Origin of the sequence: Salipiger mangrovisoli (assembly GCF_015223355.1) — a bacterium.
Classification (GTDB): domain Bacteria; phylum Pseudomonadota; class Alphaproteobacteria; order Rhodobacterales; family Rhodobacteraceae; genus Salipiger; species Salipiger mangrovisoli.
In genome coordinates this window covers 1-57169 of sequence record NZ_JADFFK010000021.1, presented here as the reverse complement: position 1 = coordinate 57169, position 57169 = coordinate 1, and the positions used below count along the sequence as shown (strand labels likewise).

The window sequence follows — 57169 nt, the reverse complement described above, 5'->3', positions numbered from 1 at the left end:
CGGGCGCGGGTGGTGGCGGTGACCGGTTCGGTCGGCAAGACCTCGACCAAGGAGATGCTGCGCACCGTGCTGGACGCGCAGGGCACCGTCCATGCCGCCGAGAAGAGCTACAACAACCACTGGGGCGTGCCGCTGACGCTGGCCCGCATGCCTGCCGACGTGGATTTCGCCGTCATCGAGATCGGCATGAACCACCCCGGCGAGATCGCACCGCTGTCGCGCATGGCGCGGCCGCACGTGGCGATGATCACCATCGTGGCGCCCGCGCACCTCGCGGCTTTCGAGAGCCTCGAGGGCATCGCCCGCGAGAAGGCGGCGATCTTCGAGGGGCTGGAGCCCGGCGGTATCGCCGTGGTCAACGGCGATCTCGAGGTCTCGCCGCTGCTGCTCGATCTGGCCGGGGCCAGGGCCGCGCAGGTCATCTCGTTCGGCGAGGCGGCGGGCAACCACCACCGCGTCGAGCAGGTCACCGTCTGCGACGCCGCGACGGTGGCGCAGGGCCGGGCGTGGCGCACGCATGTGCTCTACAAGGTCGCGGTGCCGGGCCGGCATTTCGCGGTCAATGCCATGGGCGTTCTGGCCGTGGTGCACGCGCTCGATCTCGACCGGGCCATGGCGATCACCGCGCTCGGGCAATGGGAGGCCGGGGCGGGCCGCGGTCTGCGTGAGGTGATCATCCTCGATCCCGTCGAGACTCAGCTGACGCTCGAGCTTATCGACGATGCCTATAACGCCAACCCGGCCTCGCTGGGCGCCTCGCTGGAGGTGCTGGCCGGGGCGAGGCCCAAGGACGGTATCGGGCGCGTCGATCACGGCCGCCGTATCGCCTATCTCGGCGACATGAAGGAGCTGGGCGCGCAGGAACATGCGCTGCACGCGGCGCTCGCGACCCATCCGGCCATGGCGAAGATCGACATCGTGCATTGCGTCGGGCCGCTGATGCGCGACCTCTGGGAGGCGCTGCCAGAGCGCAAGCGCGGTCATTGGGCCGAGAGCAGCACCGCGATGGCCGCGCGCGTGCGCCATGACCTCGATGCCGGCGATGTCGTGCTGGTCAAGGGCTCGCTGTCGATGGCCCTGGCCCGCGTGGTTGACGCGATCCGCAAAATGGGTCATGCGCCCGCCACAATCTGACGAGAAGGACCGGGGCTCATGCTCTACTGGCTGACTGGACTGAGTGATGGCGGCGATGTCTTCAACCTCTTCCGCTACATCACTTTCCGGGCGGGTGGAGCGTTCCTGACCGCGCTGATCTTCGGCTTCCTGTTCGGGCGCCCGCTGATCGACGTGCTGCGCAAGCGGCAGGGTAAGGGCCAGCCGATCCGCACCGACGGCCCCGAGGGGCATTTCGTCAAGGCCGGCACGCCGACCATGGGCGGGCTCTTGATCGTTGGCGCGCTGCTGACCTCGACGCTGCTCTGGGCGCGGCTCGACAACGGCTTTGTCTGGATGGTGCTCTTCGTCACCATGGGCTACGCCGCCATCGGCTTTGCCGACGACTACGCCAAGGTGAAGAAGCAGAACACCGACGGGGTCTCGGGCAAGGTGCGGCTGCTGATCGGCTTTCTGATCGCCGGACTCGCCGCCGCCTGGGCGGCCTGGCTGCACCCGGCAGATCTGACCGGGCAACTGGCCTTCCCTGTGTTCAAGAACGCGCTGCTGGACCTCGGCTGGCTGTTCGTCCCCTTCGCCATGATCGTCATCGTCGGCGCCGCCAATGCGGTCAACCTGACCGACGGGCTCGACGGGCTCGCCATCATGCCGGTGATGATCGCAGGCGGCACGCTGGGGATCATCGCCTACGCCGTGGGCCGCACCGACTTCACCGAGTATCTCGATGTGCACTACGTGCCGGGCACCGGCGAGATCCTGATCTTCACCGCCGCGCTGATCGGCGGCGGGCTCGGCTTCCTGTGGTACAACGCGCCGCCCGCAGCGGTGTTCATGGGGGACACCGGCTCGCTTGCCCTCGGCGGCGCGCTCGGTGCCATCGCCGTGGCCACCAAGCACGAGATCGTGCTGGCCATCGTCGGCGGGCTGTTCGTGGTCGAGGCGCTCTCGGTGATCATCCAGGTGCTCTATTTCAAGCGCACCGGCAAGCGGGTCTTCCTGATGGCCCCGATCCACCATCACTACGAGAAGAAGGGCTGGGCCGAGCCGCAGATCGTCATCCGCTTCTGGATCATCTCGCTGATCCTGGCGCTGATCGGCCTCGCGACGCTGAAACTGCGCTGAGGCGCGCGGCGACGTTCTTCACAGAGATCTGCCGCCGCGCCAAGGTTGCCAAGGCGGGGGCGCCGCCCCCGCACCCCCGGGATATTTCTGCCTAGAAGAAGGGGCGGGGCCGCGCCCGACGGCCTGGCTGCGGAGCTGCGCGCTCTGGTGCGCGCAGCCGCGATGGGGTAGCCGTGGGGCGATAAGATTTGCAGCCATGGGAGCTTTGCCATGATTCCGGTTTCCGGCTTTGAGGGGCGCACCGTCGCGGTGCTTGGGCTTGGCCGTTCGGGCCTCTCGGCGGCGCGGGCGCTGCGCGAGGGCGGGGCCACGGTGCTGGTCTGGGACGACAATGCCGGCGCGCGCGAGACCGCCGAGGCCGAGGGCTTCGAGAGCCGCGAGCTGGTCCGGGCAGGCGGCTTTGACGGTGTCGACTGGCTGGTGGTCTCGCCGGGAATCCCGCATCTCTTTCCGGAGCCGAACCCGGTGATCGCCGCCGCCTGGGAGGCGGGGGTGCCGGTGGACAATGACATCGGCCTGTTCTTCCGGTCGCTGGCCGGCGCGGGCTCGGGCTGGGACATGTTCGACGTCGCGCCGCGGGTGGTTGCGGTGACCGGCTCGAACGGCAAATCGACCACCTCGGCGCTGATCGACCACATCCTGCGGGCCTCGGGCCGCGAGAGCCAGCTCGCCGGGAACATCGGCCGCGGCGTGCTCGACATCGATCCGCCGGGCGACGGCGGCATCGTGGTGCTGGAACTGTCGAGCTACCAGACCGACCTTGCCCGCGCGCTGACGCCGGACGTGGCGGTGTTCACCAACCTCTCGCCCGACCATCTTGACCGGCACGGCGGCATGGGCGGCTATTTCGCCGCCAAGCGCCGGCTCTTCGCCGAGGGCGGGCCGGACCGCTGCGTGATCGGCGTGGACGAGCAGGAAGGGCGCTATCTGGCCAACCAGCTTTCCGAGGGGGCGGCGGACGACCGGGTGATCCGGGTATCCTCGGGCAGCAAGCTCGGCGGGCCGGGCTGGCTGGTGTTTGCCCGCAAGGGCTTCCTGACCGAATGGCGCAAGGGGCGGCAGGTGGCATCGATCGACCTGCGCACCGTCAAGGGGCTGCCGGGGGCACACAACCATCAGAACGCCTGCGCGGCCTATGCCGCCTGCCGGGCGCTCGGCGTGGCGCCGCGCCAGATCGAGGCCGCCTTCCACAGCTTCGAGGGGCTGCCCCACCGCAGCCAGATCATCGCCGAGGCAGGCGGGGTGACCTATGTGAACGACAGCAAGGCAACCAACGTGGACGCGGCGGTCAAGGCGCTTCTGGCCTTCAAGAACATCCGCTGGATCTGCGGCGGGTTGATGAAGGAGGGCGGGCTTTCGGGCCTGGCGCCGGGGCTGGCCAATGTCACCAAGGCCTATGTGATCGGCCGCGAGGCGGCGAGTTTCGCGCTGGGATTGCCGGGGGTAGAGGCCGAGATCTGCACCGACATGGCAACCGCCGTGGCGCAGGCGAGGGCCGAGGCGCAGCCCGGCGACGTGGTGCTGCTGGCGCCGGCGGCGGCAAGTTTCGACCAGTACGACAGTTTCGAGAGGCGCGGCGAGGACTTCGCCGCAAGGGTCCGCGCGGCGCTCTGAGTGAAGCGCCGGCGCGGGGCCTCAGGCCTCGCGCAGCCGGTCGAGCAGCCCGCCGTAGAAAGCCTGCGGGTGCACCACGCCAAGCTGGGCCGGGACCTTCGGCAGGTTCAGGATGCGGGCGATGGCGAAACGATGCGCGCCGCCGCCGGCGCGCAGCAGCGTCCCGTCGCGGCCCACGTGCAAGAGGATACCGCCATGCTCGCGCCGGAAATAGCCGGGCAGTTCCGCGCGCGACAGCAAGCGGCCGCGGCGCCGGGTCTCCTCGAAGACCGCGTCAAGGCGCTGGTAGCGGGCCACCAGCTCTTCCTCGGTGGCGCAGTCGTCGGGGGTCTTGCCCGCGGCGATCTCGGTCAGCAGTTTCTGGAACAGCGGGGTGTCGCGCCAGGGCGTGCCGCCTTCGAAATGCAGGCGGCAACTCAGCAGCTTGCGGCTGTCCTCGACCGATTGGCGGGGCAGGTCCCAGTCCCCGCCGAGGATCATGCCGCTCTGCTGGCGGCGCAGCTTCGGCTTGCCGGCGTAGGTGTAGTTCACGTCGCGCGCATCGACCCGGATGAGCTCGTCCGACAGCGGTGCTCCCGCGCCGTAGCGCAGGCGGTTCCAGAAATCGCGCACCACCTTGCGCGGCACCTGCGCGTGCAGGTCCCGAAGCCAGTTGCTGGGATAGAGAGTCGGGTGGTCGGTGAACGCCATGAGGCTGCCTGATGTGACAATCGCATGACAAAATGTAACGGACGGGTGACAAATTCAAGAGGCCGGAATCAGCCCGCGGCGATGCTCCGCCCGGCTGCCGCGCCCGAGGCCCAGGCCCATTGGAAATTGTAACCGCCAAGCCAGCCGGTCACATCCACCGCCTCGCCGATGAAATGCAGCCCGGGCACGGTCTTGGAGGCCATGGTCTTGCTGTCCAGCCCGTCTGTGTCGACCCCGCCGAGCGTGACCTCGGCGGTCCGCCAGCCCTCGGAGCCCGAGGGCCGCAGGGTCCAGTTGCGCAGCGCTTGAGAGAGCGCCTCGGCGCGCGTGTCCGACAGGTCCGCGAGATTGCCCGAGAGGTCGAGGTGATCGGCGAGATGGCCGACCAGCCGCTCGGGCAGTATCTGCCGCAGCTCGGTGGTCAGCGACCGCTTGCCGGCACCCTTGCGCGCGGCGCGCAGGTGGGCGGCCGGATCGATGGCGGGGGAGAGGTTGACACAAATCTCCTCGCCCTCGTGCCAGTAGCTCGACGCCTGCAGGATCGACGGGCCGGAAAGCCCGCGGTGGGTGAAGAGCAGCGCCTCGTCGAAGCTGGTGCCGCCCGCGGTGACGCGGGCGGGCAGGGCGACCCCGGCGAGATCGGCGAAGCGCCCCTCGGGGAAGGTCAGTGGCACGAGGCCGGGGCGGGGGGGCACCAGAGCGTGCCCGAACTGCTTCGCGATGTCGTAGGCAAGGCCCGTGGCGCCCATCTTGGGGATCGAGCGCCCACCGGTGGCAACCACGAGGGTCTGCGCGCGGATCACCGTCTCGCGCCCGTCACGCTCGAGGCGGGCGGTATAGATTCCGTTCGCGTGGGTCAGCTCGCGCAGCGAGGTCTGCAGCCAGAGCTCGGCCCCCGCCGCTTCCATCTCGCGCAGCAGCATGGCGACGATCTGCGTCGCCTTGCCGTCGCAGAAGAGCTGGCCGAGCGTCTTCTCGTGCCAGGCGATGTTGTGGCGCGAGACCAGCTCGATGAAATCCCACTGCGTGTAGCGCGCCAGTGCCGATTTGCAGAAATGCGGGTTCTGCGACAGGAAGCGCGCGGGCTCGGTGCCGAGGTTGGTGAAGTTGCAGCGCCCGCCGCCGGAGATGCGGATCTTCTCGCCCGGCGCGCGGGCATGGTCGATGACCAGCGTGCCCGCGCCCGCATGGGCCGCGCACATGAGGCCGGCCGCGCCGGCGCCGAGGATGAGCGTCTTGATCTGCATGGCGCCCTGAAACACCGGATCGTGTCGCGCCGCAAGGGTGGGCGGATGCGGCATGTCGCCCGGTCCGCGGCGCCCCGCGCTCTTCCCAAAGGGCAGCGCAGGTGCTAGCCTCGCCGCAAGATCCGGGACAACCCGGGCGATCAGGCAAATTGAGCGGTATTCCCATGACGGAAATGGTCTACGGCGCGGTCTCCGTGCGCGATGGCGAACCTGTCCTGCCCAAGTGGTGGCGGACGGTGGACAGGTGGTCTCTGTCCTGCGTGCTGATGCTCTTCGGAGTCGGCATCCTGCTGGGGCTCGCGGCCTCGCCGCCGCTGGCCGAGCGCAACGGCTTCGCGCCCTTCCACTACGTGCAGCGGCAGGCCTTCTTCGGCGGGCTGGCACTGACCGCCATGTTCTTCACCTCGATGATGACCCCGGTGATGGTGCGCCGCGTTGCGGTGATCGGCTTCGGGGTGGCCTTCGTGTCGCTGCTGGCGCTGCCCTTTCTCGGCACCGACTTCGGCAAGGGCGCGGTGCGCTGGTACTCGCTGGGCTTCGCCTCGGTGCAGCCCTCGGAATTCCTCAAGCCGGTGTTCGCCGTGGTCGCCGCCTGGCTGATGGCCGCGAGCCAGGAGATCGGCGGCCCGCCGGGCAAGAGCTGGTCCTTCGGTCTGACCTGCGCGATCGTCATCACGCTGGCGCTGCAGCCCGACTTCGGCCAGGCCTGCCTGGTGCTCTTCGGCTGGGGCGTGATGTGGTTCGTCGGCGGCGCGCCGATGTTCCTGCTGCTCGGTCTTGCCGGGCTCGTGGTGCTGGGCGGCACCTTCGCCTACAACAACTCCGAGCACTTCGCCCGCCGTATAGATGGCTTCCTGACGCCGGATGTCGATCCCACCACCCAGCTCGGCTATGCCACCAATGCCATCCGCGAGGGCGGTTTCTTCGGCGTCGGCGTGGGGGAGGGGCAGGTGAAATGGTCGCTGCCGGATGCCCATACCGACTTCATCATCGCGGTGGCCGCCGAGGAATACGGGCTGGTGCTGGTGCTGGTCATCCTCGCGCTCTACGCCACGGTGGTGGTGCGCTCGATGCTGCGCCTGATGCGCGAGCGCGACCCGTTCATCCGGCTTGCCGGCACCGGCCTGGCGGCCATGTTCGGCGTGCAGGCGATGATCAACATGGGCGTTGCGGTGCGCCTGCTGCCGGCCAAGGGCATGACCTTGCCCTTCGTCAGCTACGGCGGCTCGTCGCTGATCGCGGGGGGTATTGCCGTGGGCATGCTGCTGGCCTTCACCCGCAGCCGTCCTCAGGGCGAAATCGGCGAGATCCTGCGCGCAAGGATGCGCTGATCGGCGCGGGGGACAGCGGCGCTTTCGCGCCACCCCCCGCTGCGATAGACGGGCGCGAAAAGTGTCACGGCGCCCGAGTCACGAGGTGAGTGCCGGCGTGGTGATGAGCTGAACCAGCGGGGCACAAGACCCCGCGCAGGAACGAGGTCGAGCACATGGCGCAACACGGCGGATCAGGCCAAGGCAAACAGCCGCTTTTGGTCATCGCGGCCGGCGGCACGGGCGGGCACATGTTCCCGGCGCAGGCGCTGGCCGAAATCATGCTGCGCCGCGGCTGGCGGGTGAAGCTCTCGACCGACGCGCGCGGCGCGCGCTACACCGGCGGCTTCCCGCATTCCACCGAGATCGAGGAGGTGTCCTCGGCCACCTTCGCGCGGGGCGGCATTTTGTCAAAGGCGATGGTGCCCCTGCGCGTGGCGAAGGGTGTGCTGTCGATGGCGCGGCGCTTCCGCCGGGACCGGCCGAACGTGGTGGTCGGCTTCGGCGGCTACCCGTCGATCCCGGCGCTCGGCGCGGCGCGGCTGCTGAAGCTGCCCTCGATGATCCACGAACAGAATGGCGTGCTCGGCAAGGTGAACGAGAAGTTCGCCCGCAAGGTCGATGCCGTCGCCTGCGGCACCTGGCCCACGAAGCTGCCCGAGGGGGTCGAGGGCATTCCGGTCGGCAACCCCGTGCGGGGCGCCGTGCGCGAGCGGGCAGGGGCGGGATATATTGCTCCGGGCGACTACCCGATGTCGCTGCTGGTGATCGGCGGCTCGCAGGGCGCACGCATCCTGTCCGACGTGGTGCCTCCCGCCATCGAGCGGCTGCCGATGGAGCTGCTGCGCCATCTGCGCATCAGCCACCAGGCGCGCGACGAGGACGGCGAGCGCGTGGCCAAGTTCTACTTCGAGCACGGCATCGACGCCGAGGTGCAGCCTTTCTTCAACGACGTGCCCGCGCGGATGTCCGAGGCGCAGCTGGTGATCTCGCGTTCTGGGGCCTCGTCGGTGGCCGACATCTCGGTGATCGGACGGCCGTCGATCCTGATCCCCTATGCGGCGGCGGCGGGGGATCACCAGACGGTCAACGCGCAGGGGCTGGTCGACGCCGGTGCCGCGATCCGCATTCCCGAGAGCAGGCTCTCGGTCGAGGCAATGACCGAAGCCATCTCGGCGGTGCTGTGCAACCCGCAGGGGGCATTGCAGATGTCGCGCGCCGCGCTCTCCGTCTCGCATCCTGACGCTGCGCTCGGGCTGGCGCAGATGGTCGAGGAACTGGCAGGGTTCGCATCCGAGGATACATACGACGAAGAGCCGGACGAGTATTACGCCGGCGAAGAAGAACAGGCGTATGAGCAGGAGACGGGGCAGAGATGAAAGATGAGAAGTTCACGCAGGAAGGCGCACGCATGAGCCCGGCAACCAAGCTTCCGGGCGATGTCGGCCCGATCCACTTCGTCGGCATCGGCGGCATCGGCATGTCGGGCATCGCCGAGGTGCTGCTGAACCACGGCTACGCGGTGCAGGGCTCGGACCTCAAGTGCTCGAAGATCACCGAGCGGCTGGTCTCGCTGGGCGCGGTGGTCTTCGAGGGCCAGCGCGCCGAGAACCTCGAGAACGCGCAGGTGGTGGTGATCTCCTCGGCGATCAAGCCGGGCAACCCCGAGCTCGACGAGGCGCGGCGCCGCGGCCTGCCGGTGGTGCGCCGGGCCGAGATGCTGGCCGAGCTGATGCGCCTGAAGTCCAACGTTGCCATCGCGGGCACCCATGGCAAGACCACGACCACCACGATGGTCGCGACGCTGCTGGATGCCGGCGGGCTCGATCCGACGGTGATCAACGGCGGCATCATCCACGCCTACGGCTCGAACGCCCGCGTCGGTCTTGGCGAGTGGATGGTGGTCGAGGCCGACGAGAGCGACGGCACCTTCAACCGCCTGCCGGCAACCATCGCCATCGTCACCAACATCGACCCCGAGCACATGGAGCACTGGGGCTCGATCGAGAAGCTGCGCGACGGCTTCTACCAGTTCGTCTCGAACATTCCCTTCTACGGCCTTGCCGTGTGCTGCACCGACCACCCCGAGGTGCAGGCGCTGGTCGGCCGCGTCACCGACCGCCGCGTCACCACCTACGGCTTCAACGCGCAGGCGGACGTGCGCGCGGTGAACCTGCGCTACGAAAAGGGTGTGGCCCATTTCGACGTGGCGCTTCAGGCCGAGGGCGAGGTGATCGAGGGCTGCACGCTGCCGATGCCGGGGGACCACAACGTCTCTAACGCGCTCTCGGCGGTCGCCGTTGCGCGGCACCTCGGCATGACCGGCGACGAGATTCGCTCGGCGCTGGCGAGCTTCGGCGGCGTCAACCGCCGGTTCACCCGCGTCGGCGAGGTGAACGGGGTGACGATCATCGACGACTACGGCCACCACCCGGTGGAGATCGCAGCGGTGCTGAAGGCGGCGCGCCAGGCCTCGGAAGGCCGGGTCATCGCCGTGCACCAGCCGCACCGTTACTCGCGGCTGCACACGCTCTTCGACGACTTCTGCACCTGTTTCAACGAGGCCGATGTGGTCGCCATCGCCGAGGTCTATGCCGCTGGCGAGGACCCGATCGAGGGTGCGAGCCGCGACGATCTGGTCGCCGGGCTGATCCGCCACGGTCACCGTCACGCCCGAGCGATCCTCTCGGAGGAGGACCTCGAGCGGCTGGTGCGCGAGCAGGCGCGTCCGGGCGACATGGTGGTCTGCCTTGGTGCGGGCACGATCTCCGCCTGGGCCAACAACCTGCCCGCGCGGCTCGAAAAGTGATCCGGGGGCGTCCGTGAGTATCCTCTGGGCCATCGCGGGCGTCATTGTCCTTCTGTCGGCGGTGGCGGTGCTGGGAATCCTGCGCCGCCTCGTCTTCTTCTTCGCACTGGCCTTCTTCGGGCTGCTGGCGCTGCAGATCCACCACGACCCCACAGGCAGCGCGGCGATCCTCGCCAGCACCGGCGGCGGCCTGCTGGTGGCCTGGCCGGTGCGGCGCTTCCTGACCGGGATGCTGGTCTGACGGGCGTTCAATCGCTGGCGGCATCGCACCTGTGTTCATTGTCGCCTGGATTGGTCTGGCGCGCAGCGCCGATCTCAACCGTTGCAGCGGCACCCCACGGGCGGGCGCTCGCCCGGCTCGCGACCCGCGGAAATCTTGCGGCCTGTGCCGGCCTGCGCCACTCTGGCCTCATTCCCCGGAGGCGCCGCATGACCCTTTCGCTCTTCCTCGCCTGCGCCTGGCTCGTGCTGGCCAATGTGCTCGGCATGCTGCCCTCGCGCGATAACCACTGGACGCGGGCCTACGTGCTCATCGCACTCGGACTTCCGCTGCTTGGCTGGGTCTTCTGGCAGAACGGACCATGGGTCGCGCTGCTGGTCGTGCTGGCTGGGGCGAGCGTGCTGCGCTGGCCGCTGCTCTATCTCTGGCGCTGGTTGCGCGCCCAGGTTTCCTGAGCCGCGCGCGGGGCCTTTACCCGCGTCGCGGAACGCGGCAGAACGCATGTCATGATTGACCAGCTCCCCCCCGTCCGCGGCCGCCTGACGACAGGCCGCCCGCTCTCCGAACTCACCTGGCTGCGGGTCGGCGGACCCGCCGAGGTGCTGTTTCAGCCCGCCGATTTGCAGGATCTGCAAGATTTCCTTGCGGCGCTGCCCGCCGAGGTGCCGGTCTTCCCGATGGGCGTCGGTTCGAACCTCATCGTGCGTGATGGCGGCATGCGCGGCGTGGTGATCCGTCTCGGGCGTGGCTTCAACGGCATCGAGGCCGAGGGCACGCGCGTCACCGCGGGGGCTGCGGCGCTCGATGCGCATGTGGCGAAACGGGCGGCGCAGGCCGGGGTGGACCTGACTTTCCTGCGCACCATTCCCGGCTCCATCGGCGGCGCGGTGCGGATGAACGCGGGCTGCTATGGCACCTATGTCGCCGACCACCTGCTGGAGATTCGCGCGGTGACCCGTCAGGGCGCGCTGGTGAAGATTCCAGCCGCAGAGTTGAAGCTGCAATATCGCCAGTCCGAGCTGCCCGAGGGGGCGGTGGTGGTCGAGGCGGTCTTCGAGGGGCCGCAGGGCGATCCCGAGGCGCTCGAGGCGCGCATGGATGCGCAGCTGAAGAAGCGCGACGAGACCCAGCCGACCAAGGATCGCACCGCGGGTTCGACCTTCCGCAACCCGGCGGGCTTCAGCTCGACCGGACGCGCGGATGACACGCATGAGCTGAAGGCCTGGAAAGTCATCGACGAGGCCGGGATGCGCGGCGCGACGCGGGGTGGGGCGCAGATGAGCCCGATGCATTCCAACTTCCTGGTGAACACCGGCGAGGCATCCGCAGCGGATCTTGAGGGTCTGGGCGAGGAAGTCCGAAAAAGGGTTTTCCAACACAGTGGTTTGCAGCTACAGTGGGAAATCATGCGGGTCGGCGATCCGCTTGAAAACTGAGGGCGTTACGCGCTCCAATGATAATCGCGCACCCCAAGCAGGGTGCGATGAACGAGGCGGCAGTGTTCCCCAAGACGACTCAGGGTCGCACGCCGAGATGAATCAGGTCCGCGCGCCGAATTGAGCGGCACGCGGGTGGCTGACCGGGGTCAACCCCGGCGGCAGGCATGATGGGGCAAAGCCCCGCGCAACGAGGCGGTTTTGGGGATGTCGAGCAGGGCAGATCCCAAAGTGGCGGTATTGATGGGCGGACCCTCGGCAGAGCGCGAGGTCTCGCTGAGTTCCGGTCGGGAATGTGCCGCCGCTTTGCGGAATGAGGGATTTGAGGTGATCGAACTGGACGCGGGGCCCGATCTGGCTGCGCGGCTTGCGGACCTGTCTCCCGACGTCGTTTTCAACGCACTTCACGGTCGCTGGGGCGAGGATGGCTGCGTGCAGGGCCTGCTTGAGTGGTCGCGCATCCCCTACACACATTCGGGCGTGCTGGCCTCGGCTCTGGCGATGGACAAGGAACGCACCAAGCAGGTCTACCGCGACGCGGGGCTGCCGGTGGTCGCCAGCGTGCTGGCCTCGAAGGCCGAGGTCGCTGCCCGCCACGTGCTGCCCCCGCCCTACGTGGTGAAACCCTACAACGAGGGCAGTTCGGTCGGCGTCTATCTGGTGAAGGATGGCGCCAACCAGCCGCCGCAGCTTTCCGACGAGATGCCCGAGACGGTGATGGTCGAGACCTATGCGCCGGGTCGCGAGATGACGACGACGGTGCTGGGCGATCGTGCGCTGACGGTGACCGACATCCTGACCGACGGCTGGTACGATTACGACGCCAAATACAAGGCCGGCGGCTCGCGCCACGTGGTGCCCGCCGAGATCCCGCAGGAGATCTTCGACGCCTGCCTCGACTACGCATTGCGCGCCCACAAGGCGCTCGGCTGCCGTGGCCTCAGCCGGACCGACTTCCGCTGGGACGAGAGCCGCGGCCTCGAGGGGCTGGTGCTGCTGGAAACCAACACCCAGCCGGGCATGACACCCACCTCGCTGGCGCCCGAGCAGGCGCAGGCCTGCGGCATGTCCTTCGGCGCGCTCTGCCGCTGGATGGTGGAGGATGCCTCATGCGACAGGTAGGAGCCGCCCCCGCGCGTGGTCAGGCCGGCGCGCCGCAGCGCCAGAGCCCGCGCGCGCAGGTCTATCGTTCCGATCCCGCGCCCTCGCGCCTGAAGTACAGGCTCGAGCGGCTGATGCTGACGCCGCTGTTCCGCTTCTCGCTGCGCTTCGGCCTGCCCTTCCTGATCGGAGTCGGCGGTGCCAGCTGGTATTTCTCCTACGAGAGCAATCGCGAGACCTTCCTCGGGGCCATCGAGTCGGTGCGCGACCAGATCGAGAGCCGGCCCGAGTTTCGGGTGGATCTGATGGCCATCGACGGGGCCAGCGAGGGTGTTGCCGCGGATGTGCGCGAGATCCTTTCGCTCGACTTCCCGCTGAGTTCCTTCGATCTCGACCTCGACGAAATGCGCGGCATCGTCGCCGGGCTCGACGCCGTGAAATCGGCAAGCCTGCGGATCAAGCAGGGCGGGGTGCTCGAAGTGTCGATCGTCGAGCGCGTGCCTGTGGTGCTCTGGCGCGGTTTGCGCGGGCTCGAGCTGCTGGACGAGACCGGCGTTCTGGTCGGCCCGGCAGGCACGCGCGCCGCGCATTCCGATCTGCCGGTGATCGCCGGTGCCGGGGCCGAGACGCGGGTGCCCGAGGCGACCGAGCTCTTCGCCGCTGCCGCGCCGCTGGCGGGACGGCTGCGCGGGCTCGAGCGCGTCGGCAACCGACGCTGGGACGTGGTTCTGGATCATGGGCAGCGCATCCTGCTGCCCGAGGAGGGCGCTGTTCAGGCGCTCGAGCGGGCGATGGCGATGGATGGCGCCGTCGACATGCTTTCGCGCGACATCGCGGCTGTGGACCTGCGGCTGGCGCAGCGTCCGACGCTGCGGCTGCACGATGCCGCGGCACAGGAATACTGGCGGATCAAGGCCATCGAGACCGGGGAAAAACGATAATGTTCGAGCTTTACGAGTCCCAGCGTGCGATGCGCAACATGCGCAAGGCGGCGATGCAGCGCGGGGTGGTCGCGGTCCTTGACGTCGGCAGCTCGAAGATCGCCTGCCTGGTGCTGCGGTTCGACGGCACCGAGCGCGGCACCGACAGCGGCGTCGGCTCGCTGGCCGGTCAGGCCGGCTTTCGGGTGATCGGCGCGGCGACCACGCGATCGCGCGGGGTGCGCTTCGGCGAGATCGCCGCGATGACCGAGACCGAGCGCGCGATCCGCACCGCGGTGCAGGCGGCGCAGAAGATGGCGGGCATCCGGGTCGACCATGTCATCGCCTGCTTCTCCGGCGCAGAGCCGCGCAGCTACGGCCTTGATGGCAAGGTGAGCATCGAGGGATCGATGGTGACCGAACAGGACGTGGCGCGGGTGCTCTCGGCCTGCGATGTTCCCGACGTCGGCAACGGCCGCGAGGTGCTGCACGCGCAGCCGGTGAACTTCGCGCTCGACCACCGCTCGGGCCTCAGCGATCCGCGGGGCCAGATCGGCCGCGAGCTGACCTGCGACATGCACATGCTGACGGTGAACGCGCAGGCGATCCAGAACCTTGCCCATTGCGTCAAGCGTTGCGATCTCGAGCTCGCGGGCATCGCCAGCTCGGCCTATGTGTCGGGCGTTGCGGCTCTGGTCGAGGATGAGCAGGAGCTGGGCGCGGCCTGCATCGACATGGGGGGCGGCGCCACCGGCGTGTCGATCTTCATGAAGAAGCACATGATCTACGGCGACGCGGTGCCCATGGGCGGCGATCACGTCACCGGCGACATCTCGATGGGTCTGCAGATCCCCATGGCGATGGCCGAGCGGATCAAGACCTTCTACGGCGGGGTGCATGCGACCGGCATGGACGACCGCGAGATGATCGAGATCTCGGGCGACACCGGCGACTGGCACCACGACCGGCGCCAGGTCAGCCGCGCCGAGCTGATCGGCATCATGCGGCCGCGGGTCGAGGAGATCCTCGAGGAGGTGCGCGCCTGCCTCGACGCGGCGGGCTTCGAGCACCTGCCGAGCCAGCAGATCGTGCTGACCGGCGCGGCCAGCCAGATCCCGGGCCTCGACGGGCTCGCGAGCCGCATCCTCGGCAGCCAGGTGCGCCTGGGCCGCCCGATGCGCGTGCACGGGCTGCCGCAGGCGGTGACCGGGCCGGGCTTTGCCTCGGCGGTGGGCATGTGCCTCTTCGCGGCGCATCCGCAGGATGAGTGGTGGGACTTCGAGATCCCGATCGAGCGCTACTCGTCGAAGTCGATCATGAAAGCAGTGAAGTGGTTCCGCGACAACTGGTGAGCTTGCCTGCCGGATGGGGCAGGGGCGGCGCGCCGCTGACCTGATCCCCCCGGCGCTGACGGGCAGGCTGCGCGTGCCGCGTGCCGTCGTGGCGCGTGGCAAGTCGCTGGCCCTTGGGGGCTTTTCACGCTGTTCACGAAGAGTTCGGGGTGACGTGCTGCACCGGATTTGATAAGTGGGATGGAAACCCGCGCGCCAGACGCGGGCAAGGAGAGGCGAGCAGGCATCTCCGCACATAGTTAAAGAGATTCGGATTCGGCCGCTGCGAACGGAGGCCGTTCTCGGGTCTTGTTGTGCTGTCACTGGCTGCGCACGCAAGACTTGGTAGAAACGGGCGAAATCTCGCGCGGATAGTCAATCCAAAAGCCATATTTCGTGGTGGATCTGTGTTTTTTACGTGACCAAGCCCTAGGATCTCGGTAATAATTGACCCAAGGCGCAGGACAGGCGCGAAACAAGTCATAAACGACAGGCGGAACATCACATGGCACTCAATCTCTCGATGCCCGGCCAGGAAGAGCTGAAGCCCCGGATCACCGTATTCGGCGTCGGCGGCGCTGGTGGCAACGCAGTCAACAACATGATCACCAAGCAACTCGAAGGCGTGGACTTCGTGGTTGCCAACACCGACGCGCAGGCGCTGCAGCAGAGCCTGTCGACCGCCAAGGTCCAGCTTGGCGTGAAGGTGACCGAGGGCCTCGGCGCGGGCGCCCGCCCGTCGGTGGGCTCGGCCGCTGCCGAGGAGAGCATCGAGCAGATCGTCGATCACCTCGCGGGTGCGCACATGTGCTTCATCACCGCCGGCATGGGTGGCGGCACCGGCACCGGCGCGGCCCCGATCATCGCGCAGGCCGCGCGTGAGCTGGGTGTGCTGACCGTCGGCGTGGTGACCAAGCCCTTCCAGTTCGAAGGCGCCAAGCGCATGCGCCAGGCGGAAGATGGCGTCGAGCACCTGCAGAAGGTCGTGGACACGCTGATCATCATTCCGAACCAGAACCTGTTCCGCCTGGCCAACGAGAAGACCACCTTCACCGAGGCCTTCAGCCTCGCGGACGACGTGCTCTACCAAGGCGTCAAGGGCGTGACCGACCTGATGGTCCGTCCGGGCCTGATCAACCTCGACTTCGCGGACGTGCGCGCCGTGATGGACGAGATGGGCAAGGCCATGATGGGCACCGGCGAGGCGGACGGCGAAGACCGCGCCATCCAGGCGGCCGAAAAGGCCATCGCGAACCCGCTGCTTGACGAGATCAGCCTCAAGGGCGCCAAGGGCGTCCTGATCAACATCACTGGTGGCCACGATCTGACCCTGTTCGAACTCGACGAGGCCGCCAACCGCATCCGCGAGGAAGTGGACGCGGACGCCAACATCATCGTCGGCTCGACGCTCGACGACACGATGGAAGGCCGGATGCGCGTCTCGGTTGTGGCGACCGGCATCGACGCTTCGTCCTCGCATTTGGAAATCCCCGTGCCGCGCCGTCCGCTGGCACAGCCTCTGGCGCAGCAGCCGGCAGAGCAGGCCGCCCCGGTCGCACCCGCGCCACAGCAGCCTGTCGCGGCACAGCCGGCAGCGCAGCCTGCTCCGGTGGCTGCCCAGGCGACCTACGAAGAGGAAGAGCCCTCGCTCTTCGGCGAGATGCCCGGCCATGCGCAGGGCTTCGAGCAGGAAGTGGTCGAGACCGAAGACGGTCTGCCGCCGCCCGCTTACCGCCCGCAGCCGGTGCAGCGTCACCCCGAACCTGCGTCTCTGGATGCCGCGCCCGACACCTTCGTGGCCCCGCGCGCTCCTGGCCAGCCCTCGGCCGACACGATGAAGCGCCTGCAGGCCGCGGCCGCGCGCAACAACCGTCCGGGTCAGGCCGCCGCGGCGCGCCCGCAGTCCGAACCGCAGCGTGCGCCGGAAGCCGAGAAGCCGCGCTTCGGGATCAACTCGCTGATCAATCGGATGACCGGCAATGGTCACCACGGCCACGAGCAGCAACAGCCGCAACCGGCCGCACCGGCCGCGCCGCAGGCCCGCCGCCAGCCGCCGATGCAGGCCCAGCGTCCGGCCCCGGCTCCGGCTCCGGAAGAAGCCCCCGAGCAGGATCGGATCGAAATCCCGGCCTTCCTGCGCCGCCAGGCCAACTGACGGTTTTCCCCCGTGCGGTCTCGCGCGGGGGTCATAATTTAAGCCCCAAACGCCGAAAAGCCCGCTCGCAAGAGTGGGCGTTTTTCTTTATTTTACAGTTATTTACGGTGGAGATCTGGATGGGGAGCGGGCTTTCGCCCATTAGGAAACCCGCATGTTTCACTTCGTTGCAATACTTGATTTGAGACTTTCGCCCCCTGTGAGTATCTCCCTTGCAGCAAAGGTGCGCGCCAGTGGGGAGGGGCGCTCCAATCAAAGGTGACCAAAGTGCAAACGACGATCCGCAGTGCAGTGAGCTTCCAGGGCGTGGGCCTTCATTCCGGCGCGCCTGTCCGGATGACCATTCGCCCGGCTGCTGCCGAGCACGGTATCTGGTTCAAGCGCACGGACATCGAAATCGGTGACGCTCTCGTTCCCGCCCGCTTCGATGCGGTCGAGATCTCGCCGCTCTGCACCCTCATCAAGAACCGCGCAGGTGTTTCCGTCTCGACCATCGAGCACGTGATGGCCGCGCTCGCCGGCTGCGGCATCCACAACGCGCTGATCGAGATCGATGGCCCCGAGGTTCCGATCGTCGACGGCTCTGCCGCGCCCTTCGTGCGCGCGATCCTGGCCCGCGGCGTGCGCGAACTTCGCGCGCCCGTGCGCGCCATCGAGGTGCTGAAAACCGTCGAGGTGCAGACCCCCGGCGGCTGGGCCCGGCTGTCGCCGGGGCAGGGCACCACGATGGAGTTCCACATCGATTTCGCCGATGCCGCGATTGGCACCCAGGACAAGTCGATCGACCTTGGCAACGGCTCCTTCGTGCGCGAGCTCTGCGACAGTCGTACCTTCTGCCGCCAGGCGGATGTCGATGCGATGCAGGCCAATGGCCTCGCCCTCGGCGGCACCTACGAGAATGCCGTGGTTGTCGATGGCGCCAAGGTGCTCTCGCCGGGCGGCCTGCGCCACGCCGACGAGGCGGTGCGCCACAAGATGCTCGACGCGCTTGGCGATCTCTATACCGCCGGTGCACCGATTCTCGGGCATTACACCGGCTTCAAGGCCGGGCATGCGATCACCAACAAGCTGCTTCACGCGCTGTTTGCGGATCCCGATGCCTATCGCCTGACCGTCTGCGACGCGCAGATGTCCGCGCGCCTTCCCGGCGCTGGCGTCGAACGCGACGAGATCCCCGCGGTTGCCTGACAGCGCCGCGCCGCTCAAATCGCCGTTAAGGCGTTTTGCCCCGGAAATTTCTGTGCTAGGACCGAGCCAAGGCCCCGTAGGGGGCTTGGCAAGGAATGTGAGGTAAGTCGGGCATGGCAGGCGGCAGATCGCGTAATGCAGTGATCGGGGCGGCTTTCTCCGCGATTCTCCTGGCCGGCTGTTCGGCACAGGAACAGCCCGGAACAGGGCCCGGTGGGGTTCCGATCGAGAACTTCACCGCGGAGCAGATCTACGAGCGCGGCGAATTCGAGATGGAGCGCAGCGACGCGGAGCGCGCGGCCTTCTACTTCGGCGAGGTCGAGCGTCTCTACCCCTATTCGGACTGGGCGAAGCGGGCGCTGATCATGCAGGCCTACAGCTATCACCGGGCGAAGGACTACGAGAATTCCCGCTCGGCGGCGCAGCGCTACATCGACTTCTACCCCAGCGACGAGGATGCCGCCTACGCGCAGTATCTTCTGGCGCTGTCGTATTATGACCAGATCGAGGAAGTCGGCCGCGACCAGGGGCTGACCTTCCAGGCGCTGCAGGCGCTGCGCACGGTGATCGAACGCTATCCCGACAGCGAATACGCGCGCAGCTCGATCCTGAAGTTCGACCTCGCCTTCGACCACCTCGCGGCGAAGGAAATGGAAATCGGCCGGTACTATCTCAAGCGCGAGAATTACGGCGCGGCGATCAGCCGATTCCGCGTCGTGGTCGAGGACTTCCAGACCACCACCCACACCGCCGAAGCGCTGCACCGCCTGGTCGAGGCCTATCTCTCGCTGGGGCTTGTGCAGGAGGCGCAGAGCGCCGGGGCGATCCTCGGGTACAACTACCGCGGCACGCAATGGTACGAGGACAGCTACAAGCTGCTCACCGGCCGCGGCCTGGAACTGGAGGCCGCCGGCGACAGCTGGCTGGCGCAGGTGTACCGCCAGATGATCAAGGGCCAGTGGATCTGAGGGAGAGCGGCTCGCCCGCCTGAATGGATGCTCCGAGCGCTTGAAATCCGCGATCTTCTCATCATCGACCGGCTGGACCTGAACTTCCAGCCGGGCCTCAACGTGCTCACCGGCGAGACCGGGGCGGGCAAGTCCATCCTGCTCGACAGCCTCGGCTTCGTGCTCGGCTGGCGCGGCCGTGCCGAGCTGGTGCGGGCCGGGGCAGCGCAGGGCGAGGTCACCGCCGTTTTCGAACTCTCTGCGGGTCATGCCGCCCGCGCCGTGCTGGACGAGGCCGGGCTGCCGGTCTCGGACGAGCTGATCCTGCGCCGGGTGAACAGCGCCGACGGGCGCAAGACCGCCTGGATCAATGACCGCCGCGCCAGCGGCGAGGTGCTGCGGCGCCTGTCGGAGACGCTGGTGGAACTGCACGGCCAGCACGACGACCGCGGGCTTCTGAACCCGTCTGGCCATCGCGACATCCTCGACGCCTATGCCGCGCTTGCCGCCGATCTTGCGGCGACGCGCGGCGCCTGGACCGAGCAGCGCGGCGCGCGCAAGCGCCTGGCCGAAGCCGAGGCCGCGCTCGAGGAGGTCCGCGCCGAGGAGGACTTCCTGCGCCACGCCGTGGCCGAGCTCGACAGGCTCGCGCCGGAGCCGGGCGAGGAAACCGAGCTCGACCAGAAGCGTCGCATGATGCAGGCCGCGGAGCGCATCCGCGCCGACATCGCGCGCGCCGGGCATTCGCTCGGCAACGACGGCGCCGAGGGCGCCATGGCCGATGCGCTGCGCTGGCTCGAGGGCGCTGCAGAGGGCGCCGAGGGCCGGCTCGACGCGGCGATCGCCGCGCTCACCCGCGCCATGGCCGAGCTCGACGAGGCCGCGCGCGAGGTCGAGGACACGCTGGACCTGCTTGATTTCGACCCCCGCGCGCTGGAGGACACCGAGGAGCGGCTCTTTGCCATCCGCGGCCTCGCGCGCAAGCACAATGTCCTGCCGGATGAACTGGCCGAGCTCCGCGAGACGCTTTCGGCGCGGCTCTCGGCACTGGACCATTCGGCCGAGGAACTGGACGCGCTGAACGCCGAGGTGCGCCGCACCGAACGGGCCTATGACGCCGCCGCCGCCGCGCTCACCGAGGCCCGCCGCGCCTCCGCCGCGCGGCTCGATGCCGCCGTGGCGGGTGAGCTGGCACCGTTGAAGATGGAGCGCGCGGTCTTCCGCACCGAGGTCACCGAGGCGCCCGAGGGCCCCGAGGGACGTGACGCGGTGGCCTTCACCGTTGCCACCAACCCCGGTGCACCCTCTGGACCGTTGAACAAGATCGCCTCGGGCGGCGAGCTCTCGCGCTTCCTGCTGGCGCTCAAGGTGTGCCTGTCGGAAGAGCAGGGCGGCGAGGTCACGATGATCTTCGACGAGATCGACCGGGGCGTCGGCGGCGCGACCGCCGCCGCCGTGGGTCGCCGACTCGCGGCGCTGGCCGAGGGCGGGCAGGTGCTGGTCGTCACCCACTCGCCGCAGGTCGCCGCGCTCGGCGCGCACCACTGGCGCGTGGCCAAGCGGGTGGAGAATGACATCACCCTGTCCTCGGTCACCCCGCTCGGCGAGGGCGAGCGCGAGGACGAGATCGCCCGGATGCTTGCGGGCGACACCGTCACCCCCGAGGCGCGGGCGGCGGCGCGGGCGCTGCTGATCGGCTGACGTGCGGGCGGCGACGCCGGGATTTTGCGTATTTTGAAAGAGAAGAAGGGGACGGCGCGGCGCGCGGTCCCCGGCCTCCCCGCGTCTGGATGCCTCCGGCATCTTCTCTTTTCAAATACGCACGGCCGTGCGCCCGCCACGCGCGCGGTGCCGGGGCAGGGCGCGGACATGAAAAAGGCCCGCCCGGATCGCTCCGGGCGGGCCTTGCTGTCTCTTCACCCGGGCGGTCAGCCCAGCTCGGCGAGGCGCGCCAGCGCCTCCTTAAGCTTGGATTCCTCTTCCTCGCGGGCGGCGAGGTTGTCGCGGGTTTCCTGGACGACCTCTTCCGGTGCGCTCTCGGCGAACTTGGGGTTCTTCAGGCGACCGCGCAGACCGCCGAGTTCCTTGCCAAGCTTCTGCAGCGCCTTCTCGAGGCGGGCTTTTTCTTCCTCGACGTCGATGATCCCCGCCAGCGGCAGGCCAAAGGTGCCGCCGCTCAGCGCCAGCGCCGCGGTGCCCTTGGGCATTTCCTCGACCTCGGTCAGATCCTCGATCCGCGCGTAGCGCTTCACGAAGGCCTCGTTGGTGGCATAGGCGGCGCGCGCCTCGGGGCTGAGGCCCTTGACCACGCAGGGCACGTAGGCGCCGGCGGGCACGTGCATCTGCGCACGGGCCGAGCGGATCGCCTCGATCATCCGGATCACCCAGTTCAGCTCGGCGTCGGCCTGCGCGTCGACCATCTCGGCTGCGGCGTAGGTCGGCCAGTTGGCGTGGATCAGCATCTTCGGCCGTGCGCGCTGCGCCCAGAGTTCCTCGGTGACGAAGGGCATGATCGGGTGCAGCAGGATCAGGCACTGGTCGAAGGCCCAGGCGTAGGTGGCGCGGGTCTCGGCCTTGGCGGCCTCGTCCTCGCCGTGGAACACCGGCTTGGTGAACTCGAGGTACCAGTCGCAGAAGGTGCCCCAGACGAAGCCGTAGAGCGCCTGCGCCGCGTCGTTGAAGCGGTAGTCGGCCAGCGCCGCGTCCACCGCCTCGCGGGTCTTGGCGACCTCGCCCTTGATCCAGCGGTTGAGCGGCAGGGTGGCCTCGGGCACGGCATCGCTATGGGCCAGCTCGAACACGCCGTTCATCTGCGCGTAGGAGGCGGCGTTCCACAGCTTGGTGCCGAAGTTGCGGTAGCCGGCGATGCGCTGCATGTCGAGCTTCAGCACGCCGCCGAGCGAGGCCATGGCGGCATTGGTGAAGCGCAGCGCGTCGGCGCCGTACTCGTCGATGATCTCGAGCGGGTCGACGACGTTGCCGAGCGACTTCGACATCTTCTTGCCCTTGGCGTCGCGCACGAGCCCGTGGAGGTAGACGTACTTGAAGGGGATCTCGTCCACGACCGCGAGCTGCATCATCATCATCCGGGCGACCCAGAAGAACAGGATGTCCTGCCCGGTGACCAGCACCGAGGTCGGGAAGTACTTGCCGAGCTCCGGGGTCTGTTCGGGCCAACCAAGCGTGCCGATCGGCCAGAGACCCGAGGAGAACCACGTGTCGAGCACGTCGGGATCGCGGAACACCGGAATCGCCTGCGCGCGGTGGCGCTGGTCGACGCCGGAAAAATCCGTGCCCTGCGACAGCAGGTCGGCGAGGTGATCCTCGGCGGCGGCGGCATCCTCGACGATCAGGAACTCGGCATCCTCGCCGAAGACCGCCTTCATCTGCGCGATCGCCTCATCTTCCGAGGCGGCGCAGAACGAGCGCCATTCATCGCCCATGCCCGGCGTGTGCCAGACCGGGATCTGGTGGCCCCACCAGAGCTGGCGCGAGATGCACCAGGGCTCGATGTTCTCGAGCCAGTGGTAATAGGTCTTCTCGCCGCTCTCGGGCATGATCCGCACGCGGCCCTCGCGCACGGCGTCGAGCGCCGGGCCGACGATCTGCGCGGTGTCGACGAACCACTGGTCGTTGAGCATCGGCTCGATCACCACCTTCGAGCGGTCGCCGAAGGGCTGCATGATCGGCTTGGCCTCGACCAGCGGCACCCATTGTGCCGGCTCGTCCAGCGCCTCGCCGCCTTCCTCGGGGGCGGGCGGTGCCTTTGCCGCCGCCGCGCCGAGGCGCGGGTCGGTGGGTTCGGTCATCACCGCGAGACCCTCGGCGGTGATCTCGGCGATCACGGCTTCACGCGCCTCGAAACGGTCCAGCCCGCGCAGGTGGTCGGGGACGAGGTTCAGCTTGTCGGCCTCGTGCTCGTCCAGCGACAGCTCGCCGCGCGCCACCTTCTGCGCAAGCGCCGCGGCCTCGGCATGGGGCAGGCCGTCGTCGCGCATGCGCGCGCGGGTGTCCATCAGCCGGTAGCAGGGGATGCCGCCGCGCTTGGCGACGCCGTAGTCGTTGAAGTCATGCGCGCCGGTGATCTTCACCGCGCCCGAGCCGAAGGTCGGATCGGGGTATTCGTCCACGATGATCGGGATCAGGCGGCGGTGCTCCTTGGGGCCCACGGGGATCTCGCAGAGCTTGCCGACGATCGGGGCGTAGCGTTCATCGGACGGGTGCACCGCGACCGCGCCGTCACCGAGCATGGTCTCGGGGCGGGTGGTGGCGATGGAGATATAGTCGCGCTCTTCGGTGAAGAGCACGGTGCCGTCCGCGTCCTTCTCGACGTAGGTATAGGTCTCGCCGCCCGCGAGCGGGTACTTGAAGTGCCACATGTGGCCCGGCACCTCGATGTTCTCGACCTCGAGGTCGGAGATCGCGGTCTCGAAATGCGGGTCCCAGTTCACCAGCCGCTTGCCGCGGTAGATCAGGCCCTTCTCGTACATGTCGACGAAGACCTTGATCACCGCGTCGTGGAAGTTGCCTTCCTCGCCGGCCGGGGCGCCTTCGGCGCCGGACATGGTGAAGGCGTTGCGCGACCAGTCGCAGGAGGCGCCGAGGCGCTTCAACTGGTTGATGATCGTGCCGCCGGACTGCTGCTTCCACTCCCAGACCTTCTCGAGGAAGGCCTCGCGGCCCATCTCGCGGCGGGTGGCGTTGTTCTTGTCCTTGGCCAGCTCGCGCTCGACGACCATCTGCGTGGCGATGCCCGCGTGGTCCTGTCCCGGCTGCCAGAGCGTGTCGAAGCCGCGCATCCGGTGCCAGCGCACGAGGATGTCCTGAAGGGTGTTGTTGAACGCGTGGCCCATGTGCAGCGAGCCGGTCACGTTCGGCGGCGGGATCATGATGCAGAAGCTTTCATCGCGCGAGGCGTTGGCCCCGGCCTTGAAGGCTCCGCTGTCTTCCCACGCCTTGTAGATGCGTGCCTCGGCCTCGGCCGCGTTGAAGGTCTTTTCCATCGCCATGGCTGCGTTCCCATGCCTGCTTGTGCTGTTGTCCGGACCCTCCTATCGAAAGCCTCGGCAAAGGGAAAGCGCCCCGTGCGCGGGGGACTTGTCTTCGGATCCCGGGCAGGGTGGCGGGGCGCGGCCGGTCAGGCGGCCGCCTGTGCGCAGAGCTCCTCGAACCAGCCGCGGTCATCCTCGTAACCGAGCTGGAACAGGATGTCGTGCAGCACCGGGAAGCGGGTGAACTGGTCGATGATGCGCGCCCGATGTTCGGGGCGCGCCCATTTGCGCTCGCGCCGCTGCTCGACCGGGCGCACGCCGTTGAGTGACCACGCGAGGGTTCCGGGGATGCTGGCGGTGTGGAAATCGCTGAACTTGCCGTCGAAGCGCAGATCTAGCCCCTCGCCAAGCATCTGCTGAACCGCCTCGGGATCGGAGACGAGGTCTTCGTATTTCAGGAAGAACACGCCCTGCGGGAACAGGCCGGAGGCGCTGATCTGCAGGATCATCTTGTGGTTCGCCAGCAGCCCCGGATCGGTGAACTGCGGTGGTCGGTTGCCGGGCACGAAGTAGCAATGGTCGGCACCGATGAAATAGTCGTCGGGCACCGCCACGTGACGGCTGATCAGCGTGTCGCGGGGATCGCGCAGGGTGATCACCAGATCGATGCGCTTGCGCCCACGGTTGAGCTGCATCAGCCGCGGCACGTCAAAGACATCCTTGGGCCGCTTGGTGCACTGGTTGCCGGGCTGTTCGAGGAGGCGCGCGGCGGGGAGCTCCTGCTCGTAGAGCGCGAAGTCCTGCAGCGTATGGCGCAGCATGTTGTAGAACATCGTGCTTCCCGAGCGGGGATAGCCGGTGACGATCAGATGTCTTTCCATGTCCTGTTTCCCGTGGCCTGACAGCGCTCCCCCTTCATATTGCGGGGGCGCGTTTCAGCAGGTTTAACGCGGTCGGCTCGGGGGGACTTCAGCGGAGGTCTCGACGCTGAAAAGAAAAAAAACGGCGGTGCCAGGGAGGAGGAGAGGCACCGCCGTTCCGTGTCACGAAAGCCCGAGGAGGAGGAGAAGAGGGGCTTCCGATCCGGTCGGACCCGCGCGGGTCCTATGTAGGGTGCGGCGGTCTCAGGGAGGAGGAGAGAGACCGCCGCTGCATCGTTGCCCCAGGGAGGAGGAGAGGGGCTCCGAAACGCTGGGGCGCACCATCTTGGCCAGCCCCGGTATCTGGTGCGGCGATCTCAGGGAGGAGGAGAGAGATCGCCGCTGTATCGAGGCCCCAGGGAGGAGGAGAGGGGCTGTCGATGTCTGGACCTTGCGGCCCGGTGTCTTTGCGGCGGTGACCTCAGGGAGGAGGAGAGAGGTCACCGCCCAAACGAACCGGCTCAGGGAGGAGGAGAGAGCCGGGACGTGTTCGAAATCTTACGCCTCGTAGGCGGCCTGATAGGCGATCCGGCGGATCATCGAGCGGTGCAGCCCGAGGTCGCTCAGTTCGCGGTTGCTCAACGCGGCCAGCTCGCTGAAGGTCTGCTTGTAGAGCCGGCGGCGAGCCAGAGCAGTGCGGAGGCGCTCGACGAGTCCTTCGGAGCGGCCTGCGATGCGGGTGGTGTCGGTTGCGTATGCCATGTGCGTCTGTGCCCGTGTGGCTGGATGGTTGCGTCTGTCTTTCGTTGCACCATAGATGGGCCAGTTGCTGCGGCTGCACAATCCCGGCTCGGTTCAATGCCGCTATGCGCGAAACGCATGGGACAAAGCGCTTTGGATTGCGCAATTCTGCGGGGCCGCGCCCAAGATTTGGGCGCGATGAGGACGCGGTTTGCGCGTGGCGCAAGATGACGAAAGGGCAATATGCGCCCAGGGAAAGGAAGTGACCATGACCCAATTGTCCGACGCTATCACCGGGCTGCTTGAAAGCTTCGACCTGCCGGGCGGGGGCACCCTTCTGTCTCGCGATATGATTCGCGCGATGCGCGTCGAGGGCGGCAGGGTAAGCTTCGTGATCGAGGCGCCGAGCCCCGAGATCGCCCGCCAGATGGAGGGTTTCCGCGCCGTGGTCGAGGCGCGCATCGCCGAATTGCCGGGGGTGAGCTCGGCCTCGGTGGTGCTCTCGGCCCCGACCCAGACGCCGAAGGCCCCCTCGCTGAAGATCGGCGGACACGCGCAACCGCAGCAGGGGCGGATGATCCCGCCGGGGGTGAAGAAGCTGATTGCCATCGGCTCCGGCAAGGGCGGGGTTGGAAAGTCGACGGTCTCGTCGAACCTCGCGGTTGCGCTGGCGCGCGCCGGCAGAAAGGTGGGGCTGCTCGACGCCGACATCCACGGCCCCTCGCAGCCGCGCATGTTCGGCGTCTCAAAGCGCCCGGCGTCGCCCGACGGCAAAAGCATCATCCCGCTTTCGGCGCATGGGGTCACCCTGATGTCGATCGGCTTCATGCTGCCCGAGGACAAGGCGGTGGTCTGGCGCGGCCCGATGCTGATGGGGGCCTTGCAGCAGATGCTGATGCAGGTCGAATGGGGCGAGCTCGACGTTCTGCTCATCGACCTGCCGCCGGGCACCGGCGACGTGCAGCTCTCGCTTGGCCAGAAATCCGAGGTCGACGGCGCCATCGTGGTCTCCACCCCGCAGGACGTCGCGCTGATCGATGCCAAGAAGGCACTCGACGCCTTCGCCACGCTGAAGGTGCCGGTGCTGGGGATGATCGAGAACATGTCGGTCTTCGTCTGCCCCGGCTGCGGTCTCGAAAGCCACATCTTCGGCCATGGCGGCGTCGCGACCGAGGCCGAACGGCTGAACCTGCCCGTGCTGGCGCAGCTGCCGATCGATCTCGACACCCGCCTTGCCGGCGACGGCGGCGCGCCGGTCGCGCTGGGAGAGGGGCCCATGGCGCAGGCCTATGCAAAGCTTGCGCGGGAGTTGATCGAAAGCGGCGCCGTCTGACCGCGCCGGCGGACCGCAGGGGAGGGCAAGCCCCTCCCTTCTTCTCTTTCCAAATACGCCGGGGGAGTCCGCCTCAGCGGACGGGGGCGGAGCCCCCTCTTGCAGACTGCGCGTTTGCGGCACGCCGGGGCAGACTGCGTGCCGCAGGCACGCTGGAGCAGAGCCCGCATCGCTCCGCGGGCGTCAGCCCGCCTTGCGCATCTGCAGGAGCAAATCGAGCACCAGCGCGGCCGGATCGACGTTCACCGCCCGCGCGTGGCGGGCGCGCTCGCCGGCCTCCTGCGCGAGCTGCGCCCAGGCCCGTCCGGCGGCGGGGCCGGGGGCGAGGCGCATCAGCGTTTCGGCCTCTTGCGGGGCGGCCTCGATGCGCGGCGGAGCGCCGCTGACCCCGGCGCGGGCAAGCCGCGCCATGAGCCGGTCGGTGAGCGTCAGCACCAAGTCGAGCCGCGCCTCCTGGCCGCGCCCGGCGGCGCTTTCGCCAAGCGCGATGGCGCGCGGCCGGTCGAGCCGGGGCAGCGTGCCTGCAAGCGAGACCAGATCGGCATAGAGCTTCAGCCCGTCCAGCGTCAGCAGCCGCAGCGCCTCGCCTACCGATCCGGCGGAAAGCTCGGCCAGCGCCGCGGCTTCCTGCGGGGCCACCTGCGCCCCGGCCTGATCGAGCGCGCGCGCCATGTCCTCGGGTCCCAGCGGCGAGAGCCGCAGCTCGCGGCAGCGCGAGCGGATCGTCGGCAAGAGGCGCGAGGGCTGGTGGCTGACCATCAGCAGCACGGTATTGGCGGGCGGCTCTTCCAGCAGCTTGAGGATGGCGTTGGCGGCGTTGGGGTTCATCTCGTCGGCGCTGTCGATGATCACCACGCGCCGCCCGCCGTCGGCGGAGGAGAGCGAGAAGAAGCGTTTCAGCGCGCGGACCTCCTCAACGGTGATCACGGAACGCAGCTTCTTGGTCTTCGCATCCCAACCACGGCGCAGCAGGTGCAGCCGCGGTTCCGAGAGCGCGTGCACGCGGTGCGCCACCGGGTGCTCGGGGTCGATGCGCAGGTCGGTCGGCGGCGGCGGCGCGCCGAACAGGCCTCCGTCCTCCGCGGGGGTGGCGAGCAGGAAGCGCGCGATCGTCCAGGCCAGCGTTGCCTTGCCAAGCCCGCGCGGCCCGGTGATCAGCCATCCATGGTGCAGCCGACCGGAATTGAAGGCCGCGAGGAAATCCTCCTGCGCCCGGTCCTGGCCGTAGATCGAGAAGGTCTCTCGCGGGTGCGGCGCGCCCTCGATCCGGTCGGCCTCGGGGATCTCCTCCTCGACGCTCATGCCGGGCAGCGCTCCGCGAGCCGGGCGCGGATGTCGGCGGCCACATCGTCCTGCGGCCGGTTGCCATCGATCACGATGAAGCGCTCGGGAAACTCCTCGGCCAGCGCGAGGTATCCCGCGCGCATGCGCTCCTGCAGCGCCACGCCGAAGTCTTCGAAGCGCTCTTCGTCGGTGGCGCGGGCCTTGGCGCGGGCAAGTCCTGCCGCCGGGTCCATGTCGATGAGGAAGGTCAGGTCAGGCTCTGTGCCGATCATCAGCGCGTGCAGCGCATCCACCTTGTCCCGCAGGTCGCCGCGCGACAGGCCCTGGTACATCCGGCTGCTGTCGGCGAAGCGGTCGCAGATCACCATCTTTCCCTCGGCGAGGGCAGGGCGGATCAGCCGCTCGAGGTGGTCGCGACGGGCCGCGGTGAAGAGCAGCAGCTCGGTCTCGGCGGACCAGCGGTCGGGATCCCCCTGCAGCACCAGCGCGCGGATCTCCTCGGCGCCCGGCGAGCCGCCGGGCTCGCGGGTGAGCACGGCGGGGCGTCCCTCGGCGGTCAGTTCGGCGTACAGACGCCGCGCCTGGGTGGACTTGCCCGAACCGTCGATGCCTTCGAAGCTGACGAAGAGGCCCTTCGCCCCCGCCTGGCCGGCTGCCTTGGTCACATGGCCTCCGAGGACGCGGCTGGGGTCTGGAGGCGGCTGATCAGGTTGGTGCTGACCACCATCATGCGCTTGACGAAGCCGCCCGAGGGCACGTCTTCGGCGGCAAAGAGCGGCACGCGGTGCTCGGGCAGGCCCTCGGGGGTGATGATCAACTCGGCAAGCTGCTGCCCGGCGGTGATCGGTGCCTGCAGCGGTCCGGTGTAGACCACCTCGGCGCCGAGCTCGGTGCCCGGCGTCACCGGGATCAGCATCTCGATATCATCCCGCGCCACCAGGCCGACGCTTTCCTGGTTGCCCAGGAAGACCTTTGCACGCGCGACTTCCTTGCCCTTTTCGACCAGCTTGCGCTCGGCGAACTGGCGGAAGGCCCAGTTGACGATGGATTCGCTTTCCTCGGCGCGGGCGCGCTCGCTGTCGAGGCCGGAGATGGCGAAGATGACCCGGCGGTCGCCCTGCTTGGCCGAGCCGACCAGCCCGTAGCCGGCTTCGGCGGTATGGCCGGTCTTCAGCCCGTCGGCGCCGATGTCGAGGCGCAGCAGCGGGTTGCGGTTGCTGACGTTCTGCGGCGCGCGGCCGTCGAACTCGAAGCGGCGCTCCGAGAAGATCGGGTAGAACTCGGGAAAGTCCTCGATGATGTGGCGTGCGAGAAGCGTCAGGTCGCGCATCGACATGACATGCCCCTGTGCCGGCCAGCCCGAGGCGTTGGCGAAGCTCGAATTGGTCATTCCGAGCTGCTGCGCGCGGCGCGTCATCAGGTCGGCAAAGCCTGCCTCGGTGCCATTCGGCGAAAGCGCCTCGGCGATCACCGCGCAGGCGTCATTGCCCGACAGCACGATGATGCCGCGCAGCAGGTCCTCGACCTTCACCCGGTCGGTGGTGTCGAGGAACATGGTCGAGCCGCCGTAGGACATGGCGTGCTCGGACACCGGCAGTTCCTCTTCAAGCTTGAGGCGGCCGTCGCGGATCGCCTCGAAGGCCATGTACAGCGTCATCAGCTTGGACATGGAGGCAGGAGGCACAGCCTTGTCGGCGTCCTTGGCGAGCAGCACGGTGCCGGTGGTGTAATCCAGCACAAAGGCCGCGCGGGCGCTGGTGTCGAACGCCTGCGCGCCGGTGGCGAGCAACGCCGCGGCGGCCGCGCCAGCCAGCAGGCGGCGCAGGGACAGGCTCGAAAGGGGGCTTTTCGGGCGGCGCATGGGCGGCTCCTCTCTAGGGCTCGGGGTCAGTTCTTCACGGCGTAGGCGTCCGAGAATCCGGCGCCCTTGATCTTGGTCAGCAGCGCATCGAGCTCGGCCTTGTCGGCGGCGGGGCCGACGAGCACGCGCCAGAAGGTCTTGCCCGAGCTGCTTTGTTTCTTGACGGTCGGCACCATTCCGGTCTGGCGCATCGCGGTGGCGGTGTTCTCGGCGTTCTGCTCGACGCTGAAGATGCCGATCTGAACGTAGGGCCGCGCCAGCGAAGAGGCCTGTGTCGGTGCGGGCGCCGCGGGCTTGGCCGCGGGAGCGGCAGCCGGGGCCGGGTTGGCCGGGGTGGCCTCGATCGCCGCGGCGGCAGATGCGGTCACCGGCTCGAGCGTGCTTTCCTCGACGCCGGGCGCTGCGGAAAGCGTTGCCGCCTCGACGCCCGCGGGGCCGGTGCCCTCCTCGGGTTCGGCGGGGCCTTCCTCGCGGCGCAGGGCGACCACGTTGAGATTCACCGGCTCGCCGGCCAGCATGCCGATGGCTGCGGCGGCATCCGACGAGACCTGCAGGCGCGGGCCGGGGCTCATGCGTTCGCGGCGGAACAGCGCGCCGATGACGAACTGGCCGGTCTTCTCGTTGCGGATGATCACGCGTTCGGGCTCCGAGACGTCGGGATGTGCGACCCAGACCCCGCCCAGTGACGGGCGACCGTCCCAGAGGCCGGCCTCGGTGGTCTGGAAGACCTCGGGCGCCTCGATGTCGCGCTCCGCCGTCGCGGCCCCGCGCGAGGTTGCGGCCCCGCCCGAGCCGGACGTCCCTTTGCCCTTCATGAAGCCGGGCATCTGTGCCTCGCTGCATGCGCCAAGCGCGAGCGTCGCAAGGATCGCCACCACTGCGCCCCCTGCCGCCCCGTTTGCGAACACGGGCCGCTTTCCTGTCGATTTGGTCATAGTGCCCCCTGTAGTCCCGCCTGCCGGTGGCGTCTGTCGCGCCTTGCCGGATGTCCCTTCTGCCGGAGTGTCGAGGTCCGGCCTGCTGCTGTCGGACGCGCCGTGTCCAGTGCCGTGGCGAGGGCAGGAGGGTCTTCCCCGATGCGCCGGCCTCGACTTCGCTAAGGAGGGTCGAGCGGATCGGACGACTGCGCTGCCGTCGCTTTGGACGCGGACCGGAACGTCCCGGTTTTCGCGGGATCCTAACGGGTGGCGCAGACCAAGAAAAGCCATCAAAGCCGTGATCGGCGGATTTTCCCGGAAAGCCTGTTCTAGAATCGCGGGAAGCAGGCTAGGTCGGGCGCACCGGAGGTTTGGCAGAGTGGTCGAATGCGGCGGTCTTGAAAACCGTTGGGCCTTTGCGGGTCCCGTGGGTTCGAATCCCACAGCCTCCGCCATTTATTATTTCAGTTTATTGATAGATGGCCAGTTTTTCGCCGCTGCTGGCGGCCGGCCGCACACTCGGCCCGACACGGCGAAACCGCGAAACCTCGCCTGAGAACCAACGTTATCCCGATGCATCTGGAAACATATCGAGACCATCTGCGAAGGGCGTAGGTCTGGGTAAAGTCTGTCGACGGTTTCTCCGCGCGACGTTTGCTGTCCTGACCCGGGTGCCTTGACCACGGAGGAGAGCGCGCGGCTGGCGCGCGGCGGATGTTTTCGATCCGCCGAGGATGGGCGTTCGGGGGTCAGACCTCTCGCCGCGAGGGTGCGCACGCGACCCGCGGGAACCGGCGGACAAAGGCGCGGAATCCCTGGAAATATCGGCGTGTTGGAATTCGACCGGCGGCCGGAGATTTTCAGGAACAAAGTACGGCGCGACGGGTTTGTGCAGCGGATCGTCCGGCCGGTCGGATCATAGCGACCAAGGTCGCGGCAGGGTGCCGAAGGCGCCCGGTGTCCGCATGATTTCTCCTGACAGGGCCAATCCCGATGACATTTCCAAGAAGCGCTGCTGCTCCGTCGCGTTGCCTGCCGTTTTTGCTGGCGGGTGGCCAGGGGTCCCGCCTGTTCGAACTGACGAGCCGGGTCTGCAAGCCGGCACTCAGCTTCGGCTCTTTCGAGGGCCGCATCGTCGACTTCGTGCTGTCCGCGACGGTCCGTGCCGGGTTCGAGAACCTCTTCGTTGCAACGCAATACCGGCCGGACGGTCTTTGTCGTCACCTTGATCGCAACTGGGCGCATAACTTTGCCAGGGGAGTCTCGATCCGTGACGGCGCGGCCCTGAGCGCTCACGGATATCGCGGCACGGCCGATGCGGTGCGCGCGAATATCACGTCGCTCGATGCCTTCGGGCCGCGAGAAATCATGATCCTCTCCGGCGATCACGTGCTTGACATCGATCTCGCGGCCCTTCTTCAGCATCACCGCTCCCAAGAATGTCCGGTCACTGTTGCGGCGACATCGGTGCCGCTGTCGACGGCGGGCGATTTCGGGATTTTTGATCTCGATGCCGGGGGTCGTCTTTCGGGCTTCGTCGAGAAGCCTGCGCATCCGACGCCAATGGCCGATGACCCCGGCCGCGCGCTGGCGTCGACGGGCATCTATGTGTTCGACTGGATCTGGCTGAAGGCCGCGCTGCGCGCCGGCGCCGGTCCGGCGGCTGCGCGCGATGACTTCGGCCAGGACATCTTGCCGATGGCGCTGCAGGAGAAGGCGCTTTGCGTGTATCGCCTGCCCGAGGGGGACGAGGGCCGGGGCGCCTACTGGCGGGACGTCGGCACGCTGGACGCCTACCGTCTCGCGCAGCTGGATTTCGACGCGGCCGAGACGCCGGTTGCGCTGCCGAAGACCATGCGGCGCCCGGTGACCCAGTCTGTCGACAGTTTCTCTGAGGGGACGGTGTACCTGCCGGGCAGCAGGGCCGGTCGGCGGAGCCAGATTCGCAATGCCATCGTCGGACCGGGTGTCCAGCTGCCGGTGGGGTTCCGCGCCGGTTTCGACGAGGAGGAAGATGCCCGCTGGTTCCGCCGAAGCGCTGGCGGCACGCTGCTCATCACCGCCGAGATGATGGCGCGGCGAGAGACCACTTTGCGAAAGGCTCCAACGCGTCCACTCTTCCGCCAACGACCCCGGATGACCTCTCTCTCGCCCATGGAAGGCTGACATGATCGATCCGCGTGACGCGCTAACCGACCCTTCCCGCTCCAGGCCGGACCAGCTTGGTGCCCGCTTCGACGGGGAGGGGACGAATTTCGCGCTCTTCTCCGACCACGCCGAGGGCGTCGAGCTGTGCCTTTTCGACGAGGCGGGCGAGGCCGAGCTGGCCAGGCTGGAACTGCCGCGCGCAGAGGGCGGCATCTTTTTCGGCTACTGCCCAGATATCGGTCCCGGTCAGGCCTATGGCTACCGCGTGCACGGGCCCTTCGATCCGGGCAACGGCCATCGCTTCAACCCGCAAAAGCTGCTGCTCGATCCCTACGCCATGGCGATGCGCGGCCAACTGACCTGGGACGACGCGCTTTACGGCTACCCGGTCGGCGGCTCGGACCTGGATCTCGACACCCGCGACAGTGCCCCGTTCATGCCCAAGGCGGTGGTCGCGAACCCGGTTTTCGACTGGGAGGCCGATGCCGCGCCGCAGGTGCGCTGGCAGGACACGGTACTCTACGAGGCCCATGTGAAAGGTCTGACCATGCGCCATCCCGGCGTCGTGCAGGCGGATAGGGGCACGTTCCGAGCGCTGGCGTCCGAGCCGATCATCGAACACCTGCACAAGCTGGGCGTCACCACCATCGAGCTCTTGCCGATCCATGCCATGGTGCAGGACCGGCACCTGATGGAGCAGGGGCTGCGCAACTACTGGGGCTACAATACGCTGGGCTTCTTCGCGCCCAACCGCACCTATCTTGCCACCGAGGACGTGCGCGAGGTGCGCGCCGCGGTGAAACGCTTCCACGCGGCGGGGATCGAGGTGATCCTCGACGTGGTCTACAACCACACAGCCGAGGGCAACGAGCTCGGCCCGACCCTGTCGTTCAAGGGCATCGACAACGCCAGCTACTACCTGCTCTCGCCCGAGAACCGCCGTCACGGCTTCGACACGACCGGCACCGGCAACACGCTCAACGTGGCGCATCCTATGGTGCTGCGCATGGTGATGGACAGCCTGCGCTACTGGGTCGAGGCGTTCCACGTCGACGGGTTCCGCTTCGATCTGGCCTCGACATTGGCGCGCGAGCCCGACGGGTTCGAGCGCGAGGGCGCCTTCTTCAACGCCATCCGGCAGGACCCGGTGCTGAGTCAGGTCAAGCTGATCGCGGAGCCCTGGGACGTGGGTGACGGCGGCTATCAGGTCGGCGGGTTTCCCTGGCCCTTCCGCGAGTGGAACGACAAGTTCCGCGATGATGTCCGCGCCTTCTGGAAGCGCGAGCCGGGCAAGCTGGCGGGGTTGTCCGAGCGGCTCATGGGCAGCCCGGTGCAATTCAACCACTCGCACCGCCCCGCGACCTCGTCTGTCAACTTCATCGCCGCGCACGACGGTTTCACCCTGTGGGACACGGTCTCGTACAACGACAAGCACAACGAGGCCAACGGCGAGGAGGGCCGCGACGGCCACAACCATAACCTGTCGGACAACATGGGCCACGAGGGCGCGACCGACGATCCCGGCATCGACGCCGCGCGCGAGCGGCGGGTCAAGGCCATGCTGGCGACGCTCTTCCTGTCGCATGGCGTGCCGATGCTGCTGGCTGGCGACGAGATGGGCCAGACCCAGAACGGCAACAACAATGCCTACTGCCAGGACAATGAGACAACCTGGATCAACTGGGAGGCGGCGCGACCGGGGCTGATTTCGGCGGTCGCGGCGCTCACCTCCCTGCGCCGTGACTGGCGCGGGCACCTGGCCCCCTACGGCTTCTGGCCGCGCCCCGAGGCGACCGAGACCATCTGGCTGCATCCCGAGGGGCGCCAGATGTCCGAGCAGGATTGGAAGGATGGCGGGCTCTTTGCCACGGGCCTGCGACATCATCAAGAAGATGGGCCGGATCTGCTGATCCTCATCAATGGCGGCGAGTCCTGCGCCTTCGCTTTGCCCGAGGGCGACTGGGAGCTGATCCTCGACACGGCGCGCGATCAGCTGACCTGCGCCGAAGAGCTCGGCGAGAGCCTGACCGTCGAGGCGCAGGCCGTCGCGGTGCTGCGCCACCGAGACATCGACGCGGGGCAGGCGGGCTGATCCGCGCGGCTTCCTGCCTCGCTGGGAAAAGACCAGGACCGGCTGCTGCGCCTTTGGCTGCTGCGCCTCCGGCTGCGCGGCGGCGAACGCCCGCCGAGGCGGGTAGGCGGGTGCCTATGAGCGGTTTCTTGCGACAGGGCGAGGCTTCGGCTGGCTAGCTGGGAACCGGCGGAGGGGGCTTCCGCTTAGTATCATGGGCGTCACAAGAGCAGGGATCCGCAGCACATGGCCAAAGTACTGATATGCGAAGACGAGGCCGTCGTGGCGCTCGACCTTCAGATCTTTCTCGAAGACGCGGGGTTTGAAGTCATTGGCAGCTTCCCGACCCGTTCGGGTGCCCTGAGCGCCATCGGCTCGATGAATCCCGACCTTGCCGTGCTGGATGTGCGGCTGGCTGACGGAGAGGTGTTTCCTGTCGCCGAAAGGTTGAAGGACATGGGTGTCGGGCTGGTGTTCCACTCCGGGCATCTGAAACGACATGACGTTTCCGGTGAGTATCCCGATGCCGAATTCTGCATGAAGCCGGTCGCACCCGACACGTTGATTGCGGCGCTGAACCGCCTTGATGCGCGTACCGCCGCCGCACCGGGCGCCCTGGGCTAGAGGGGCGTGAAGGCGGTCGCGCCTTGCCAATGACCTCCGACAGTGGCTGAACGGACCGCCCCTTGCATCGCAACGATCCATGGAATGCGCGCCTCTTTGGCAAATTCCGGGTGGCCCTCCGCCCGATCTTCTCCGCAAAGCTTGTCGCCCGCCGATCGCCATGCGAGCCGGGCGTGCGCCTCGGGAGACAGTGTCTTGTTCAGGGATGACGCAACGGCAGCTTATCTGGCTCTTGCCGTTGACTTTATCGCAACTAATTGCCTTAGGTGCCGCATCAATTTGAACTGGGGTTCCTGCAAATGCCGCAAACAGCGACGGCAAATATTCTGACCATCCTCGAAACCGATTTCTCTGGTGTCGTGGAGGAGTGGCTCGGCACGCAGGTGAAAGAGGGGGTCAAACGCTCTGACCTCTTCTCGGACTCGGAGAGTCGCGCGCAGAACCAGGAACTCCTGAAAGCCTTCGGCAAGGGCGTTCGCGCTGGTGTGGTGAATGAAGAGTTCAGCCTCGACGACGACGCCTGGGAAGACCTTCGTGCCGTTCTGGCCGATGTCAGCAAGGAACGTGTCAGCCGTGGCGTGACGCCGACCGAAATGGCGACCTTCGTGCTGGCGCTCAAGGCACCGCTGTTCAAGCGCCTCGAGGCGATGCCCGGCGTCGAGGGCATGAAGCTCATCCGCGACGTCCTGATGGTCACGCGGCTGGTCGATGCCTTCGCGATCCACACCAACGAGATCTTCATTGGCGAGCGTGACCAGATCATCGAACGCCAGCGTCAGGAAATGCTGGAACTGTCGACGCCGGTTGTCGAGCTTTGGGACCGTGTTCTCACGCTGCCGCTGATCGGAACGCTTGATTCCGCCCGCGCGCAGGAGGTCATGGAGAACCTTTTGCAAACCATCCTCGAGCGTCAGGCCGAGGTGGTGATCATGGACATCACCGGGGTCGGGACAGTCGACACCCAGGTTGCCCAGCACCTGCTGCGCGCCGCCGCCGCCGTCCGCCTGATGGGGGCGGAGTGCATCATCAGTGGCATCAGCCCGATGATCGCTCAGACGATGGTTCAGCTTGGTATCGACGTGGGCACGGTGTCGACCCGGTCGAGCATCCGCACCGCCCTGTCGGACGCGCTGCAGCGGGTCGGTTACGTGATCAAGAAGAACGAGGCCTCCTGAGGTGTCGGGTGTGACGTCCATCAACCTGGTCGAGAACGCTCTTCTCGTCTCCATTCAGGATGACGTCACCGATACCGAGATCTTGGACCTGCAAGAGACGCTCTCCAACCGGATTGCCAAGGAGAACGTGAAGGGCGTGATCCTCGATATCAGCTCGCTAGAGATCGTCGATACCTTTGTCGGGCGCGTCATTGCCCAGCTTGCCGGCATTTCGCGGCTGCTGGCAGCCGAGACCTATGTGGTCGGGATGCGCCCGGCGGTTGCGGTGACGCTTGTGGAGCTGGGCATGTACCTGCCCGAGACCCGCACGGCGCTCAGCCTGACCCACGCGCTCTCTCAGTTGCGGCGTGCCTGATCCCAGCGGGATATCGAAGCTGCCCCTGCTCGCGGAGATAACGCTCGCCACCAGCCGGGACGTCGTTGCCGCGCGCCAGGCGGTTGCCCGGATGCTCAAGGAGCGTGGGCTTTCGGCGATGCAGGTCACCCGTTTCGCGACAGCGGTAAGCGAAATCGCACGCAACGCGATCGTGCACGGTGGTGGCGGCCAGATTTCGATTTATCTCGATGATCGTAACAAGTATCTGCGCGTCGAATGCCGGGACCAGGGTCCGGGGATCGAAGATGTGACATTGGCCATGACCGAAGGCTACACCACCGCAGGCGGTCTGGGCAAAGGTCTTGGCGGGGCCAAGCGCCTGTCACATGGCTTCGAGATCCGGTCCGCGCCCGGCGAGGGGACCACCGTTTCCATGAGCGTGAAACTATGAACCAGTGGGTTGATATCGATGATCGAAGCGCGGTTGCCGTCGTTAGGCGGCTCGCGCGGCGGCATGGCGCCGAGATCGGCCTTCCGGAGACGCGCATCGATGAACTCGCGATTGTCGCGACCGAGGCGACCACCAACATCCTGCGCTACGCAGAGCGCGGCAGGGCGCTGATCGAAGGCCTGCGCATTGCGGGTTCCGACGTCGTCTCGATGATCTTCACAGACCGCGGCCCCGGAATCTCGGACATCGACCGGATGTTCCAGGACGGCGAGAGTTCGACCGACTCCGCGGGGCTCGGCCTTGGTGCGATCGTGCGCCTTTCGGACACGTTCGACATCTTCAGCTCGCCGGAGCACGGGACCACCATCGTGTGCACCTTCGGCGGCCGGGGAGAGAGCGCGGACACGGGCATCGAGGCCGTCGGCCTGCGCGTCTGCCATCCCGGCGAAGATGCCTGTGGCGACGATTTCCAGTTGCGGCAGACCCCTGCGGCGACCGATGTGCTGCTGTGCGATGGTCTCGGACACGGCCCTGCCGCCGCCGAGGCGTCGGCCGAGGTGACAGAGGCCGCCTTTGCCGCGGGTGGGCTATCCTCGGAGCCGGGCAGGCTGATGCGGCAGCTGACCGAGCAATTGGTTGGTCGGCGCGGGGCGGTGGCAGCGCTGGTGCACATCGCGCAGCCGCAGATGGAAATGCGCTACACCGGGGTTGGCAATATCTCGACGCTGGTGATCGGGGCGCAGGGCGTTCGGCGGATGGCTGTCCGCGACGGCCGGATCGGCGGCGCGGTCACACGGGGCTTCGAGGAAACGGTGCAGCTTGATAGCGGCGATATGGTGATCCTGCACAGCGACGGCCTGAAAACGCTCCGCGAGGCCCATTTCCCACCGGGGTTGCTCAGGAAAAGCCCACTGCTGATCGCCGGGTTCTTCCTGGACCGGGCTTTCCGCGGCCGGGACGACGCCAGCATCGTGGTGATGCGCATCAACCGGGAGCGCGGCGCATGAAATCGGCAAGGCTCACCACCGTGACGCTCGAGAAGAGCGCAGATGTGGCCAGGCTGCGCGACGTGGCCATGACGCTCACCGACGTGCTTCAGTTCGGCGCTTTCGAGCGGACACGAACGGTCACGGCCGTGGTCGAACTCGGCCGTAACGCGATCGAGCACGGCCAGAAGGGCCGCGCGACTTTTTCGATCACCGAAGTGAACGGCAAGACGGCGCTCGGTCTCATCGTCACCGACCAGGGGCGGGGGATCCCCAAAGAGAACCTTGAGCCGGATGGCGCTCCGATCTCATCGACGGGCATGGGGCTCGGGCTGCGCGGCGTGCAGCGGATCGCGAAGCGCTTCGATGTTGAGACCGGGCTCGAGGGCACGCGGATTGATGCCGCCTTCCTGCCTTCGGCAAATCTGCCTGCCGGGCCGCGCCTGATCGATCAGGCCACCGAAGCGCTCAAGGAACTCAGGGCCAAGGATCCGACCGCCGCCCTGAGCGAGCAGAACCGCGAGTTGACCGAAGGGATCGCCGACCGCGACCTGCTCATGCAGGAGCTTCACCACCGGACCGGCAACAACCTGGCGCTCATCGTCGCGCTCATCCGGATGAGCAAGTCGCAAGCCGAGCAGGACGAGACCCATCAGGTTCTCACCGAGCTCGAAGTGCGCGTGGGCTCGCTGGCCAAGGCTCACGAGTTGATGCAGCGAGGCACGGATGCCGGCAAGGTCGAGCTGTCGGAGATGCTCGACGAAGTGGCCCGGAATTCGGAGCGGGCCTTCAGCGGCGGAAGCGTGCAGGCGAAGATCGAGGTGAGCTGCGCCGAGATACAGCTCGACAGCAAGCTTGCGATCGACATCGGGCTGATCATCGGCGAACTCATCACCAATGCTTTCAAATATGCCTTCGTCGGACGGGACTCGGGGCTGATCCGTGTCACGGTGACCGGGGACTTGGGCCGCGGCATGATGCTGGCGGTATCGGACAACGGCGTGGGCCTGCCAGCGGAAGCCGAGCGCCCGGAACGGTCGAATTCGCTTGGCTGGCGGATGATCAGGACGCTGACCTTCCAGCATGATGCGACGCTGACCGTAGACGGCGCGGACGGCCTCTGCGTGCACATCAAGTTTCCCGCGCAAACCTAGCACTTCGGGCGTGGGCGCGCCTCACGGTGCTGGCCGCCCCGCGCGGTGACGGGTCGGGCACCTTTAGGCCTGCGACGGGGCAATCGGTGCAGCAAGCGGGGCCGGACACTGACCCCGGCATCGGTCAGAGCCAGCCGTCTGCGTTACCCTTGTCACCTCTTGCCCGAGGCCCGGCCGGCCCAGGGCGCGCCGGGCTGGCCCTGATCGCGCGAAATCGCTATGGACTTCTGTCGCGCGCAGGGGCCAGCCCAACTGCCCAGGCTCGCGCCGGGTCCCGCCCAAGAGGGCAGGGGGGCAGCTCATCGCCAGACCTCAAACCGATCAGTTCAGGAGCGTGTCAGAGGGGGTGAAGTGAAGCGCGTCGATGCGCAGCGGTTCGGTGCTGCGCGCCCCGGTGCCGATGAGAACGATCTCGTCACCCGCCTCGATCTCGATATCGTCGATCACGTGGGTCGTCCGTGTCTTCATGTTGGCAAGCGCGCTGCCAAGGTTGGCGTTCCAATGCCAGGCGTCGAGCATCTTTCCATTGAGGTGGACCTCCAGATAGGAGACGCCGTCAGTCTCGTCGAAATATTGGACGCCGATGTCATAGGTGCCGGACTTCCCGTCGAAGGTGGTCGAGGCCTCTGCATCGTGATGTGCCCTGAGCACCTTGCCTTCCGAGGCCGCCGATAGCTTGGCGGTGGCAAAGCCTTTCTCTATCTTGAAGTCCTCTGCTTCGATGACGAAGGAATCGGCGTCGCCGCGCGAGCTGCTGCCGTTCGTGCCGGAGCCGCCGGAAGCGCTGATGATTTCTTCGACGAAATCGCTGGAAATGGCGTAGCTGCTGGGGGCCTTGGCCGAGCCGTCGAGCAGGGCGTTGATGTAGTCTTCGATATTGGCGAGCCCGTTGCCATCCGCATCTTTGTCTGAATCGGCTCGGTTGGCGTCCGATCCGATAAGCTTTTCGTAGGCGTCGGGAATGCCGTCGTCGTCGCTGTCCTTGATCGTCTTCATCGCCACCTGATCCAGGTAGCCGCCGACCTCCTTTTGCGAGTCGATGATACGGCCGTCATCGTCGACGACCGTGTCGATGATGCGCTGGTCGATCTTGCTGCGCTTGCCATCGATGATCACCCCGGCATGCGACACAACCCAGTCCAGAACGTCCTCGCTGGGGATGATTTCCTTCGTGCTGGGATCGAAGACGTAGCTGCTCTTGATCTTGTTGGTGGCATCGCCGGAGACCGCCGAGAGATTGTCCGACACGTAGAAAGCCTGGCGGCCGTCGCCGGTATTCAGGCGGATCGCCGCGCGGCCGTTGGAATCATCGCCGGCGATCATGACGTTGCCGATCGCGTGGAGGCTGCCGCCAGCGACCTCGAGGGCCTGACGGCCGTAGTTGTAGACGACGTTGTTGATGTATTCGATGTGTTCCGAGCCGTCCTTCACCACAGCGTTGCGCTGGTCGTTGCTGGCGAAGAGGTTGCCGATGATGCTGATGTTCTCGCTGCCATCGCCGATCAGCATCCCCATGCTGTGGTCGCCCTTGGGGTGCCGCGAGTCCTGGAGCGCCTCGGCGATCAGGTTGTTCGACCAGGTGACGTTATTGGGGCTGCCCCAGGTCGAGGTATTCTCGTCGATCGCCCAGCTGATGGAATTGCTGTCGATGATCACATCCTCGACCGTCCGGCCGTTCTTGCCCACGGAGATGCCATCGCGGTTCTCGGCCTTCTGGCCATCGTTCGAGTCGCCTGGACGCAGGTTCATCCCCCGGATGATGACGTTGCTCTCGATCACCCTCAGGCGCGCGCCGGAAACGGTGATGCCTCCGGGGGCGGTTTGTCCGGCGAGCGTCACGTCGCCGTTAATTCTGATCTCCTCTTTGAGATCGATTTGTCCGCCGACCGCGAACACGACGATCCGCGGGTCGTCGAGGTCCTCCAGCGCCCAGCGGAGCGATCCCTCACCGGAATCCTTGAGGTTGGTCACCTTCACGATGTCACCGCCGCGCCCGCCAGTCGCGCCCGCGCCAAAGCCCTGCGCGCCTTCGAACGCGATCTTCTTCAAGTTTTCTACGGCCATTTGAGTTTCTGTCCCTAATTGCTACTTTGGGTTGTAATTGTTTGCTTGGTCAGGAAAATTGACCCGAGGCACATCCGCCCAGAGCCGCCTTGGTATGGGAAGCTTTGGCTGAAGGGCTGAGTGTCTTACCGCCGATCCTGCGCGGGCGGATCGGCGCTCAGAGGTGGATTGACCCAAGGGAAGCAGGATAAATTCCGCCGGTCAGAGGTGCAGAAAGCCTGGTCCCTGCGGCGGCGGGTTTCGTTAATTCCAGGGAAACAATTGAGTCATAATGTAATTTGTACCGAAACGATAACTGGCTGTCGCTAAGGAGCTTCGGCGGGCGCTCGCCAACCCAAACTGAGCGAATTCTCGCGAAGCGACTGGCTAGAAATTAGGCTTTGGTGCCATTTTGTGCGATGCGAACCGCCGGGATGGACCGAGGAACCGGAAGGCCCGCGCGGGTGCCGAAGGGGAACTGGCGCGCGCAGGGCGAAATGGTCGCTCAGAATCACGCCGAACGCCCGGAGCGCGATGGAATCGCCCCGGCGTCCGCAAGGCCAGCCCCGGCGCAACCTGCCACAAGTTCAGCATGAAGACGCGGGGACGCAGCGCGCGCCGCAGCACGCACCAAGGGCCGGATTCTGCACGGCTGCGTCAATTCGGGGCTATGCGAAGGGCGATCTCTTGCCTAGCCTGTCACAATGCGTCCGCACGGACGGAGGGAACTTTGCATCCCTTTGCGTGGGCGAATTAATGCGAATTGATTGATACTTCTATATTTTTCTCCCCCGGCCTGCGTCGGGGCGTGATGTGTTCGAGAAAGGTATTTGTAATGTCGGTTTCCCTGACGCTGCGTTGGCTCGTGATTCTCACCATGCTGTCCCTTTGTCTCGCTGCGGCTTTCCTGCTGCTTGGAGATCGGACCGAAGCCCTCGTCACTGACCTTCTCTCCGGTAGTCACAGCGCTTCGGGCCTCTGGGCGCTCATCGTCGCGGCGCTGGCGCTCGATGTCGTTCTTCCGGTGCCGTCGAGCGTGGTCAACGTGTCTGCGGGCACGATGCTTGGCGTCGTGGCCGGTACGCTGGCCTGCTGGAGCGGGATGACACTGAGCTGCCTGCTCGGCTATTGGATCGGCGCGACCGGCGGCAGCCGCGCGCTGGGGGGGCTTCTCGGCAAGGAGTACCTCCAACGTTCGGCGCAGGTGTCCCAGCGCATCGCCCTTGGTTCGGTACTGGTGATGCGCGCCGTGCCGGTATTGGCCGAAACCTCGACCATTGCCGCCGGCGTGGCGGGTCTGCCGCTGCGCAAGTTCTTCGGCGTGGTGGCGCTGGCCAATCTCGGTATCGCCGCAGCCTATGCCTCGCTCGGGGCTCTCGCGCTCGAGGTGAATTCGTTCCTTCTCGCACTTTGCGCCGCCTTGGCGCTTCCGGTGGCAAGCTTGGCGGGACGGGCCGCTTATGGGCGTCTTCATGCGCCGGGGAGTGCGATGGTGGGGAAAGGCGCGCTGTCGCGCAGCGAGCCGGCCCCCGAAGCGGCGCCGGTTCCGCAGGCGATCGCAGGGGGAGGTGAGCCTGCCACGCTGACGGTCACGCAGGCCTTCTCGGTCGACTATGAATATCGCGTGGTCTTCACGCGCGGGCTCTTTGATCCGGGCAACCCGGCGCTTCGCGACGCGCTGGCTGCCGGGGCCGGGACGCGGCGCCAACGTTGCCTGGTTTTTGTCGACCGCGATCTCCTGGCGCATCTGCCGACGCTCTCTGACGCGATCGGCAGCTATTTCCGCGAGCGCGTGGAGGGCGTCGATCTGGTCGCCCCGCCGATCGCAGTCGCAGGCGGCGAGGCGGTCAAGGCCGGGTTCGAGACGGTCTTTGAACTGTATCGGCTGATCCTCGAGCACAGCATCGACCGGCATTCCTACGTGCTGGCGGTCGGCGGCGGCGCCGTGCTCGATGCGGTGGGCATGGCCGCGGCGACGGCTCACAGGGGCATCCGACACATCCGCGTGCCGACGACGGTGTTGTCGCAGAACGACAGCGGCGTCGGGGTGAAGAACGCGGTGAACTTCGAGGGGTCGAAGAACTTCGCCGGCAGCTTTGCCCCGCCCTGGGCCGTGCTGAACGATTTCGACCTGCTGGAGACCCTGCCCGCGGCGACACGCCGGTCCGGCATCTCGGAGGCGGTGAAGGTCTCGCTGATCCGTGATCCCGACTTCTTCAGCTGGCTCGAGGCAAACGCGACCCGGCTGAAGCACTTCGAGCCAGAGGCCGAGGAATACATGATCCGCCGCTCGGCCGAACTTCACATGCGGCAGATTGCCTTGGGAGGCGACCCCTTCGAGCGCGGCTCTGCGCGGCCGCTCGATTTCGGCCATTGGTCGGCGCACAAGCTCGAAGGTCTGACCCACTATGAGGTGAGCCACGGCGATGCTGTGGCCATGGGAATTGCGCTCGATGCACGCTACTCGGTTCTGGCAGGGCTGCTGGCGCCCGGTTTGGAGGAGCGCGTTCTGGCGGTTCTGCGGGCGCTCGGCCTGCCGATCTGGCACGATGCCCTTGCCGGGCGCGACGCGGACGGGCGGCTCGAGATTCTCGTCGGGCTCGAGGAATTCCGCGAGCATCTCGGCGGCGAGCTGACCGTCACGCTGCTCGCGGGGCTTGGTGTCGGCGTCGAGGTGAACGAGATGCGGCCCGACCTGGTTGCCGAGGCGCTGGCATGGTTGGCGGCACGGGCCGGGGCCGACGGGCGGGGGCGGGGCTGATGAAGCTCGGCAACGGGCTGGGCACCCTGACCTACTGCCTCAACATCCATGCCACCGAAACCTGGGAGGATTGCCACGCCGCGCTGACCGGGCCGCTGCTTTCGGTGAAGCGGGCGCTCTGCCCCGACGAGCGCTTCGCCGTGGGGCTGCGGCTGTCCTCGAACGCGCTTGACGAACTGGACCAGCAGGGCCGCCGCGCCTGGTTGAAAAGCTTCCTGCGGGAAAACGACCTCGTCCCGGCAACGATGAACGGCTTTCCCTACGGTCCGTTCCATGGTGTGCGCGTGAAGGAACAGGTCTACCAGCCGGACTGGCGCGACCCCGAGCGGCTGCGCTACACCCTCCGGCTCATCGATCTCATGGCCGAGCTGTCCGAACCTGGCGACTGGGTCAGCCTCAGCACCGTGCCGGGCACGTTCCGCACGCTGGCCGCGGGCGCCGAGCCGGTCATGGCCGAGCACTACCTTCAGGCGGCGGCGCATTGCGTGGCGGTCAAGGGGCGCAGCGGGGTCACCGTGGCGCTGGCGATAGAGCCCGAGCCCTTCTGCTTTCTCGAAACCATCGCGGGCAGCGTCGCCTTCTTCGAGGACTGGCTCTACAGCCCCGCAGCCGTGGCCCGCTTCGCCGAATTGACCGGGCTGGACAGCGCTGAGGCCGAAGTCGCCCTCCGCGCGCATCTCGGCCTGTGCTACGACGTCTGCCATGCGGCGGTGGAATACGAGGATCCGGCGCAGAGCCTCGCCCTCCTGCAGGGTGCGGGGATTCCGATCCACAAGCTGCAGCTCAGCTCGGCGCTGCGCGCGCGGGTGAGCCCAGAGGTGCGCGCGGCGCTCGCGGCCTATTCCGAGCCTACCTACCTGCATCAGGTGCTCGCCCGCCGTGGCGAGGGGCCGATCACCGCCTATTCCGACCTGCCCGAGGCACTGGCCCGCGGTGCCGAGGCCGACGGCGAAGAATGGCGGGTGCATTTTCACGTGCCGGTTTTCCTCGGCTCGCTGGGGCTCTTCGACAGCACGCAGGACTTTCTGAAGGACATTCTCGACCTGCATCGGGCCGAGCCGATCTCACCGCATCTCGAAGTGGAGACCTACACATGGGACGTATTGCCCCCGGACTTGCGGACCTCGAGCGTGGACGCGGCAATCGCGCGGGAGTTGGGCTGGGTGCTCGACCGTCTCGGGCAATGATCGGCACCGCGCTGAAGCTCGGGCGGGTCTCGAACCTGCCCACGGTCTGGACCAATGCCATGGCAGGGGCGCTGCTGGCGCTCTCCGCTGCGCCGGGCGCGGCGCTCTTGCCCATCCTGCTGAGTGCGCTGGCGCTGACGCTCTTTTACGTGGGGGGCATGTGGCTCAACGATGCTTTCGACGCCGAGATTGACCGTGCGCAGAAGGCGGATCGCCCGATCCCGATGGGGGAGATTTCGCAGCGTACCGTCTTTCTCGGCGGCTTTGCCATGCTTGGGCTCGGCATGCTGCTGACGCTGCCGCTTGGCGGGCTGGCGGTGGTCGCGGCGCTGCTGCTGACGCTCAGCATCTTCCTCTACGACTGGCTGCACAAGCGCACCGCGCTGGCGCCGGTGATCATGGGGGTGACGCGGTTCATGTGCTACGCGCTCGCGGCCTTCGCTGCCACCGGCGCCTTTCCCGGCGTGGCGGTGTGGGGCGCGCTGGGGCTGATGGCCTATGTCGTAGGCCTCACCTATGCCGCCAAGCAGGAGGCCTACGACCGGCTCGAGCGGATCTGGCCGCTGGCGGTGCTGGCCTTCCCCGCGGTGATGGTGCTGGTCATCGGCTGGGGCAGTCCTTTGGCGCTGCTGATCGCCTTGGGGTTCCTTGTCGCCACCGGCCTTGCCCTGCGCTTCCTCTTTCGCCGGGCCAAGGGTGACGTGCCGAGGGCCGTCACCCTGCTGATCGCGTCGATCTCGCTCTATGACGCGGCGCTGATCGCCGGGGTGCACGGCGGCTGGCTCCCGGCGCTGCTGGCGGTCGCCGGGTTTGCCCTGACGCGCGTGCTGCAGCGCCGGATCGCCGGGACCTAGTCGAACACATGGGACAGCGTCAGCGCCTTGAAATCCACCGCCTTCACAGGCCCCTCGGGCAGCATTCCCGGCTCGGAGGAAATCACCAGCGGCCCGTCGCCGGGGTCATCGGTGAGCCGCCCGTGGCTGCCCTTCACCAGATCCGTGCGCGAGGGCGAGATGACGTCGAGCATCTGCCGGAAGCCCAGCTTGCGCTTGGCCAGCTTCCATCCCGCCGCCAGCTTGGGAAAGCGCAGCGCGGGGTCGAGGAACAGCTCGACCGGGTCGTAGCCCGGCTTGCGGTGGATATCGACGGTGGGGGCGAAGTCGGGCGCCTTGTCGTCGTCGAGCCAGTAGTAGTAGCTGAACCAGCGGTCGGGCTTGCTGATCGCCACCAGCTCGCCCGAGCGCGGATGGTCGAGGCCATTGGCCCGCTTGCCGGCCTCGTCCCAGACCGCCTCTACCCCGTCGAGCCCCTCGACCAGCGCCTTGACCTCTGCCAGCCGCGAGGGGGCGTTGACGTAGACATGCGCCAGCTGGTGGTCGGACATGGCAAAGGCAACCGAGGCACCGGCGTCGAGGATCTCGCGCCCGTGTTCCTCGGGGCGGACGGCGATGAGCCCCGCCTCGCGCAGCGCGCGGTTGATGTGGATGGCGTCGCTGACCGGGGTGATGCCGTATTCCGAGACCACCAGCACCCGGCGTCCCTCGGCGTCGGCGGCATCGACCAGCTTGCCGACCAGCGCGTCGATGTCGCGCAGAGACTGTTGCACCTCGGGGTGCTCGAGATCGGGGCCGAACTTCTGCAGATCGTAATCGAGATGCGGCAGGTAGGTCAGGGTCAGCGTCGGCTGCCGCGTCTCCATCACGTGCAGCGTCGCATCGGTGATCCAGGCCGAGGAGCTGATGCTTGCCGTCGGTCCCCAGAAGGTGAAGAGCGGAAAGCGCCCCAGCTTGGCGTCGAGCTCGTCGTGCAGCTCGGGCGGGTGGGCGTAGTGATCGGGGATCTTGCGCCCGTCCGCCGGGTACATCGGCCGCGGCGTCGCCGAGTAATCCGCGCTCGAGTACATGTTGTACCACCAGAACATCTTGGCGCAGGTGAAGGACGCGTCGCGCGCCTTGCCGGCGTCCCAGATCTTCTCGCCCGCCAGCAACGAGTTGGGCTGGCGCCAGAGCAGCACCTCCTTGAGATCGCGGAAGTACCAGCCGTTGGCCACCGCCCCGTGCCCCGAGGGCGGCAGGCCGGTCGCAAGCGTGGCCTGCACCGTGCAGGTGACCGCCGGGGTCACCGTCTCCAGCGGGCGCAAGGCGCCGCGCGCGGCGAGGCTGGCGATGTTCGGAGTAAACTGGCCGACCAGTTTGGGGGTCAGGCCGACGACAAGAACAACAAGAGTCGGTGTCATGAGATCAAACAATATCCAGAAATAAAAATACTCGCCGACTATGACGTGCGTCCCCTCCGCCAGTCCAGTGTTTCATTTACCATTTGGGAGAGAGTTTGATGACAAGTCCAAAGGACCTTTTGCAGAAATGGATAGGGGACCGCGCCGGGACCGAGAGGCCCTGGCTTGAGGAACAGCTCGCGACGCTCGCCGTCCCCGGCGCGCCGGAGCGCGACCTGCACCTCTTCCTCGGCTTCGCGCCGCGGCGGCTTGGCAAGGCCGACCTTGCCCTTGGCCCGGAAGACTTGGCCGATGCCGATGCCGCGCACCCCGCATGGCAGCCCGGTGATTGGAGCGTTGACGGTGCTGCGCGGGTGTTGGGGCTGCTGACCTACAACGGTGAACGCCGCTTCGCCGAAACCTTCAAGGACCTGCGCCGCACCGCGGACGCGGCCGAGATGATCGCGCTCTACCGCGGTCTGCCGCTCTATCCCGAGCCAGAGAGCCTGCATTTCGAGGTCGGCGAAGGGCTGCGGTCCAACCTCAAGCCGGTGTTCGAGGCGATCGCCCACAACAACCCCTATCCGCGCGACCATTTCGACGAACACCGTTGGAACCACATGATCCTCAAGGCGCTGTTCATCGGCGCGGCGCTTGGGCCGATCACCGGCCTACAGGAGCGCACCAACCCAGAGCTTGCCCGGATCCTTGTGCAATATGCCCGCGAACGATGGGCCGCCGGGCGGCCGGTGATGGAGGAACTCTGGCCGCTGGTCAGCCCCTTTGCCGAAACCCCGGAAATCCGGGCCCAGCTCGACCGGGCACGGGCCGAGGGACGTGTTATCGAGGAGTTTGTGTCATGATGCTGATCGATCCCCACGCGCATATGATCTCGCGTACCACCGACGATTACGAGGCCATGGCGGCCGCCGGCGTGGTGGCGCTCATCGAGCCGGCCTTCTGGCTTGGCCAGCCGCGCACCTTCGTTGGAACCTACGTCGACTACCTGTCGACCATCGTCGGCTGGGAGCGCTTCCGCGCCGGGCAGTTCGGCATCCGCCACTACTGCACCGTCGGGCTCAACTCGAAAGAGGCGAACAACGAGGAACTTGCCGAGGGCGTGATGGAATGGCTGCCGCGCTTCGCCCTCAAGGAGGGCGTCGTGGCCATCGGCGAGATCGGCTACGACGAGCAGACCGCGCTCGAGGACAAGTACTTCCGCCTGCAACTCACCCTGGCGAAGGACCTGGGCCTGCCGGTGATGGTCCACACGCCGCATCGCGACAAGAAGCAGGGCACCAGCCGCTCGATGGATGTCTGCGAGGAAATGGGCCTCGATCCCTCGATGGTGATCATCGACCACAACAACGAGGAGACGGTGGGCGAGGTGTTGCAGCGCGGCTATTGGGCGGGCTTCTCGATCTACCCCTCGACCAAGATGGGCAACGCCCGGATGGTCGAGCTTCTGAAGCAATACGGCGGCGAGCGGATCATCGTCGACAGTGCCTGTGACTGGGGGATCTCGGATTGCCTCGGGGTTGCCAAGACCGCGCAGCTGGCGTTGCAGAGCGGGGTCCCGGAAGCCGTGGTGCGGGCGGTCTGCTATGGCAATGCGCTCGCGGCCTACGGCCAGAGCGGGCAGATGAAGGAAAGCGACTGGCTGTCGCCTCCCGCGATCGACCAGCGCACGCTCTACGAGGGCAATTCGATCCTGCGCGGCGGCCGCGAGCCGGTCATCGAGGAGCCGGGAACGCAGCGTCGCAAGGGGCTGACCATCGAATGATCGGGCGGCGTCTCCTCGGGGCAGGGGCTCCGGGGGGCGCCGGGCCCGGTGCGGGGAGGGCAGGGGTCGGTTTCAGGCTTCGATGATGCGCGTGCCGGTCCTCGCCGCCTTGTCCCGGAGCGGCTCGGGCAGATGTCCGCCGCAGACGATCAGGTCCACGTCGGCGATCGTTCCCCATGCGTGCGGCGCCGGGCGATGCACCTTGACGTGGTCGACGACAAGGATGCGCTGCGCCCCGGCCGCGGAAATGGCCTTGCGCGCGCGAATTTCGTCGAGATTGAAATCCAGCAGCGCGCCATCCTCGGAGATGCCGCCGACGCTGAAGACCGCATGATCGAGCCGCATGCTCGCGAAGAACTCGGCGCTTTCCGCGCCGATGAGGTCGAGGTCGCGCATTCGAAGTTTGCCTCCGGCGAGGAAGACGGTGGCTCCCGGCGCAGCTTGCAGGGCCATCACTGCGTGCAGGCTGTTGGTCGCCACCGTCAGCTTCTCGTGACCGGCGAGCGCGCGGGCGACGGCTTCCACCGTGGTGCCTGTCCCCAGGGCGACGGTGGCGCCATCCGGAAGCAAGCCAGCCACCACGGCGCCGATGCGCGCCTTTTCGGTCTTCGAGACCGCCTGCCGCGGATGGTAGGAAATGTTCTCGCTGACCGAGACAAGGCTGGCACCACCGTGCCGCCGCCGCACGACGCGCGCGTCGTCCAGCGCCCGTAGATCGGCGCGGAGCGTCTGTACCGTCACGCCCAGCATGTCGGACATCGCCTGAGCGGAAAGCTCGCCATACGTCGAGAGCAGGGTGACGATGCGATCGCGCCGCCGGTCGAGATCACTCTGGGACATTTTCGTTCGAGCCTCCATTTTCCCGACATTCTGTGAGCAGCCAAGACGCGAGGCAATATAAGAATTTTGCCAAATTCCTCTAAATGTCATCTGGCTGTCACGGGAGGTCTCTAGTGGTCGCGTCGTTCGAATTTGCTTTCGCTCGAAAAACGAAACTGGAGTTTCCATGTCCCGTTCCCTTCTTCTGGCCGCCTGCGCGGTTGTCGTGCCGACGCTGGTTTCGGCCGAGACCCTCACCCTCTATACCTCGCAGCCGAATGCCGATGCGCAGAAGACCGTCGATGCCTTCAAGGTCGCCAACCCCGGCATCGAGGTCGATTGGGTGCGTGACGGCACCACCAAGCTGATGGCCCGGCTGACCGCAGAGATGGAAGCGGGCGGCGCGCAGCCCGACGTGCTGCTCATTGCCGATACCGTCACTCTTGAAGCCATGGCGCAGCAGGGCAGACTCGCCGCCTACGCCTCGCCCGAGGCCGAAGCCTACGATCCGTCGCTCTACAGCAGCGAGGGTTACTACCATTCCACCAAGCTGATCACGACGGGCATCGTCTACAACACCGGCGTCGAACAGGTGCCCACATCCTGGGCCGACCTTGCAAAGCCTGAGATGGCGGGTCTCGTGGCCATGCCCTCGCCGCTCTATTCCGGTGCCGCGCTGATCCATCTCGCGACGCTGACCGAGACCGACGGGCTCGGCTGGGACTACTACCAGGCGCTGGCCGACAACCAGACGCTTGCCGAGGGCGGAAATGGCGGCACTTTCAAGGCGGTTGCCTCGGGCGAGAAGCCCTATGGCGTTTTGGTCGACTACATGGCGCTGCGGGCCAAGGCCGAGGGCTCGCCCGTCGATTTCGTCTTCCCCGAGGAAGGCGTGTCCTACGTGACCGAGCCGGTGGCGATCCTCGCCGGTGCCAAGAACATGGATGCCGCTGAGAAATTCGTCGATTTCGTCCTTTCCGAGCAGGGGCAGGAGCTGGTCGTCGACATGGGCTATATCCCCGCCCGCAACGGCCTGGCGTCGCCCGAGGGCTTCCCGGCCCGCGAGGACATCAAGCTGATGGCCTTCGATGCGGCCAAGGCGCTCGACGATGCCGATGCCAACAAGGCGCGCTTCGCCGAGGTCTTCGGCGTCCAATGAGCGTGACGCTCGCGCACAAGGGCAGCAGCCGGTCCACGGACCGGCTGCTGCTGCTGGTTCTGCTGCCGGTGGCCCTGATCTCTCTGGGGCCGGTCGTGCGGCTGCTGCTCGAAGGCGTGGGCGTCGGCAGCGGTCTTACCACGGCGCATCTGACCTCCGTCCTGACGCAGGACAGCACCCGCACCGCGCTGCTGCATTCGCTGGTCACGGCGGCCGGGGGCACGGTGATCTCGGTGCTGGTCGGCGCCAGCTTTGCCTTTCTCGTCGCGTTGACGGATGTGCGGGCCAAGGCGGCGCTCGTGTTCTGCCTGATGGTGCCGATGATGATCCCGCCGCAGATCACCGCGCTGGCCTGGATGCAGGTGACTGGCCCGTCTTCGGTGCTGCTGAAGATGCTGGGTCTCGCGCCACCGCTGGGCAGTCCGCAGCCGCTGCATTCTCCTGCGGGCATTATCCTGCTGCTGGGGCTCCAGCACGCGTCGCTGGTCTTTCTGACGCTGCGCGCGGGGCTGCGCATGTTGCCGGCCGAACTGGTCGAGGCCGCCCGAATGTCCGGCGCGGGCCCCTGGCGGGTCTGGAGCCAGATTGTCCTGCCGCTGTCGCTGCCCGCGCTGATCGCCGGGGCCGCAATGGCGTTCGTCACGGCGCTCGGCAACTTCGGCATCCCCGCCATGCTGGGTATCCCGGCGCGCTATTCGACCCTGCCGACGCTGATCTACCAGCGGCTGACCGGACTTGGGCCTTCCGTCCTGTCGGAGGTCGCGGTTCTGTCGCTGCTGATCGCGGCGGTGGCCATTCTCGGCGTGCTGGCCTCGCGCCTCATGCTGCGCCGGGGTGGGTACGGGCTGGTCGGGTTCTCGGGCACTCCGCTGGCGCTGTCGCTGGGGCGGGCGCGTGCCCCGGTCGAGGTCGCGCTCTGGCTGTTCCTTGCAGCCATCCTTGTGCTGCCGCTCGCCGCGCTTCTCGCGACCTCGCTGATCCCCGCCTACGGCGTGCCGCTGCGGCTGGACACGGTGACCGCCAAAGCGTGGATCGAGGCGCTGTTCACCCAGCCCGTGACGCGCAGGGCCTACGCCAACTCGCTGTTCCTGGCGCTGGCCGCCGCGCTGACGCTGATGGCGTTCTCGCTGCCGCTGGCGTGGCTGATGGAGCGCCGCCCGACGGTGCTGAGTCGCGCGCTCGATGCGCTGATCGATCTGCCCTACGCGTTGCCAGGGGTGGTCCTGTCGATCGCCTGCATCCTTGCCTTCATGCGGGTGCCTTTCACCGAGCTGTCGCTCTACGGCACGATCTGGATCATCCTGCTGGCATATCTGGCGCGGTTCTTCGTCGTGATGCTGCGTCCGATCCAGTCGAGCCTGGCGCAGCTCGACCCGGCGATGGAAGAGGCCGCGGCCAGCGTCGGCGCGCATCTGATCACCCGGCTGCGCGCGATCGTGTTGCCGCTGGCCGCGCCCTCGGCCGCTGCCGGAGCGATCCTCGTGTTCCTCACGGCGGTCAACGAGCTGACCGTCTCGGCGCTGCTGTGGTCCTCGGGGACCGAAACGCTGGGCGTGGTGATCTTCAACCTCGAGGACAGTGGCGAAACCGTCATGGCATCGGCGCTGGCGATGTCCATCGTCTGCCTCATCGTCGCGTTGATGGCCGCCGTACAGGCCGGCGCGCGACATTTTCCGAAAGGTATCATCCCATGGCAGAGCTGAGGTTTTCCAACCTGTCCAAGCAGTTCGAGGGCTCCGCGCGACCGGCGCTGGCGGCGGTGGACGCCTCGATAGCCTCGGGGGAGTTCATCGCGCTGCTCGGCCCCTCGGGCTGCGGCAAGACGACCCTCCTGCGCCTGACCGCCGGCTTCGAGAAACCGAGCGCGGGTCGGATCAGCCTGGGCGGCGAGGTCATGGCGGACGAAACGCACTTCGTGCCCGCCGAGGCGCGGGAGATCGGCATCGTCTTCCAGTCCTACGCGCTTTGGCCGCACAAGACCGTGGCGCAGAATGTGTCTTTCCCGCTCGAGGTCCGGCGGGTCTCCCGCGCCGAGCGCGACCGGCGCGTGGCCGAGGCGCTGGCGCTGACCGGGCTGCGTGACTTTGCTGCGCGCATGCCCGCACAGCTGTCGGGAGGGCAGCGGCAGCGCGTCGCGCTGGCGCGATGCCTGGTGTTCGAACCCCGCGCCATGCTGCTGGACGAGCCGCTCGCCAACCTCGACCTTGCGCTGCGATCCTCCATGCAGGAAGTGTTCCGCGCCTTTCACCGGCGCATCGGTGCCACCATGCTCTATGTCACTCACGACCAGGGCGAGGCGCTGGCGCTGGCCGACCGCATCGCGGTGATGGAGAGCGGCCGTATTCGCCAGTTCGCCGCCCCCGAGGTGCTCTACAGGGAACCTGCGGATTGCTTCGTGGCGGGTTTCGTCGGGGACGGGGCGGTCATACCGGTGCGCGCCACGGGCGAGTCGATGCCAGACGGCACGATCATCGAAGTGTTGGGACAACGGCACGCCGTCCGCGCAAGATGCGCTGCGCCAAGCCATGTCAGCATCCGGCCCGAGAACGTTGTGATCCGGGACAGCGGGCCGCTGCGCGGGCGGGTTGTCGGCCAGACCTACCTTGGTGGGCGGTTCCGGCTGCAGGTCGAGCTGGGCGGCGAGACGCTTGTCGCCTATGCCACGCGGCGCGCCCGGCTCGGCGAGGCCCTGGGCCTTTCGATCGAGGATGCCTGGGCGTTTCATGACCCCGAAAGCGAAACCCTGATGGCACGGGCGCTGGCCCATGCGTGACAGCGTGACCCTGCCGCCGCGCGTGGACGTGCAATCGGGCCTGGGCGAAAAGGGGCCCGCTTGCCTGCGGGTCTGGACCGGGCGCGAGACCTGGATCCTCGACGTCGGCGCGGGGCCAGAGGCGACGTCGCCGTTTGTTCCTGACTGGCTCGAGGGCGCGGACCGCGTTTTCATCACCCATGATCACATCGATCATATCGGCGGCGCGGCCCACGCCATCGCCGCCGGGCAGCCGATCCATTGCACGGCGCAGACCGCACGCGCGCTGCCGCCGGGCGCGAAGCTCGGCCTGCTGGCGGAGCGCGGAGAGGCATGCATCGGCGGCGTCACTGTGACCACCGGCCGCAACGGTCACGCGCTTGGCGGCGTCTGGCTGCACCTGGGGATAGGGCAGGGGCTTTTCTACTCCGGCGACTGGTCCGAGGAATCGCGCTGGTTCGCCTTCGACGCACCGCCGCCCGCGCGGGTCGCGATGATCGACGCATCGTATCACCTGGATGACGTGGCACAGGCTGACCGGCGCGCGCGTCTCGACGCGACGCTTGCGGGCGCGCGGGGCAGGCAACTGCTGTTCCCGGTGCCGCCCTCCGGCCGGGCCGGTGAACTGGCGCTGCACCTCATGGGGTGGGGCGAGGTTTCGCTCGACGACGCCTGCAAGCAGGCTATTGCAACGGCGCTCGCCTCAGGCGGGCTCGCGCCGGGATGCGAAGCCCTTGCGCGGCTGCTGGATCAGCCCTTCGATCCCGCGGCGCGGTTTCTCGTCTGCGACACGCCCAACGCCGATGGGGGAGAGGCCTGGCGCATGGTCCGGGCGTGGCGGGACGCCGGACGGCTCGGTGGCGATGCTGCGGTGGTCTTCACCGGCCACATGACCGCCCACGCCCGCGCCATCGCCGCCGAGGGCGGCCACTTTCTGCGCTGGAACGTCCATCCGCCCTTGTCGGACCAGATCCGGATGCTCGACCGCCTCGACGCACACGCCTACGCGCCGCTGTTTTGCAGCAACCCCGAGGATTACCTGCTGGAAAGCCGGATCCCCGCACGGCTCTTGCTGAACGAAGGCGCCGTGCTGTGACCGGGCCGGCGATCGGCGCCGCGCGGCCCTTTGTCCTGATCCGTCACGGCCAGACAGACGCCAATCGCGACGGTCTGATTGCCGGGCGGATCGAGGCGCGGCTGACCGGCGAGGGCCGCGCCGCCGCCGCGCGGCTGGCGGACTGGCCCTGGCCCGGCTCCCTGGCGCTCTACGTCAGCCCGCAGGATCGGGCGCGCCATACCGCCCGTCTGGCCTTTCCGGGGCTGGCGTTCCGCGTGCTGCCCGGACTGCGCGAGCGCGACTGGGGCCGGTACGAGGGGCATCCGGTGGCGACATTGCCGCCGCGCGAGGCGACACCGGAGGGCGGAGAGAGCTTCGCGGCGCTGCTGGCGCGGGTCGCCGCGTCGATCACCGAGGGCCTCGCCGCCTCCGGCGAGGCGCTGCCGGTCTTCGTCGCCCATTCCGGTGTCATACGCGCTGCCCGCGCGCTGACCGGCGGCACGGCGCATGGCCCCTCCGCCGCGAACACGACGCCCCTTCTTTTCCGCCCGTGCCCGGCCGGCTGGCAGAATTCCCAATTGAGCAGGAAGGACCTCGCATGGACTGTGTGATCTTCGACATCGACGGCACGCTGGCGCATTTCGACGCCGCGCGGCTCGGCCATCTCGTGCACGGCGAAACCAAGCACTGGGACGCCTTCCACGAGGCGATGCGCGATGCCCCGGTGATCGAACCCGTCGCCCGGCTGCTGGCCAAACTGCAGGCGCAGGGCGAGACGGTGGTGATCTGCTCGGGGCGCCCCGAGGGCTGGCGGGCGCAGACCGAGGCCTGGCTAGAGGCGGCGGGCATCGCGGTGGCGGCGATCTACCTGCGCCTGCCGGAGGAGGATGCCGCCTCCGATCCCGACACGAAACGCTCTGCCTTGGCGCGGATACGCGCAGACGGCTACGCGCCCTGGCTTGTGGTGGACGACCGCAGCTCGGTCGTGGCCTTCTGGCGCGCCGCCGGGCTGACCTGCCTGCAATGCGCGCCAGGGGAGTTCTAGCGATCGGCGCTGATGCGCCCGGTGCCAAAGTGGCAGGGGGCGGAGCGCGGAGTCGCGGCGGGCGTCCGTCGGGAAGCCTCCCTGCAGGAGCGGCGGGGCAGGGGGATCCGGCTGGCGTAACGTCAGCGCGATTTTCTGCGAAAGACGTGAATTTTGCGCTTGCAGCCCCCCGGCACTCTCCGTAAAAGCCCCTTCACCGGCGGCGCTGAGGCGCACGACGGGACGCCAGACGG

General features: G+C 67.5%; 48 protein-coding genes and 1 tRNA gene (1 of these 49 cut by a window edge). 37 read left to right on the top strand and 12 right to left on the bottom strand.

Annotated features, from left to right (window positions below):
* From IQ782_RS22840 to murD, 3 genes are all read left to right on the top strand, one after another.
* A protein-coding gene (locus IQ782_RS22840; RefSeq protein ID WP_194136984.1) for a UDP-N-acetylmuramoyl-tripeptide--D-alanyl-D-alanine ligase crosses the window boundary here: on the top strand, positions 1-1134 show its 3' portion. The gene continues 297 nt to the left of window position 1, outside the view; 1134 of the gene's 1431 nt are visible here — the last part of the coding sequence; the start codon falls outside the window, past its left edge; the stop codon is at positions 1132-1134.
* An 18-nt stretch (positions 1135-1152) separates the two neighbouring features.
* Positions 1153-2235, top strand: a complete 1083-nt coding sequence (gene mraY / locus IQ782_RS22835) for a phospho-N-acetylmuramoyl-pentapeptide-transferase (protein WP_194136983.1) — start codon at positions 1153-1155, stop codon at positions 2233-2235.
* 210 nt (positions 2236-2445) lie between these two features.
* Entirely contained in the window at positions 2446-3849 is a 1404-nt protein-coding gene (gene murD, locus IQ782_RS22830) for a UDP-N-acetylmuramoyl-L-alanine--D-glutamate ligase (protein WP_194136982.1), read from the top strand.
* Between the two features lie 21 nt (positions 3850-3870).
* Here the strand turns inward: murD and IQ782_RS22825 are convergent, their stop codons facing one another.
* Complete coding sequence (locus tag IQ782_RS22825) at positions 3871-4539, bottom strand: hypothetical protein (RefSeq protein WP_194136981.1); 669 nt, start codon at positions 4537-4539, stop codon at positions 3871-3873.
* Positions 4540-4607: 68 nt separating this feature from the next.
* Positions 4608-5786: a BaiN/RdsA family NAD(P)/FAD-dependent oxidoreductase gene (locus IQ782_RS22820; RefSeq protein WP_194137051.1), complete on the bottom strand. Its 1179-nt coding sequence runs from the start codon at positions 5784-5786 to the stop codon at positions 4608-4610.
* A 164-nt stretch (positions 5787-5950) separates the two neighbouring features.
* On the opposite strand from IQ782_RS22820, the gene IQ782_RS22815 reads away from it, so the two are divergent.
* From IQ782_RS22815 to recN, 13 genes are all read left to right on the top strand, one after another.
* Positions 5951-7117 (top strand): peptidoglycan glycosyltransferase FtsW, encoded by a 1167-nt coding sequence (locus IQ782_RS22815; RefSeq protein WP_194137050.1) that lies wholly within the window; start codon positions 5951-5953, stop codon positions 7115-7117.
* A gap of 155 nt (positions 7118-7272) precedes the next feature.
* The gene (locus tag IQ782_RS22810; RefSeq protein ID WP_194136980.1) at positions 7273-8475 is read left to right on the top strand and encodes a UDP-N-acetylglucosamine--N-acetylmuramyl-(pentapeptide) pyrophosphoryl-undecaprenol N-acetylglucosamine transferase; all 1203 of its coding nucleotides are present in this window, start codon (positions 7273-7275) and stop codon (positions 8473-8475) included.
* A 32-nt stretch (positions 8476-8507) separates the two neighbouring features.
* Positions 8508-9905, top strand: a complete 1398-nt coding sequence (gene murC, locus IQ782_RS22805; RefSeq protein WP_194137049.1) for a UDP-N-acetylmuramate--L-alanine ligase — start codon at positions 8508-8510, stop codon at positions 9903-9905.
* Positions 9906-9918: 13 nt separating this feature from the next.
* Positions 9919-10146 (top strand): hypothetical protein, encoded by a 228-nt coding sequence (locus IQ782_RS22800; protein ID WP_194136979.1) that lies wholly within the window; start codon positions 9919-9921, stop codon positions 10144-10146.
* Positions 10147-10334: 188 nt separating this feature from the next.
* Positions 10335-10580, top strand: coding sequence for a DUF2484 family protein (locus tag IQ782_RS22795; RefSeq protein WP_194136978.1), 246 nt, complete (start codon positions 10335-10337; stop codon positions 10578-10580).
* A gap of 51 nt (positions 10581-10631) precedes the next feature.
* Positions 10632-11561: a UDP-N-acetylmuramate dehydrogenase gene (gene murB / locus IQ782_RS22790; protein ID WP_194136977.1), complete on the top strand. Its 930-nt coding sequence runs from the start codon at positions 10632-10634 to the stop codon at positions 11559-11561.
* Between the two features lie 207 nt (positions 11562-11768).
* Positions 11769-12683 (top strand): D-alanine--D-alanine ligase, encoded by a 915-nt coding sequence (locus IQ782_RS22785; protein ID WP_420832686.1) that lies wholly within the window; start codon positions 11769-11771, stop codon positions 12681-12683.
* On the top strand, positions 12671-13603 hold the full coding sequence (locus tag IQ782_RS22780; protein WP_194136975.1) for a cell division protein FtsQ/DivIB: 933 nt from the start codon (positions 12671-12673) through the stop codon (positions 13601-13603). The genes IQ782_RS22785 and IQ782_RS22780 overlap by 13 nt, the downstream gene beginning before the upstream one ends.
* Positions 13603-14934, top strand: coding sequence for a cell division protein FtsA (ftsA, locus tag IQ782_RS22775; protein WP_194136974.1), 1332 nt, complete (start codon positions 13603-13605; stop codon positions 14932-14934). Before IQ782_RS22780 ends, ftsA begins: the two co-directional genes overlap by 1 nt.
* A 484-nt stretch (positions 14935-15418) precedes the next feature.
* Positions 15419-17068: a cell division protein FtsZ gene (gene ftsZ, locus IQ782_RS22770; protein WP_194136973.1), complete on the top strand. Its 1650-nt coding sequence runs from the start codon at positions 15419-15421 to the stop codon at positions 17066-17068.
* A gap of 267 nt (positions 17069-17335) precedes the next feature.
* Positions 17336-18256: a UDP-3-O-acyl-N-acetylglucosamine deacetylase gene (gene lpxC, locus IQ782_RS22765; protein ID WP_194136972.1), complete on the top strand. Its 921-nt coding sequence runs from the start codon at positions 17336-17338 to the stop codon at positions 18254-18256.
* A 113-nt stretch (positions 18257-18369) separates the two neighbouring features.
* Positions 18370-19224 (top strand): outer membrane protein assembly factor BamD, encoded by an 855-nt coding sequence (locus IQ782_RS22760; RefSeq protein WP_194136971.1) that lies wholly within the window; start codon positions 18370-18372, stop codon positions 19222-19224.
* A gap of 27 nt (positions 19225-19251) precedes the next feature.
* Positions 19252-20904: a DNA repair protein RecN gene (recN, locus tag IQ782_RS22755; protein WP_194136970.1), complete on the top strand. Its 1653-nt coding sequence runs from the start codon at positions 19252-19254 to the stop codon at positions 20902-20904.
* A 227-nt stretch (positions 20905-21131) separates the two neighbouring features.
* On the opposite strand, the gene IQ782_RS22750 is transcribed toward recN, so the two are convergent.
* The 3 genes from IQ782_RS22750 to IQ782_RS22740 form a co-directional block, all read right to left on the bottom strand.
* The gene (locus tag IQ782_RS22750; protein ID WP_194136969.1) at positions 21132-24212 is read right to left on the bottom strand and encodes a valine--tRNA ligase; all 3081 of its coding nucleotides are present in this window, start codon (positions 24210-24212) and stop codon (positions 21132-21134) included.
* Positions 24213-24340: 128 nt separating this feature from the next.
* Complete coding sequence (locus IQ782_RS22745) at positions 24341-25075, bottom strand: sulfotransferase family protein (protein ID WP_194136968.1); 735 nt, start codon at positions 25073-25075, stop codon at positions 24341-24343.
* A gap of 537 nt (positions 25076-25612) precedes the next feature.
* Positions 25613-25816 (bottom strand): DUF1127 domain-containing protein, encoded by a 204-nt coding sequence (locus IQ782_RS22740; protein WP_194136967.1) that lies wholly within the window; start codon positions 25814-25816, stop codon positions 25613-25615.
* Positions 25817-26063: 247 nt separating this feature from the next.
* Here IQ782_RS22740 and IQ782_RS22735 point away from each other — a divergent pair, with 247 nt between their 5' ends.
* Positions 26064-27128: an Mrp/NBP35 family ATP-binding protein gene (locus IQ782_RS22735; protein WP_194136966.1), complete on the top strand. Its 1065-nt coding sequence runs from the start codon at positions 26064-26066 to the stop codon at positions 27126-27128.
* Positions 27129-27311: 183 nt separating this feature from the next.
* Here the strand turns inward: IQ782_RS22735 and IQ782_RS22730 are convergent, their stop codons facing one another.
* The 4 genes from IQ782_RS22730 to IQ782_RS22715 are packed head-to-tail and all read right to left on the bottom strand — an operon-like array spanning position 27312 to position 31208.
* Entirely contained in the window at positions 27312-28430 is a 1119-nt protein-coding gene (locus tag IQ782_RS22730) for a DNA polymerase III subunit delta' (protein WP_194136965.1), read from the bottom strand.
* On the bottom strand, positions 28427-29077 hold the full coding sequence (gene tmk, locus IQ782_RS22725; RefSeq protein WP_194136964.1) for a dTMP kinase: 651 nt from the start codon (positions 29075-29077) through the stop codon (positions 28427-28429). The genes IQ782_RS22730 and tmk overlap by 4 nt, the downstream gene beginning before the upstream one ends.
* Positions 29074-30273: a D-alanyl-D-alanine carboxypeptidase family protein gene (locus tag IQ782_RS22720; RefSeq protein ID WP_194136963.1), complete on the bottom strand. Its 1200-nt coding sequence runs from the start codon at positions 30271-30273 to the stop codon at positions 29074-29076. Before IQ782_RS22720 ends, tmk begins: the two co-directional genes overlap by 4 nt.
* Before the next feature lie 26 nt (positions 30274-30299).
* On the bottom strand, positions 30300-31208 hold the full coding sequence (locus IQ782_RS22715) for an SPOR domain-containing protein (RefSeq protein WP_194136962.1): 909 nt from the start codon (positions 31206-31208) through the stop codon (positions 30300-30302).
* A 347-nt stretch (positions 31209-31555) separates the two neighbouring features.
* On the opposite strand from IQ782_RS22715, the gene IQ782_RS22710 reads away from it, so the two are divergent.
* From IQ782_RS22710 to IQ782_RS22670, 9 genes are all read left to right on the top strand, one after another.
* Positions 31556-31645: transfer RNA gene (locus IQ782_RS22710), tRNA-Ser, on the top strand.
* Positions 31646-32183: 538 nt separating this feature from the next.
* Positions 32184-33356, top strand: coding sequence for a sugar phosphate nucleotidyltransferase (locus IQ782_RS22705; protein ID WP_194136961.1), 1173 nt, complete (start codon positions 32184-32186; stop codon positions 33354-33356).
* A gap of 1 nt (position 33357) precedes the next feature.
* Positions 33358-35430 (top strand): glycogen debranching protein GlgX, encoded by a 2073-nt coding sequence (gene glgX / locus IQ782_RS22700; protein ID WP_194136960.1) that lies wholly within the window; start codon positions 33358-33360, stop codon positions 35428-35430.
* A 225-nt stretch (positions 35431-35655) separates the two neighbouring features.
* The gene (locus tag IQ782_RS22695; RefSeq protein WP_194136959.1) at positions 35656-36033 is read left to right on the top strand and encodes a response regulator; all 378 of its coding nucleotides are present in this window, start codon (positions 35656-35658) and stop codon (positions 36031-36033) included.
* A 299-nt stretch (positions 36034-36332) separates the two neighbouring features.
* Entirely contained in the window at positions 36333-37208 is an 876-nt protein-coding gene (locus tag IQ782_RS22690) for an STAS domain-containing protein (protein ID WP_194136958.1), read from the top strand.
* A gap of 10 nt (positions 37209-37218) precedes the next feature.
* A complete protein-coding gene (locus tag IQ782_RS22685; protein WP_338092631.1) occupies positions 37219-37563 on the top strand; it encodes an STAS domain-containing protein in 345 nt (114 codons plus the stop codon).
* Entirely contained in the window at positions 37556-37975 is a 420-nt protein-coding gene (locus tag IQ782_RS22680) for an ATP-binding protein (protein ID WP_338092630.1), read from the top strand. Before IQ782_RS22685 ends, IQ782_RS22680 begins: the two co-directional genes overlap by 8 nt.
* Complete coding sequence (locus IQ782_RS22675; RefSeq protein WP_194136956.1) at positions 37972-38982, top strand: ATP-binding protein; 1011 nt, start codon at positions 37972-37974, stop codon at positions 38980-38982. The genes IQ782_RS22680 and IQ782_RS22675 overlap by 4 nt, the downstream gene beginning before the upstream one ends.
* Before the next feature lie 20 nt (positions 38983-39002).
* Positions 39003-40115: an ATP-binding protein gene (locus IQ782_RS22670; protein WP_194136955.1), complete on the top strand. Its 1113-nt coding sequence runs from the start codon at positions 39003-39005 to the stop codon at positions 40113-40115.
* Positions 40116-40436: 321 nt separating this feature from the next.
* Here IQ782_RS22670 and IQ782_RS22665 read toward each other — a convergent pair whose 3' ends face one another.
* A complete protein-coding gene (locus IQ782_RS22665) occupies positions 40437-42179 on the bottom strand; it encodes a pectate lyase family protein (protein ID WP_194136954.1) in 1743 nt (580 codons plus the stop codon).
* A gap of 814 nt (positions 42180-42993) precedes the next feature.
* On the opposite strand from IQ782_RS22665, the gene IQ782_RS22660 reads away from it, so the two are divergent.
* From IQ782_RS22660 to IQ782_RS22650, 3 genes are read left to right on the top strand one after another with little or no spacing between them, the layout of a single operon-like run.
* Positions 42994-44919, top strand: a complete 1926-nt coding sequence (locus tag IQ782_RS22660; RefSeq protein WP_194136953.1) for a 3-dehydroquinate synthase — start codon at positions 42994-42996, stop codon at positions 44917-44919.
* The gene (gene eboE / locus IQ782_RS22655; protein WP_194136952.1) at positions 44919-46106 is read left to right on the top strand and encodes a metabolite traffic protein EboE; all 1188 of its coding nucleotides are present in this window, start codon (positions 44919-44921) and stop codon (positions 46104-46106) included. Before IQ782_RS22660 ends, eboE begins: the two co-directional genes overlap by 1 nt.
* Complete coding sequence (locus tag IQ782_RS22650) at positions 46103-46960, top strand: UbiA family prenyltransferase (protein ID WP_194136951.1); 858 nt, start codon at positions 46103-46105, stop codon at positions 46958-46960. Before eboE ends, IQ782_RS22650 begins: the two co-directional genes overlap by 4 nt.
* Here the strand turns inward: IQ782_RS22650 and IQ782_RS22645 are convergent.
* The gene (locus tag IQ782_RS22645; RefSeq protein ID WP_194136949.1) at positions 46957-48342 is read right to left on the bottom strand and encodes an alkaline phosphatase family protein; all 1386 of its coding nucleotides are present in this window, start codon (positions 48340-48342) and stop codon (positions 46957-46959) included. The two genes, IQ782_RS22650 and IQ782_RS22645, sit on opposite strands and share 4 nt — an antisense overlap.
* A gap of 98 nt (positions 48343-48440) precedes the next feature.
* On the opposite strand from IQ782_RS22645, the gene IQ782_RS22640 reads away from it, so the two are divergent.
* Positions 48441-49184 (top strand): EboA domain-containing protein, encoded by a 744-nt coding sequence (locus IQ782_RS22640; RefSeq protein ID WP_194136948.1) that lies wholly within the window; start codon positions 48441-48443, stop codon positions 49182-49184.
* Positions 49181-50104 carry a TatD family hydrolase gene (locus IQ782_RS22635; RefSeq protein WP_240989497.1) on the top strand — a complete coding sequence of 308 codons (924 nt, stop codon included), beginning with the start codon at positions 49181-49183 and terminating at the stop codon, positions 50102-50104. Before IQ782_RS22640 ends, IQ782_RS22635 begins: the two co-directional genes overlap by 4 nt.
* Positions 50105-50176: 72 nt before the next feature.
* Here IQ782_RS22635 and IQ782_RS22630 read toward each other — a convergent pair whose 3' ends face one another.
* Positions 50177-51112, bottom strand: a complete 936-nt coding sequence (locus IQ782_RS22630) for a DeoR/GlpR family DNA-binding transcription regulator (protein WP_240989496.1) — start codon at positions 51110-51112, stop codon at positions 50177-50179.
* Here IQ782_RS22630 and IQ782_RS22625 point away from each other — a divergent pair.
* The 6 genes from IQ782_RS22625 to IQ782_RS22600 are packed head-to-tail and all read left to right on the top strand — an operon-like array spanning position 51111 to position 56936.
* Positions 51111-52082 carry an ABC transporter substrate-binding protein gene (locus tag IQ782_RS22625; protein WP_194136947.1) on the top strand — a complete coding sequence of 324 codons (972 nt, stop codon included), beginning with the start codon at positions 51111-51113 and terminating at the stop codon, positions 52080-52082. The two genes, IQ782_RS22630 and IQ782_RS22625, sit on opposite strands and share 2 nt — an antisense overlap.
* Positions 52079-53785 carry an ABC transporter permease gene (locus IQ782_RS22620; protein WP_194136946.1) on the top strand — a complete coding sequence of 569 codons (1707 nt, stop codon included), beginning with the start codon at positions 52079-52081 and terminating at the stop codon, positions 53783-53785. Before IQ782_RS22625 ends, IQ782_RS22620 begins: the two co-directional genes overlap by 4 nt.
* Positions 53773-54855, top strand: a complete 1083-nt coding sequence (locus IQ782_RS22615) for an ABC transporter ATP-binding protein (protein ID WP_194136945.1) — start codon at positions 53773-53775, stop codon at positions 54853-54855. The genes IQ782_RS22620 and IQ782_RS22615 overlap by 13 nt, the downstream gene beginning before the upstream one ends.
* Positions 54848-55930 carry an MBL fold metallo-hydrolase gene (locus IQ782_RS22610; RefSeq protein WP_194136944.1) on the top strand — a complete coding sequence of 361 codons (1083 nt, stop codon included), beginning with the start codon at positions 54848-54850 and terminating at the stop codon, positions 55928-55930. The genes IQ782_RS22615 and IQ782_RS22610 overlap by 8 nt, the downstream gene beginning before the upstream one ends.
* Positions 55927-56502, top strand: a complete 576-nt coding sequence (locus IQ782_RS22605; RefSeq protein ID WP_194136943.1) for a histidine phosphatase family protein — start codon at positions 55927-55929, stop codon at positions 56500-56502. Before IQ782_RS22610 ends, IQ782_RS22605 begins: the two co-directional genes overlap by 4 nt.
* A complete protein-coding gene (locus tag IQ782_RS22600) occupies positions 56490-56936 on the top strand; it encodes a phosphatase domain-containing protein (protein WP_194136942.1) in 447 nt (148 codons plus the stop codon). Before IQ782_RS22605 ends, IQ782_RS22600 begins: the two co-directional genes overlap by 13 nt.
* Positions 56937-57169: the final 233 nt, after the last annotated feature.

Bases quoted from the DNA above. Each gene is read 5' to 3' on its own strand.
- IQ782_RS22740 (WP_194136967.1), bottom strand. From the start codon at position 25,816: ATGGCATACGCAACCGACACCACCCGCATCGCAGGCCGCTCCGAAGGA.
- IQ782_RS22750 (WP_194136969.1), bottom strand. From the start codon at position 24,212: ATGGCGATGGAAAAGACCTTCAACGCGGCCGAGGCCGAGGCACGCATC.
- IQ782_RS22640 (WP_194136948.1), top strand. From the start codon at position 48,441: ATGACAAGTCCAAAGGACCTTTTGCAGAAATGGATAGGGGACCGCGCC.
- IQ782_RS22745 (WP_194136968.1), bottom strand. From the start codon at position 25,075: ATGGAAAGACATCTGATCGTCACCGGCTATCCCCGCTCGGGAAGCACG.
- IQ782_RS22615 (WP_194136945.1), top strand. From the start codon at position 53,773: ATGGCAGAGCTGAGGTTTTCCAACCTGTCCAAGCAGTTCGAGGGCTCC.
- IQ782_RS22620 (WP_194136946.1), top strand. From the start codon at position 52,079: ATGAGCGTGACGCTCGCGCACAAGGGCAGCAGCCGGTCCACGGACCGG.
- IQ782_RS22730 (WP_194136965.1), bottom strand. From the start codon at position 28,430: ATGAGCGTCGAGGAGGAGATCCCCGAGGCCGACCGGATCGAGGGCGCG.
- IQ782_RS22785 (WP_420832686.1), top strand. From the start codon at position 11,769: ATGTCGAGCAGGGCAGATCCCAAAGTGGCGGTATTGATGGGCGGACCC.
- IQ782_RS22810 (WP_194136980.1), top strand. From the start codon at position 7,273: ATGGCGCAACACGGCGGATCAGGCCAAGGCAAACAGCCGCTTTTGGTC.
- IQ782_RS22645 (WP_194136949.1), bottom strand. From the start codon at position 48,342: ATGACACCGACTCTTGTTGTTCTTGTCGTCGGCCTGACCCCCAAACTG.
- mraY (WP_194136983.1), top strand. From the start codon at position 1,153: ATGCTCTACTGGCTGACTGGACTGAGTGATGGCGGCGATGTCTTCAAC.
- IQ782_RS22675 (WP_194136956.1), top strand. From the start codon at position 37,972: ATGAACCAGTGGGTTGATATCGATGATCGAAGCGCGGTTGCCGTCGTT.
- IQ782_RS22660 (WP_194136953.1), top strand. From the start codon at position 42,994: ATGTCGGTTTCCCTGACGCTGCGTTGGCTCGTGATTCTCACCATGCTG.
- IQ782_RS22820 (WP_194137051.1), bottom strand. From the start codon at position 5,786: ATGCAGATCAAGACGCTCATCCTCGGCGCCGGCGCGGCCGGCCTCATG.
- IQ782_RS22825 (WP_194136981.1), bottom strand. From the start codon at position 4,539: ATGGCGTTCACCGACCACCCGACTCTCTATCCCAGCAACTGGCTTCGG.
- IQ782_RS22610 (WP_194136944.1), top strand. From the start codon at position 54,848: ATGCGTGACAGCGTGACCCTGCCGCCGCGCGTGGACGTGCAATCGGGC.
- IQ782_RS22650 (WP_194136951.1), top strand. From the start codon at position 46,103: ATGATCGGCACCGCGCTGAAGCTCGGGCGGGTCTCGAACCTGCCCACG.
- ftsZ (WP_194136973.1), top strand. From the start codon at position 15,419: ATGGCACTCAATCTCTCGATGCCCGGCCAGGAAGAGCTGAAGCCCCGG.
- IQ782_RS22600 (WP_194136942.1), top strand. From the start codon at position 56,490: ATGGACTGTGTGATCTTCGACATCGACGGCACGCTGGCGCATTTCGAC.
- IQ782_RS22705 (WP_194136961.1), top strand. From the start codon at position 32,184: ATGACATTTCCAAGAAGCGCTGCTGCTCCGTCGCGTTGCCTGCCGTTT.
- murD (WP_194136982.1), top strand. From the start codon at position 2,446: ATGATTCCGGTTTCCGGCTTTGAGGGGCGCACCGTCGCGGTGCTTGGG.
- IQ782_RS22795 (WP_194136978.1), top strand. From the start codon at position 10,335: ATGACCCTTTCGCTCTTCCTCGCCTGCGCCTGGCTCGTGCTGGCCAAT.
- IQ782_RS22695 (WP_194136959.1), top strand. From the start codon at position 35,656: ATGGCCAAAGTACTGATATGCGAAGACGAGGCCGTCGTGGCGCTCGAC.
- IQ782_RS22715 (WP_194136962.1), bottom strand. From the start codon at position 31,208: ATGACCAAATCGACAGGAAAGCGGCCCGTGTTCGCAAACGGGGCGGCA.
- IQ782_RS22780 (WP_194136975.1), top strand. From the start codon at position 12,671: ATGCGACAGGTAGGAGCCGCCCCCGCGCGTGGTCAGGCCGGCGCGCCG.
- IQ782_RS22815 (WP_194137050.1), top strand. From the start codon at position 5,951: ATGACGGAAATGGTCTACGGCGCGGTCTCCGTGCGCGATGGCGAACCT.
- IQ782_RS22690 (WP_194136958.1), top strand. From the start codon at position 36,333: ATGCCGCAAACAGCGACGGCAAATATTCTGACCATCCTCGAAACCGAT.
- murC (WP_194137049.1), top strand. From the start codon at position 8,508: ATGAGCCCGGCAACCAAGCTTCCGGGCGATGTCGGCCCGATCCACTTC.
- IQ782_RS22635 (WP_240989497.1), top strand. From the start codon at position 49,181: ATGATGCTGATCGATCCCCACGCGCATATGATCTCGCGTACCACCGAC.
- murB (WP_194136977.1), top strand. From the start codon at position 10,632: ATGATTGACCAGCTCCCCCCCGTCCGCGGCCGCCTGACGACAGGCCGC.
- glgX (WP_194136960.1), top strand. From the start codon at position 33,358: ATGATCGATCCGCGTGACGCGCTAACCGACCCTTCCCGCTCCAGGCCG.
- recN (WP_194136970.1), top strand. From the start codon at position 19,252: ATGCTCCGAGCGCTTGAAATCCGCGATCTTCTCATCATCGACCGGCTG.
- IQ782_RS22665 (WP_194136954.1), bottom strand. From the start codon at position 42,179: ATGGCCGTAGAAAACTTGAAGAAGATCGCGTTCGAAGGCGCGCAGGGC.
- IQ782_RS22720 (WP_194136963.1), bottom strand. From the start codon at position 30,273: ATGCGCCGCCCGAAAAGCCCCCTTTCGAGCCTGTCCCTGCGCCGCCTG.
- IQ782_RS22625 (WP_194136947.1), top strand. From the start codon at position 51,111: ATGTCCCGTTCCCTTCTTCTGGCCGCCTGCGCGGTTGTCGTGCCGACG.
- IQ782_RS22735 (WP_194136966.1), top strand. From the start codon at position 26,064: ATGACCCAATTGTCCGACGCTATCACCGGGCTGCTTGAAAGCTTCGAC.
- eboE (WP_194136952.1), top strand. From the start codon at position 44,919: ATGAAGCTCGGCAACGGGCTGGGCACCCTGACCTACTGCCTCAACATC.
- ftsA (WP_194136974.1), top strand. From the start codon at position 13,603: ATGTTCGAGCTTTACGAGTCCCAGCGTGCGATGCGCAACATGCGCAAG.
- IQ782_RS22760 (WP_194136971.1), top strand. From the start codon at position 18,370: ATGGCAGGCGGCAGATCGCGTAATGCAGTGATCGGGGCGGCTTTCTCC.
- IQ782_RS22630 (WP_240989496.1), bottom strand. From the start codon at position 51,112: ATGGAAACTCCAGTTTCGTTTTTCGAGCGAAAGCAAATTCGAACGACG.